We start from the raw sequence: 57,671 nt of genomic DNA, 5'->3' as shown, positions 1-57,671 counted from the left end.
ACTGTAGGTGCTGTTACTGGAGCAGCTTCTTCTACAGCCTCAGCTGCAGGTTCCTCTACCTCTGTTGCATTTGCTACTGTAAATAAATTAAAAAATGAACAAACTACTGTTAAGAGGCAAACAACGGTTAATCTTTTAAATGTATTTTTCTTTGTCATCGTATTTCTCCTCTTATTATCTTTTTCCTGAATTCTTTTTTGCATAACGTTCTTTTTCGAAATAATCGTAATCCGCATGGGATGAAATGTACTGTTCCATATCAACCTTGTTTACAATTGTTCCAATAAGGTTTACACCAGCTTCTTTTAAAGTATTAGCTGCTGTAATAAGACCATTTTTAGTAGTTGAATTAATAGCTGAAACTAGGATAGTAGCATCTGCATTAACAGCCATAACCTTAGCATCCATAGCAGCATTTACCGCTGGCATATCATATATAATAAAATCAAAGGTGTTTTCAAGTTCAGAACGCACTGTATTCATTTTGTTAGAGCATAATAATCTAACTGGATTATCAATAAGCTCTCCACATGGGATATAGGATAAATTCTCTGTAGTAGTTTCTGTTATAACTTTATCAAGTCCGATTCTATCCATAAGATAATCTGAAAGACCTTCTGTAGTATTTTCATTAAGTCTCTTATAACGATTCTTCTTACGCATATCACCATCTATAAGAACTGTCTTGTATCCTGAACTAGCAAGAGCTGCTGCAAGATTGATTGCAACTGTTGTAGTACCGTCACCGGCTTCACAACCACATAAAACAAATGTCTTATAACCTTTTTGTTTCATCAAAATATGTATATTCATAACTGACTGATCAAAAGCATCATTCAGTACATAGTTATCATTTCTATATATATCTAACTTTTTCAAAACAAACCCTCCTATTCCTTATAATCAGGTATGATTCCGATAACTGGAATACTTTCTCTGATAGATGCCTCTCTGATAGTTCTAACTTTTCTATCAAAGATTTCACAAATAACTACTAATAAACAAGCAAGTACAAAACCAACTGCTGTAACCATAATTCTGTCCTTCCATGCTTCAACAGTTGCATTGGTAGATTTAACATATGTGTATGCATTATCCAATGTCTTTACAGAATCTGAATTTAAAATGCTATTCATTTCAATAGCATAAGACTGTGCCATCGCATCTGCCATTTCCATAGCAAGCGCTGGTTCTGTAGAAGTAGCTGTAAATGTAATGATTGTAGCAGAGCTATTCATAAAGCTTGAAATAGATGAAGATGTTTTACTTGTAGTAGCAGACGAATTTACAAAAGTAGCTTCTTGTACATCTGTCGCTGTAATATCACTTCTTCCTATAATAAGAGCTGCACGCTGACTAACCTTATAAGACTTAGCAACATCAAGATAAGCATTCATAGCTGTAACTGCATTTGAAGCATCTACGTATGAACCATCTGCTGCAGCATATACTGTAGCTACAGCTGTGTATTGATCCTCACCAACATTGAGTGTTAATCCAATTCCAACAGCAAGGAATAAAACTGTAATCAAAGCAATAACCTTACGTTTCTTTAATAATGCACCTAGGCATCTACCCACATCAATTTCTAACTCGTTTTTATACATTTTAAAAATATCCTTCCTTTTCTTTCTATGTGTATTCACACTTTTCACATTGTAGATGATTATAACATCAAAATCCAATATTTGTATACTGATAAAACCTCGATAAACTACTACAAATTTTTTTATTTTTTGTTGATTTTCACAAAAAAAACACAAAGTTTGTCTTGATTAAATTATAGTACAATATACTCACTATATATATTGCGTAACTTTTATCTATTTTGTAAAATAATTTTACTGTAAAAAATATGTCGGGAGTGTTACATGAATAAACATGCATATTTAATAATTGCCCATAATAATTGGGAGCAATTACATTTTCTTATAGATGTCCTTGATGACCCAAGAAATGATTTTTTTATTCTTATCGATTCAAAAGCCTCAGACTTCAATCAAGCCCGCTTTTTATCCGAACGTAAATATAAAAATCTTTATTTTGTCGAACCCATAAATATTATTTGGGGAGATTACACACAGATTGTGGCAGAGTTTTCCTTATTGAAGGCTGCCACCTCTTCCTATATGTATAGCTACTATCATCTTATATCTGGCTCTGATATGCCTTTAAAGAGCCAAGACTATATTCATAATTTTTTCATTAAAAATGATGGATATGAATTCGTCGATTTTGATTCTTTTGATGACATTTCACTGGCTTCAGCGCGAACCAGATATTACTATTTCCTACAAAAACAAACGGGGCGAAAAAGAATATCCGTAACCAAAATTCTGCAAAAAACACTTATTTTAATCCAACAATTAATACACATTAATCGCTCTAAATCAATCGAAAGCTTTTTAGGTAAAGGTTCAAACTGGTTTAGTATTACTGATAATTTTGCAAGATACATTGTTAATAATGAAAATTTTATTAATAAATATTTCACTAGAACCTTTTGTTGTGACGAGGTATTCATTCAAACATTACTAAAGAAATCACCATATAAAAATAATTGGTATGGCTTTACAAATGATACTATTCAATATCAAAATCTCCGATATAATGATTGGAATCGAGGGAAGCCATACACATTTAGAAAAGACGAATTCTTTTCACTTACCAAAAGTCCTTATTTATTTGCTAGGAAATTTTCAAATGATATAATTTCCGATGATATTTTGCAACATTTTACTCAAAAAACACCTAGTAACCATTGAGGTTTCTAGCGATTGCTACAAATTAATACTCATAAATTAATTATTTGTTGATTTTTTTATGTTTCTCCTTGAATATATATATATATAAGTTTATTGTTAGTAGTTTTTATTACGTAAATATTGCAATTGGGCACAATTGTTACTTTTTTTCTATTTTAGCAAAGACCATTTGCTTTTATTGCAATAATTTCGTAATATATTGATAAAATAATTTTATATTGACAACAAGGAGGGCTCATGCATGAATAATTATTTTAAGCACAAGGAACTATATACATTTATCTTATTAACAATCATTTTATTATTATATAATCCTTTTAATCATAAAGACGTTGATGATAATATATCCGTAACACATTCTGAATATGATAATCGGATTAATTTTACAAGCAATATTGCTCAAATAAATTCCCTAGATGAATTACGTTATGCAAATGTAAACACAGGCGTTTCAGTTCAAACCAGTGGATATTATAATTACGGGGACGGTGGTGCTGCAACATACCTAATTACAGATTCTGCACCTTCTTCCCCAGACGATATATTCGTTATTAAATTGAAAAACGGTAAATACGCCAACCTTCTATATGATAGTAATACTATTTTAAATGTTGCTTGTGCTGGCATTTTTCCTGGAGCAGAAATCTCTGATAAACTTAACCAGCTTATAGAACTCTCTTCACGTAACAAAATTTATGGTATTCAATTTAACACTGGAACATATCTAATTGATAAACCTATAAAGCTTAAAACCTTAAACTATTATGGCCAAGCTAACGCTGTTCTATCTGTTACTGAAACTTTTTCACCATCGGGGGATTGGGTTTTTTCAAATATTCATAGTCCTAGTATTTCATTAACACTAAATAACATTAATTTTGAATATAATACTTCTGCAAATCATCCTCTTTCCTCTGCAGAATCTACTCTTTTTCAATTAACCGATGTAACAAGCTGTACTATGAAACATTGTTCTTTTATTGCTAGAAACAGAGATGCTGCGACTACTAATATTCCCGTTAATCTGCTTTGGTTTAAGCACTGCAATGTCATGGACAATATAAACATATACAAATGTACCTTCGACAATGAAACTGGTTCTGGCAACAACAACCAAAATCTTAGAGGTGGATGTCTATGGTTTAATGGGCCATCTGGAACCACGTCTAAAAAATTTTCAAATATAAATGTTATAGGTTCTACTTTCACTCACACTACAAAAGATGAATGTATTGGTTTATGGAACGGTAATTTTAACACTATTAATATTTCAGACTGTATTTTTAATATTAATGAACATTATAATGAAAATGTAATCTCCCTATCAAAAGGCGAATTTCATGGACTAGGCATAAACACTTGTAAGTTTTACATTAATAGTATGAGTAATAAGGTAATCAAAATTACTCAGTTAACTCATACATCTGATATTAGATTAGCATCATCATACTTTAAACTATACGGATGGAATTCCGACCCATATACTAATACCTACGCAATTATATTCCTATATGAAAATAATACACAATCAAAACATAACATTACCTTAGAAGGAAATGAATTTTATTCTAATAATATTGTCTCGTATAGGGCTCTTGTATGTTGCAAAAATGTTAATACATCAATAGTTAATATCATCAACAATTATATTGATGCAAACTTTCTATTTGGAATAGAGTATCTCGATAATACTACTAACATAATAAGTAATATTAATGGTAACAATATAAAAACATTAGATTACATTGCAACAACCTCTAATGTTAATAATTGTCCGTTCTATGTTTCTGATAATAAGCTAAATAAATCAGTTTCTTTGCTTATAAGAGACAAGAGCATACTAAGTATAAATACTTCTAGCAATACCCTACATTCAAGAAGTTTCACCCCTGAGGTTACTTATAAAAGCAGTTCCATTAAAGCTGGCAGCACAATATATCTGAATAATAAGTAAGTATATAATATAATTGGTAATCGAGTAGGAGGAAATTCTCTCTGATGAGAATTTCCGACCTCTCACACCACCGTGCGTACCGTTCGGTACACGGCGGTTCAATCAACTTAACAAGTAACACACCTTTCGGTGTAATAGTCTAACATTGAGACTAATCCAAATGAGGCCAGTCTCTTATTGTTTATTGCTACATTCACCGCTCCCTTGTTGCAAACATAGGCTATTCTATGACCTGTGTATGCAACTCGTCTTGCAGTATCTCTGTCAATTCCAAGTTTTACAAGGTTCTTTTCACGATTCTGTGGAGTTTTCCAGTGTTTCCAAATGCACATGCGGAGTCTGTATCGGATGTGTTTATCCATCTTCATACATAAAGTTTTCATACTTCCTATCTTGAAGTAGTTAATCCATCCTCTGATGAGCTGATTAAGTTTCTCTACTTTATAGCTGTTGCTAACGCCCCAGCTACGACATGTAAGTTCTTTCATCCTCTTCTTAAACTTCGCTACCGATTTTGCATGTGGTTTTGCCTTGTACTGATGGGCTCTTGAATCAAAGTAGAATCCAAATCCAAGGTATTTTAGTCCACTTGGTTTGTCTACTTTACTCTTGGTCATGTTGACCTTGAGACCTAGTTTCTCCTCAATGAATCGAGAGATATTTCTCATAACTCTATTAGCAGACATTTCACTACCAACCATGATGATACAATCATCTGCGTATCTTACAAAGTTAAGCCCACGCTTTTCCATCTCCTTATCAAGTTCATTCAACATGATATTTGCCAGTAATGGCGAGAGATTTCCTCCTTGTGGTGTTCCCACAATAGAGTCCTCGTACTCATCATCAATCATGATTCCACTGACTAGGTATTTCCTAACGATAGAAATAACATCTCCATCTTTAATAGTTCTACCTATGATGGTCATAAGTTTATCGTGATTTACTGTGTCAAAGAACTTTTCCAAGTCAATATCTACAATCCAATCATTACCGTCATTCATCATGTCGAGCGCTGTTAGGATTGCTTGCTGTGCACATCTATTAGGTCTGAATCCATAACTGTGGTCATGGAATTGTTCCTCATAGATTGGTGTTAAAACCTGTGCTATGGCCTGTTGTATAAATCTGTCTGTTACTGTTGGTACTCCTAGGTTTCTGATGCCACCATCAGGCTTTGGTATCTCCACTCTTCGTACTGGCTGAGGTTTATACTTTCTTGTCCTCAACTGTTCCTTGATGATATCGCCGTTCTTTTCAAGATGTTCCTTGAGTTCTGTGTACTTCATACCGTCCACTCCCTCTGCACCTTTGTTTCGTACGACTTGCAGATATGCTCTGTTGAGATTATCGCTGGATAGTATCTGCTCCATTAGACTACTTGTGTCCATGCGTTCTTTCCTTTCCGCCCCGCTTGATTTGACCACCCTTATCCCGATTGGATACGGCAGATGTTGTCATTTCTGCAACACGAGACATACTCAAACTTATTGATTGTTCGCCCCTTCACTCCATCTCCATTACAGAGATTTCTTCACTACTATGGGCTCGGCTGACTTCTCACAGTTCGTTGTTACTAGGCTAATGGAACCTCTGTGAGACCTCCACGCTTAAGGTGCACGCTCTTTCTCTCCATATATCCGCCACATTTACTCTGCTACTACAAATGTGATAGTTATTAGACTTCGTTGTTTTCGGCCAACTTGTCTCTCGTAGCCTAGCCTTATATGTGATTTCTGTCCGTCGGACCAGAGATTTGCTTACAGCTTCCTTCAGATTCCACCTCACGATGGACACCCTACTACAATGTAATTGTTGGATATATAAAAATATTTATCATTCAGTTTTCCAACCTCATTATTAAGCTAAAATGAGAGGGTAAATGGTTTATCGGGGACACCCTTGGGCTATAACGCCCGTTACGCAAGACTGATATCCATCCTCTCGTTGCAGCGTTCGTTTTTAGCAGGTTGGGCTTCACGCTCGTGTCACTAAGTAGATTGAATCGTAATGAGTTCTGAATGGTTACCATTTACAATTACAACTCACAAAGGAGAATGTATTATGAATTCAGTAGGAATTGATGTTTCTAAAGGAAAAAGTACTGTTGCCATCATGCGTCCTTTCGGCGAAATCGTTGCTTCACCTTTTGAAATCAATCACACAGAAGAAGATTTTGAAAAGCTTGTTTCGCAAATCAAATCTCTTAAAGGCGAGTCTAGAATTGTTATGGAATATACAGGTCGTTACTATGAACCACTTGCTAATTATCTGTATAACTCTGGCCTCTACATTTCAGTTGTTAACGCCATACTTATCCATGATTACGACAACTACAGTATTCGTAGAGTTAAGACTGACAAAAAGGATGCTATAAAAATCGCAAACTACGGATTGAATCGGTGGCTTGATTTACCTGAATATATACCAGAAGAAGAATTACGTCAGGCTCTTAAAATCTACAACCGTCAGTTCACGCAGTACACCAAACTTAAAGTAGCTTTGATAAATAATCTCATAGCTTTATCAGATCAAACATTTCCTGGTATTGATGGATTGTTTGGCAAAACACCACGCAAAGATGGTCACCAAAAATGGATTGACTTTATCAAAGATTATTGGCACAAAGACTGTATAACCACAAAAACAATTAAGTCACTTGAACGTTCGTACCAGAAGTGGTGCTCTAAAAATGGTTATCACTATCAGTCAAACAAAGTTAATGATATTTACCAATTAGCCAATCAAAAAGTTGCAAGCATGCCGGCAAATGCTAATACAAAACTCATAATTACAGAAACTGCCAAAGAACTTATTTCTTTGATTGACGCTTTAGAAAAAATCCGTCAAGAGATGAACCGTATTGCGTCTCAATTACCTGAATATCCTGCAGTCATGTCTCTTCATGGAGTAGGAACAACATTAGGACCACAACTTATTGCTGAGATTGGTGATATCAGAAGATTTCATAGCCGTAAGGCATTAATAGCATATGCCGGTATCGATTCTTCTCCATATCAATCAGGAACCATTGATATAAAGAGTCGTGGTATATCAAAGCGAGGCTCTTCGGCTTTACGTAAGACACTTTTTACAGTTATGGATTGTATCCTTCGACATCAACAAATCGATGATCCAGTCTATCAGTTTTTGGATAAAAAACGAGCTGAAGGAAAGCATTACTATGTCTATATGATTGCAGGCTGTAATAAATTTTTAAGAATCTATTATGCAAGAATAAGTGCTTACTTAAACTCTATTTAAAAACAAATACAAAAATATCAGATTCTCTTTGACTGGCTATTTCAGGCAGTCTATTTCTTATGCTCTAAAATCAAATATACTAACTTTCATATATATCACTTGACAACTCTTAGCAGGTCTTGCTGTTCAGCTATACACTTCCCACTATCTGGGCGTGTTCGGGACTTTCACCCGTTAGAGCGCGCCCATGGCGCGCAAACCAAAAAAAGCAAGTTCCGGATTCACCAGAACTTGCTTTTTTACTACTGTCTAGTTATTATCGCTTTCTGAAAATAAAACATTACTCTTATTTTTTGCTGAAGAATGATAATTAATTGAAGGATTTCCCTGCCCGTCAAAATCATTATTCTGAACTACACAATTCAATGTATTTGTCTCTTTAACTAATACTTCATTTGAGCTAACTATAGTATTATCAAAAATACCCAATTCACCGCCATCACAATTTGATGCGGCAGCAATATATGAAGCATTATCAATACTATTTCCTCTTATTTCTGCATCAATATCTTTAGATTGATTAATATAAATCATTCCATAAACCAAAGGACAAGTAATATCATTATTACTTAATTCGATTTGATTGCTAGTATTATTTTTACAATTTATAAGAGATCTATATTCAGTATCATTGTCTGTACTAATTGTATTATCCTGTACCACCAATGTAGAGTTAGCCTTATCATCGATTAATAGAATAATACTCTGTGTAGTAGAATATGGATTTCCTCCATCTGCATTTAATGATAAATCATTTCCAACTATGTCTATAGTTGAATCCGAAGAAATATCACCTATCTTAATTACAGCATTAGCCTTAGAATAAGAGCTCAAATCATTATCTGCAAACAATACATTGGTGAACTGTCCTCTGTAAAATGTAATAATATTATTAGTATTATGTTCGCTAGATTCTATAGTATTGTTATTTAAGGTTACATTTTTAAACTTTCCACTCCATATACCAATAGCTTCATCATTTGTTGTGTGATTAAAAATACAATTGCTTATTTCTATATCTGAAAACTCATAATTAGTCGTACCAGATGGTCCGCTCATCCACAAACTACCTCCTCGAAGCATTGTATCTGGAGAAGAGCCCACTCCGGTGAGATTTTCAAACACGCAATCAGTTATAGAGATATTATTCATCTTTGGAGTATGCATAAACCATAATAAGTCTATGGCAATGTTAGCTTCAGGTGTATTATTCACAGCTCTAAATGAACAATTATTGATTGTACACGAGCTAATGTTTGTTAACGCCATCAAAACTGATTCACACCTTGATAATGGATGTGTGTTATCTGTTTCATAATCAAAACAAATCGAATCAAAGACAAGGTTCATATCTGTATCAGAACAAACAAATACCGCTGTTCCAGAACTCGAATAATCATGCGCTACACTCAATACGCTTTCACCATTACCATATACTTCCAAGCCATCATACAAATAGATTTTCTTTTCTATATAATAAGTTCCCGAATTAAACTCAATTCCTCTAACTCTTCCTCTACTATAATACATTAATGTATTAAGTTTAGCACCAATATTCTCCTCTGGATAAATACCAGCCGAAGCAACGTTAACTATAGTATCCTCATCAAATACCATTTCAGCGTACAAATGTCCACGAATAGGAATAACGTAAACATTGTCTGTCTTGTATTCAGACTTTTGAACTATTCTGTATGTAGCGCCTCCATTATCATCTTCGTATCGATATCCAGCTGTACTCACAATCCAACCTACTTCCAAGTCGGTTTGTCGCATATCCTCCACCGTTGAAAACTCAAATCCATCATATACATCTCCGCCAGACAGAGGAACACTTGGGTCTACTATCACTGCTGGATTAGAAGGATTATCCCTACTAATATCCAGAATAGCCACCTCTAACAAAATAGCCACTAGCAGCAATACAACAATGCTATTAAAATACTGTTTTTGATTTTTATCCATAAGCACACCCCAATCCTTTCCCGACAAATGTTTTTGTCGTGCTAGTGTTTTTAGTATATAAATAAATTGTGATTAGTTTGTAATTAAACGGTGTAGTATATATTTTCAGAATGTTAAATAAAATATTATGTTTCCTAATGTGTTGATTAAGTTACAAGATATACTCTAATACATACTTTTTGTGAAATAGTGACATGATGCAAATAAAACATTTTATTGTACAAAATCTCCATCAATAAAAAATAGACTGTAACTCAGATTAACAGAACTACAGTCTATTGCGCAATTATGAATTATGTTTTTATATCAAACTGTACTACCATTCATTACTTGTGATACGAAATAGTTCCGCCACCACCAGAAATTACATATGTCTCTCCAACCACTAAATCTCCCATTGAGCTCACCAAAAATAAAGCTAAATTAGCAATCTCTTCTGAAGCTGCACATCTTCCCGCTGGATTTGTTGGATTGTATAAAGACTCGTCCCCTTCTTTTTTCATCATGGGGGTTGCAACAGGACCAGGAGCAATTCCATTACATATAATACCATATGGCAATAATGTATCTGCTAATCCCTTAGTAAATCCATTTACAGCCCACTTAGAAATCTGATATGGCTTCCAAGCTGGTCTTAATGATGATGCTGATGAAATATTTAAAATATGACCCTTGATTCCTTTTTCAATCATATGTTTACTAACAACCTGACTAGTAAAGAATAAGCCCTTTAAATTTGCATCCATCAATGTGTCCCATTGTTCCTCCGTTACATCAAGAAAATCAACTGTACTGATAACACCGGCAGCATTAACAAGAATGTCGATAGATGAATTATCGAACATATTTGCAATCTCTGGAATTCTTGTTCTAATCTGATCGATATTAGAAATATCAAGAGCTGCTCCACGGATGTTTTCACCGCCCATTTTCTTAGCAGATGCTTCAGCCTTTTCCTGACTTCTACCTGTAATCACAACATTACATCCACTATTTCTTAATGTATCAGCAATTGCAAGTCCAATTCCGCCAGTTCCACCAACAATAACAGCATTTTTACCTGCTAAAATCTCATCCTTATCTGTTGGAACTATTACTTTAGTAATCTTTTCTTCTTTTACTGCACTTTAAATCTGCTTAACAAAATACAAAAACTTTGTTTTAACGCCCATTATTCTCTCCTCGATTTTACCGAATTACTCTTTAATGATGTTCTTAATCTTCTTAAGTTTATTTATGTTCTTCTCGCCAAGAATATCCTTTGCAATCTTCTTCTGGTTGTTTGCCTGAAGAATAGAACCCTGCTTCATATTCTTTGCAATGTGAAGAGCATCGCTCTCATCCTTACTGTTAGTGAATACTTCAAATAAAATTGGCTTATCTGTACACTTTGCCTGTGTGAAGTATGCAATACTCTTTTCGAAAGACTCTTTATCACTAGCAGAAATATACTCAAATCCAAGGTTCTCTGCATAATTCTTTACAAGTTTTGGTGACTGGTTACCAAAGTGACCTGCTGCTGCAATGTACTCATCAGTCTCATCACCAAGAGCATATGAACCTGGTGTCCAATAATTCTTAAACTCTGTTCCACGACCATTGTTTACTAAGATAATTCTTAAGTTATTACCAATATGTCTGTTACCGATAGAGTTTAAATCATAGAAGAATGCTAAATCACCAACAACACAGAAGATAAGCTTCTCTGGAGCTACTAAAGATGCTCCAACTGCAGATGAAACGATACCATCGATACCGAAACCACCTGTATTTGAAAATGAAACCATGTTGTTCTTTCCAGCAAAATAGTTCCATGTTCTTAACGAATTAAGAATTGCTAAATGTAACTGTGCATTATCTGGAAGCTTGTCAATTGTCTGGCTTGCAATCCAAAGATTTGAGAATGGCAACTCGGGTAATCTGTTTAATAAGTCATCACATTCCTGCTTGCAGCTCTCGTAATATCCAGAACCAACATTTTTCTTAGGATTCTTTGCATAGTACTCAAAGAATGTCTTCTCATCCATTTCAAAAACATTCTCAAGCTTATGGAAGTAATCTCTAATCATTCCATCAAGATTTACTCTCCATACACGCTTAATATTGAACTTATAATATGCTCCAGATACATCACCGATATGAATTAATAAATCAATCTTTGTATTGTCTGATGTGTAGTTATCTTGGAATAAGATGCTTGGGAAAATTCTATATTTTCCAAAATAGTTACTAGTATGATCCACAAAAACAAGAGCGTTGTTCTTCTCACAGAAGGCATCGATTGCATCCTGTAATCCCTTGTCCATCTTTCTATGGGCTCCAATAAATACAGCTACCTTTTCACCTTCAATAGCTGGCAAAGTATCATTAACAGTATATCTGTTAATAACTCTTTCAGTCTTTAATTCTTTAACTGAGAAGTCATCACTCCACTGTGCAGCGAGGTTAATGTGAGCTGGGCCGCCACCATTTTTCTTTAATGCTAAAATGGCCTGATTAATTCTGATATTGCTACCCCACTCATCGTTATAAGAATTGATAACTGGAATATTTACACTTTCTACAACAATATCCTTTGGAACGGCGCTACGATCAATAGCCTGTGGACTAAGCTGTCCCATATTACCCCACTCCTGAGCAGAAGTAACGGCCAAAATTGGTAACTTTCTATAATATGCCTCTGTAAGACCTGGCATATAATTTCTAGAAGCAGTAGCTCCTGTACAGCTGATTACAACTGGCTCATTTGTCTCCTCTGCAATACCACATGCAAGGTAAGCAGCTGAACGCTCATCTACACATGAATATAACTTAAACCATGGGTCATGCTGAAAACTAGCTACAAGAGATAAGTTTGTACCTCCTGGGCTAGCAACAACATACTTAATACCATGCTGCTTAAGCAAAGAAATTAACATTAACTGGTTTTTTTCGTTTGAATAGTAATTCATTTTTTCCCTCTCTAAACTATAAAACTAACACCCTATTTTGATAAAGACTTTCTTTTTATCATTCCAACAGTCTTAACAATTAATCTTTTGTTAACAACGAAAGCATAAATTGCATACAGAACAAAAGCAATAATATATACCACTAACTTATCTATAAAGTATGTGCTATATCCAATACCCATCATAACTACACCTGAAAGGAAAAGCTTCTTGTTAAGCTTAATGTTAAACTTACGCTTAACATCAATAGTTCTAACTATAAAAAGAATAAGATATGCAAGAACAGTTGAGATAGAAGCTGCATATAATCCGATTTTTGTTATCATAGCAAGGTTTAATGCGATATTACAAATTGCACCAAAAACTGTAGTTCTGGCTATTGTTGCTGTATTCTTAACGGCCACATAATAAGCACTAATCAAACCTACCATTGATGAGAAGAATGCTCCCATAACTAACAATGGAATCTGATAAAACGAATCATGGAACTTCTGGTTTACTAGAATAGAAAAAGCAAATGGCATTACATATATAATACCGTTGGCAGTAGTTATACACAAACCAATAACTTTATTCTGCATGTCTGTATATTCTTCACTAGCACCCTTATCTTTAAGGTATAATGCTACAGATTCTGTCCATGAAAGATTGAAAATATTAAATAGTGTAGTATAAATTCCTGAGAATTTATTAGCTGCAGAGTATATACCGTTAAATCCAACTCCTAAGAATCTTAAGATAATAGTTCTGTCAGATGCATTTAATATCCACCATGAAATAGCATTTGGAACTAATGGTGCTGAGTATCCGACATACTCCTTAATCGAACTCCACTTTACTGCTCTAAATGATAAATACTTTCCAAGATGTATGCTCTTTGCAACAAATACTGCAGCAATTAATTGCGAAATAATCATTGCAGCAATCATTCCGGTAGCACCCATTCTTAACCATAAAATAAATACGATATTTAATGTCACCTGACCAGCCGCTGATATAAAGCTACCAAAGGCATAAACCTTATTAATACCAAAACCTCTAGAAATCTGAAGAAGCATTGTTACAATAAGTGTCGCCCATAAATTAGCCAATAACAGGTAATTATAACCAGTATTAATGAAAAATGATATTACAACAAATACACCACTCAATACAACAGACATCAGTAAAGTGATTGACATGATATCAGATATAATATCGTGTTTCTTTTCATCAGAATCTCTAACATCCAGAAGAAATCTAAAAAGTGACTGCTCCATTTGGAGTGTAAATACAGGTAATAAAAGCTGACCATATGTTACAACCAAGTCAACTACACCATATTCCTGTGTTGTTAATATAGCTGTGTAAAAAGGCATCAGCAAGAAACTAACAAGCTGAGTACACATTTTACCAAATGATATTATCGCTGTATTTTTAATTAATTCTTTACTTTTATTTTTTTTTGCCATAATCTAATCTTTCAATTCTGCCTAAATGTTCTGCTGGAGCATCTTAGCAAGTGCATCCTGTGATTTTTCTTTAATTGCCTCTAGCTTATCATCAATTGTTGTATGATTTACTTCTGACTCTAATGTTGCAGCTAAATCATCTGAAGAAAAATCTTCTTTAATTAAATATTTCTCTGCACCACATACTCTAACAATTGATTCAATCTTTGGTAATCTTGGAACTATAGCGAGCTTTTTAGCATACATCATTCCAAAGATACAACCATGGAATGTTGCTACATAAGCACACTCAGCCTTCTTCATAAGGTATGGGAAATCTAATGCCGATGTAAAAATAGTCATATCTGCAAAGTCTGCATCCAAAGATACAGATACAATCTTTAAATCGTTTTTTTTAGCGTACTCTCTCAACATCTGCTTCTGCTTTGCAGTATACACATAAGAGTAAACTAACATATATCTTTCTGGTAAATCATATTTTTCAGAGGAATGCTTCTCTGTTTTAAAGTTCTTACTTCCATAAAGAATTGTAGGATCACATACGATATTATCCCAAACATTTCCTTTAGACTGCTTTAATACCTCTAAAGTATTCTCATCCCTTGCCAAGCAGTACTCAAATGTACTTAACCACTCAGCTTCATCGCTATCAAGCTGTTCGAATTTCATATCTCCACTACTTATAGCGTATGCATACTTCTGAATGTTTTTCGCCCAGCGGCATGTGTAAAAATCAAAATCTATGTCTTTATTATTCTTATTCCAAATTTCATCACTACCACAGATAATACAATCACAATTAAGAGCTTCCTCTTTTGAAATAACATTTAAAAGCTCCCAATCTTTTACTGATACTGCAAGTCTTTCATTATTAATAGTACAAGCTCTTTTGTACCTCTTATATCTGCTATATTTTCTTGGCAAATTCCAAAATGGAACTTCCTTAACCTTACTATTTGCCAAAGCAATTTTATTGAAACGACCTACAATATCTTCTGTAGCCATTCTCTCAACAAAGTAAACTTCATGACCTAAATCCTCAAGGGATTTCTTTAAAGCGTAAGCCTGCAAGAATGACCCAAAATTTACAATACTATCGTAAACTGTTACTACTGCAATCTTCATTTAACAACTCTCTCCTGTCGATGATTCATTCCCCATTACAGAATAGTAATAGAGAACAAATGATAATAATAAATAATTAGGGTAAGTGGCAAGATTATCTGTGGTCCAACAAATTAATGTAAGTGTTAAAAAAGCAAGATAACGAACTGCATTTTCCGCAGAATAATCCTTCTTTAAACGTCTTGGGATAATACATATCAACGAAACAATAAATATAGTAAATGGTATGAATCCCAAATCTATGTAATACTTTAAGATATCATTATGGAATCCTGATGTACCTACAGCTCCTGAAATCAGCTGACTAATCATTACAGAATGAACAAAACCAACACCATGACCAATATATAATGGACTCATTGTATAATAGCCAGCTAACTGACCATATAATCCACCATTAGAAAATGTTCTACTGTTCAATTCAATACCAAGCGCCATTGCAGATAATTCATAAAATGGACTATTAACAAAGAAGAGCCAACCAAAAACAATAATCAACAATCCTACTGCCCAAATCCATATCTTCTTTTCATGTTTCTTAAAATATAAATACCCTAATAAAGCAAATGCAACTGAAGCAAATAGAATTCGTTTATTACCTATTACAAAATATAATAGCGTGACGATTATTTTTTTCTTATCTGTCTCCTTATAATTTATTAAATAATAAATTAGTAATAAACCAAACATAAAGGTTACTTCGTGAACCTCAAGTGTCTTTGACATCATCTTCTCTTCCATCTCCATAATCTGGAAGATTCTCAGATATCCGCCCGGACCATATTTGACTCCAAACATAATAATATAAAAAGTATAATTTATTACACTTGCCATATAAATGAAATCAATTACTTTTGTCCTATAGATGTAAAAAAAGACATAAGCTATTGTACATGGAATAAACGCATCAGAATTTTCTCTAATAGTTGCTTTCCAACTAATACCACCATCGATTATTACTTCGAAAATGGACAAAACTGTAATAAACAAATAAGGTGATATAACTAACAAAAAATCCTTGTTAAAAATATTTTTAGGTTTAAAAATATATCCCTGCTTTGCCAATAAAACTCCACAAGTTAATATAAGAAAAATATTTCTAGAACGCTTCAATAAAGCATAGTTGGCCGTGCCAAAATTTGTCTGCGTCCAGAACAACATTGCTGTAAGCAAAGCAACTACCAAGATGTCTATAACATCAATATTCAATTTATAATATTTTTGTATTTTCATACGATTTCCTTACAAATGTATCTACTACTTGTTCTTCCAATAATTAACCTTGAAGTTTCTAAGGCGAATCATGAACTCAATATCCAAAACTCCATTTTGTGCTTCCTGGACAAGCTCTTTTGCTTTTCCAAGCTTCTTGTCCTTTATTGAGTCATATGTCTCTTTACGCTTAAAATCCTTCTTATACTGCTCGCTGTTAAGATACTGCTGAATCTCATTTTCTGAGATTATCTTTTTATTCTTATAGCACTCACATAATAAAGTCTTTAATAAGTGCTGCTTTGTCTTCTTAACATGAGAAATACTATTTGGATTATCTCTATACTTTAATAATGGTTCTCTGACGTTTGCCACCTTGAATCCCATTAAAACTGCTCTCTGGAGATAATCTAAATCTTCACATGAATCAATGTCCCTGTATCCATTTAATTTTTCAGGCACTTCTTTCTTCATAAACCAAGTAGGATGTGCAATGATACTGTTGTAATTCATAATCTTCTCACAGTATTTTGCATTTTCAACGCCTATGTTGGTTTTTAGAATCTCATCATCATAGAAAACGTAGAAACCTGCACCAACAAGATCCACATTCTTCTCCTTGATGAATTTCATCTGCTCTTCAAATCTATTTTCCAATGCAATATCATCTGCATCTATTCTTGCAATGTAATCACCTGAACAAAATGTGAGACCGCGATTTAAGCTCTTAACAAGACCCATATTCTGCTCATTTATATAAACTTTGATAGTGTCATTCTTAGCCTGCTCAGCCTTTAGAAAATCTATCATCTCATTATTATTAGGATTATCCACAATAATAACTATTTCATCTGCTTTTAATGTTTGATTTAGCACAGAATTCAAAGTTAATGATACCCATTCGATTGGTTCATTATAAGTGCACATTAAAACACTAATCTTTTCCATTTTTACTCTCTCCTGTATAAAAACTAGCCCTTTAAACTAACCAATAACTCAATTAAAAATACCAATTTGAACTTTATTGCAGAATAAAGTAATCTAGGCTGAATTGGCATCTTATTAATTGGATAATCGTGCATAACTTCCTGAACCAAAGAATCAGAACAATACTTCTTTAACTGTCCCTTGCAATCAACATCTTCTCTTGCTTTGAAAGTAACTTCCTGTCTAACACAAACCATCAAATTGTTCATGAAAGCACGTTCACATCTATGCTTAATTGCCTTGTTATCAAACACATTAGTCTCTTCTACAAGCTTTTCGTACATTCTCTTTGATGCCTCAAATCTATCCTTACGATAGCTTGTTGTTAATGACGCACCATTGTAGCAATAGTAATATAAATTCTCATGTATTACTGCCACTTTCTTTATGCACTGAACCACATGGATTCTGAAGAACATGTCCTCATTCAAATAATCACGTTCTGAATAGAACTTAAGATTATTATTTCTGATCACTTCTGCTCTATACATAATTCTCCATGCAGACATTCCGATTCTAGGCGCACCAGATTCACACTCTGCCTGAGCTAAAGTATTGAGAAGAAAATCATTTATAATAGCTTCGCCTTCATATTCATTCTTTAAAGCGCTTAAATCACTTTCAACAATTTTGCCATTAATATCCTTCTTGTGACCAAAATAACAAATGTCAGAAGAAGATTCTTCAAGACGCTTTATAGCTTTTTCGCAAAGAGTATTTTCAATATAATCATCTGAATCCACAAAAAGGATATAATCACCTTTTGCATATTCTAAACCAGTATTTCTAGCATATCCCAAGCCTTCATTTTTTTCTTTATGAACAACCTGGATATTATCACGCTCCTGAGCCCATAAATCACACATAGCCCCAGAGGAATCCTTGGTTTTATCATCAACCAGGATAATCTCAATATTTGAATATGTCTGATTGATAAGTGAATTAACACATCGATCTAAATATTTTTCAACATTGTAAACTGGTACAATAATTGATACTAGCTTTTCCAAGAACTTATCCTCCAATATAATTATCTAATAATCTCTTTCAGGTCATTTAGTGCTTTAGCCCAGTCATACTTTTCAGCTATGATACTAGTATTAACACTTGTTTCTTTTGAAACTTCATTAATGATGCCCTGAAGATTATTCATTTCTTCATTAGATACTCTGTGGAATCCCTCGGCATCATCAAAATAAGCTATTTCTTTATATTTTGTAGAAATAATCTTACAATTAGTTCCAGCAGCTTCCAATACAGATAATGGTACATCTATACTGTTATTCTCAGCTACAATTGGGAATACATATATATCAGCAGCCTGATATATTTCTTCTATATTAGGAACATAATCCTCTATAATCTTTATATTTTTCTTTTTCTCCAGTTCTCTCTTGAGATCTAAATCCTTCTCTGTGACAGCACTGAATACTAAAACAGCATAGGTATCATCATCAATATCTAAGAAAACATCTATGTTTCTACCATGCTTCAAATGTCCAACGTGTAGAACAACCGTCTTATCAAGAGGTAAACCATACTTCTCTTTAAGAGCCTTCTTCTGATCTTCTGAAACAGGCTTAAACTTTGATGTGTCAACGCCAACCTGTACATTATGAACAGCTACACCTGGAATTTCCTTCTTAAAAAATTCGTAGGACTCCTGGCTAATTGTAATTACTCGGCATTTACTAGCCTTAAGCAGCCACTTAGTTAAACAATTCATGTTCCATCTTAATGAAAACAGAACGTTAATCTTCGAACCTGTTTTTCTAACCAAGTTAAAAGTCCTTACAGCAGATCCTAAGGTATTTGAGGCGAATGGGATATATAAAATATCTCCATTCGACTCAGAAATTGCATTATATAATTCTTTATTTGTATAAATCTTATTTGCGGAAATTTTATAATCTGCATAATCACAATCGCAATTAGCAGCCACAACAGTAGCCCCAGCCTTTTTCAATTTCTTTGAAATAGTTGACGCTACCTTTATACAACCCTCATCTAAATTATTTTTCAAGCAATCTGATATTATAACCACAAAAATACCTCATCTTAATTAGTTAATTTTTTTATTTATTCATCTGAGCTGCGATATCAGCGTCTACGATTTCCTCGCCAGTCTTATTCTTAAGCTGCTCCATAGAAGCTGCTGAAAGACCATTGTTTACAGTAGCACACATATCACAAGTACTGCACTTATCAAGATCTTCCTTTGTAACCTTGCCATCGCGAAGATCACGAACAATCTTGTTCTCGTACATGCTGTACTTCTTCTTTGTCCAGAACTTAGCCTTGTGACGGATTACCCACCAGAGTGGTACCCAGATGTACTTGTGCATTGCAGGTGAAACTGAACCAATCATCCAGCAATCTCTGTCACAGCATCTAACCTTTGAACGAACCTGCTCAGCCTCTGGAGAATTCCAAAGTTCATCCCAAGACTGGTTATTAAGGTTACCCATAACCTCTTTATCCTTTGTACCATTACATGGCATTACATCACCGTATGGATCTATGAAGAATGTATCAAATGACATATCACATGGAAGAAGTCTCTTCTGTCCATAAATGTAGTTGATAAGTCCGTGGTTGAAGTAAGCTCTGAACCACTTCTTAGGGCTCTTGCTTGCAAGAAGCTCGTTAACAAGGTTCTCGAAGTTCTGAGCAACCATTGGACGATCCTTGATAATGTTCTTTGCCTCTACAAAATAGAAGCTGTTGTGCAGAGATGCTGTAGCAAACTCCATACCCATCTCATCTGAAAGCTGGTAAAGAGGTACAAGATCTGGAGCGTTCATATCCTGAACTGTCATACCGAATCCAACGTCCTTCATACCCATCTCACGAAGAGTCTTAAGAGTCTGGTAACCTCTCTGGAAACCATTATCAAGACCTCTGATTTTGTTGTTTGTCTCCTCAAGTCCCTCGATTGAAATACGAATACCAATCTGTGGGAACTCCTTACATAAATCTACGATACGATCTGTAAAGAAACCGTTTGTAGAAATAACGATACGATCAGACTTCTTATAAAGCTCACGAACGATATCCTTGATATCTGTTCTGATGAAAGGCTCACCACCTGTGATGTTTGTGAAATACATCTTAGGAAGCTTCTTGATTGTCTCGATTGAAATCTCTTCCTCAGGCTTTGATGGTGCCTTGTATCTATTGCACATAGAGCAACGAGCATTACATCTGTAAGTTACAATTACGGTTCCGTTTAATTTCTTTTCAGCCATTTTTAATACTCCTTTTTCTTTAACTTAATATAACGTGTTGGATATACAATAAAATCCAAAGGTCTAATTTTTTCCATAACAATCATTCCAATTATTGGACCAACAAATGTTACTACCAATCCCAAAATAATATGGAGGACAGCATTATCTATTCCTACCTTAAATAAAACTATTCTAAATGTTGCCGCGAACAATGTATGCATCAAAAAGATAGGCATTGAATACTTCGCTATAACCGCAAATACCTTATTCTGCTCTCCATTTGAAAATATAGAATGTAAAATACTTGCTATTGCGTAGCACAATACAAGCCCCGCTACAAATGCTACCTTTGTATTTCCAGATAAATACATTTCAATATACACACTGCTAACAAGTAGTAATGCCAATATTATATAGCCGAACACGGCATTAACTAGTTTTATTACATCCTTTGCAATCGCCATTCCAATTACAAACCATACCCAGTTATCAAGAGTTCTATCTATAAAATATAAACCGGTTTCTAATCCACAAAATCTTATTATTTTAGCAGCAAATGCAATAGCTAATAGTATATACATCTGTTTTTTATTTTCTACAGTTACTGTAATCATGAAAATAAATAACAATGTATAAAGATACCAATATGGGGCTGTTGGATGTGCGAACAATATATATCCCAACCCATCAACCTTTGTATTTACCGAACTCGAAAATGCAGTCTTTAAAATCCAGGTCGCAAATGTAAATACAAAATAAGGAACACCAAATGCTATAAATTTTTTCTTTATATTGTTAACCCATGTAGCAACCGAATTCACTTTTGAATACTTTTGATACAAGAAGCCACTACAGATAAAAAATAGATTAACTGCATAAAACCTAGCTGTATGTTCAAACCACTCATATAAGAATGAATCTGAAACTAAATCCGCTTTCATCATAGATTCAAAGAAATGACATATAACAACAGCTGAAATAGCAAACACCTTACAATTATCTATCCAAATATCTCTATTTTTTTTCACACTCATATTCTAACCCTCGTAAATCTTTAATATTTTACCCAAATATTCATCAATAGTGTCAAAGCTTAATTCCTTACATGCATCATGCATAACCCTTGCTTTGCTATCATCCTGCCAGATTGTGTGGATAGCATCACAAAGCTGATCGACATCTCCGCTCTCATAAAGAAGTCCCGTCTCACCAACCTTGATGAGCTCTGGGATTCCACCGATGTTTGCACCGATTACTGGTGTACCATACATCTGTGACTCCATAACAGAGAATGGACAATTCTCATACCACTCTGATGAATAAACTGACATCTTAGCCTTGCGAATAAGATTTGATAAATTTTCTCCACTTTGAAAACCCACATTCTTGATGTTATCCACATCATTAAGTAAATCTTCAAGTGGACCCTTACCTGCAAAAATAAAATTCACTTCGGGCATTCTCTTTGCTGCCTCGATAAGTGTACGAATACCCTTTTCCTCAGAATATCTTCCAAAGTAAAGAACATAATTTTCCTTTTCAACCTCTACCCAATGTATAGATTCAATAAAATTATGAATAGCAACCGTCTTTTTTGCAAATAGAGGATTGCTATCAAGCTTACTCTTCATAAATTCACTACAGCAAATAAACTTATCAATATATTTGTATGTCCCCTTAAGCTTCCAGAATGAAGCTTCGAGTGTACCTATAAAACTTTTTGCTGTGCTTCCATGAATACATTTACCTTTTGTACAATTAATAAATTTACCAGATAAACATTTTTCGCAATTCTCATGAGTGTTTGGATTGTTACACATGTGGTTTGGGCAAACAAGCTGATAATCATGTGCTGTAAATACAATTCTACAGCTTTGTCCTGTCTGCTTTCTCCACTTGACTATTTCTAATATAATAGACGGTGTGAGCTGATAATTAAAATTGTTCAGGTGAACAACATCTGGCTTAAAATCATCTAACACCAACCTAATCTTTTGCCGAGCTTCCTTTGAATAAATAGTCTTCAAAGGATATGTCATCTTTTCAAACTTACTAGCATCATGAAAATCCATATCTGATGTGTAAGCATTTACCCTATTGCCAACGCAACGTCCCTCATGCTCCATACCAAAATACTGAACCTCATGTCCCTTGGCTGATAGTGCTTCTCCTAGCTTGAAAATATAAGTCTCCGATCCTCCATTAGGATATAGAAACTTGTTTACCATTAAAACTTTCATATATAACTCCCTATTAAATTAATTCATATTTTTAAGATAAAAGTTCATAAATTTCCATACTGATGAATTATACAACCTGGCGTTATATGTTGACAATTACTTATTAGTAAAAATATATGTATATTTTTTTATTTTATTGTGTAACTTTTCACAATTTAGCCACAATTATATTTATCATCTATCTTCTAATTCTCGCCATTTTTTTTAAACTATGATAATATGTAAAATGTTTTATTATATAAAAACGAAATCATAAGGAGCATAAATAAAGAATATGATTAAAAATATTTTTAGGAAACTATTATATGGATATAAAGCCACTTCCTCTACATACGAGAAACATTTACGTTCATGCGGAGTTCATATCGGAAAAAACTTCAGAATTTACCTTCCTACAGAAACTATCATTGATACTCAGAATCCTTATATGCTTAAAATTGGAGATAATGTTGCTCTCACCGGTCCTGTTACAATCATGACACATGATTACAGTTGGAAAGTATTCAAGAATATGGATGGAAGAATCCTCGGAAATCAACAACCCGTTCTTATTGGCAACAACATTTTTATTGGATGGGGGGCTACTATTTTAGGCGGAGCCATCATAGAAGACAATGTTATTATTGGCGCCGGAAGTCTTGTAACTTCACATTGCGAAAAGAACTCTGTTTACGCTGGTATTCCCGCCAAAAGAATAATGTCTGTAGAAGAGTTTATGAGAAAAAGAGCTAGCAAGCAGATAGAAGAAGCTAAAACCATCAGAGAGTACTATAGAAATAAATACCACAAAAATCCTGATATCAGATTGTTCAACTCTTATTTTCCTATTTTTACATCAAAAGATAACTTTTCTGATATAACAAACACTTTTGAAGACAGACTAAATCTTGAAAATTGCAAAGAGCTAAGCATTAAATATTTGAAAGAATCTAATTCAAATTACTATTCATCATTTGAAGATTTTTTAAATGATAAGTAAACGTTAAATCAACGTTAAATCAACGTTAAATCAACTGTAGTGTAAAATAAACCAACTGGAGTTCCTATATATATGTTTAACCAAGTATTTTTGATAGCATTTTCTTTAGTTTTATTTGTTGCTAATATCTACTTTTTTGTAAATAAAAAATACCTATATTTATTTGTACCATGCATGCTATTCCTCCCCCCTTTTTATGGTGTAGAGTTTTCTATAAATTTTCCTGTTCTTACAGTTGCAAGAATGATGTTTATTACCCTCTTCATTTATGCAGTTATTAACAGAAAAAGAAGTTTGCATTTAAAAAATATAAATCTAAAAAAATTACCGAAGGAATATTTTTTTCTATTAGGATATTTTCTTCTAAGAATATTTACCAATCTACATGGTTCAATAATAACCGGGCAGGCAATTAAAACCATTTTTTTAATTCTTTATGAGCAATTATTTTTATTAATTGCTTTTTACCTTATTAGCCCTTCAAAAGAAGAAATCAAGAAAATAATAAAGATTGTAGTTTGGACAGCCTCTTTCTTGTTTATTATAGGAATAATAGAAAGTATCTTTGAAATAAGACTATTTGATGCCCTTTATACAGTTACACGAGACATGAACAACATCCGCTATTATAGACTAGGTCTATTGCGAATCAATTCATCATTTACGGCGCCAGCACTTTTTGGGAATATGTGCGTCTTTATATTTCCTCTTATATGCTATTTATATGACACCACAAAACAAAATAGATATTTATTCATTGTAGGGCTAAATGCACTTGCTGTCATCCATTCAGGATCTCGTTCTGATATGTTCTTTTATATTATTATCGCCTTTGTTTATATGATGTATATTTTAGAAGGCAATTCAAGAAGAATACTTTTTATCAAAAATGCAGCTTTAATTGTACTAGTTCTCCTAATCTACATGAGTATAGTAAGCATTATCAGTCCAACACTACAATATTATTACGTAGGAACAGGAAAGTCCATTTTGAATGAAGTGGGTTTTGATTATGATTTAGATGAAGATGCACCTTCTGATTCATCAGGATACGGAAAAAATATAAATGGTTCTATTTCAAGAACCAGACAGTTAACTGGTATACTTTACGTTGCAAAAAAGAATCCTATATTTGGGTTAGGTGCTTCTGCAGCAAACAGAGGAAAAGTTCAGTACTATTGGCATTTTCCTGATGGTAAGGACCGTTGGACCATTTCCTATGTATATGATGTAGGTATAGTAGAAATCTTTTGTGATGAAGGCATCATTGGTCTACTTGGAATGTGCGCACTATTTGCTTTTATGATAATCATTTCATATAAAAACAAATATCATATGTTTTACATATTATGCTACTTATTAGGTATGCTAAGCACCAAGAATATGTACGCCTTCCTTATGTTTTATCTAATAATATTATTGCATTATAGAGATACAGAATCTAATTAGATTTAGGGAGGGATTATTAGGAGTGCTATGTAGACCAAAAATGCCTCGGCACAATAGTGCCGAGGCATCAGATTACTCATCTATCTAATCCTACATAAGATTTTATCTCAGCCAGTATCTTCTTTCTTCTGTACACGTAGAATCCCACTAAGGCTAAATTCAAAACAACCATAGCACCAAATAGTAGCTTCCAGATGTTTCCATTTATTTCAGCATCTGCCTTAGCTGTTTTAGCCACCTCCGAGTCAAAATTCGTTATTGGCACCGTGGAATTGTGCATTAAAACATAGGTGGAAAATTGTCTAGTCGAGACTGTTACCGTATTCAAATCTTCATCCTCATCATCAAGTAAAGTTACCTCGCCTTCATGTTCACGTAGAATGAAGAATGTATCCATTGAACTCATGTAATCCTCTGGTAAACTTAGCACAAATCCAATAGGTTCATATGTCTCAGTAATCCCTGTCCATCCCTGCCCATCAATCTGATACATGAGATTTATATCCAAAAAGCCTATTTTCAACAAATTTGGATAATCCTCATTGTATTCTTCAATTCCTTCATTAATAACAGACATGATTGGTTCTGAAACATCTTTTTCTTCTATATTTGCAGAAGATAACATTATCTCAAAAACACACCCCTGTTCGGCAAGTTCTAACTGTTCCTTCGTAAAAACTGCACTTGCCACATCAAATGCATTGGTTAGCATAACATTAGAATCCGGATTATCAACTTCTATTACAATAGCACCAGCCCCAAGAATGAGCGCTACTGGTTTGCCGCCAACTTGCTTTGTTTCAAATCCGTCGGCATTTCCATATAATAATGCATTGGCATCTATAATCTCACCTCCCGAAGCTTTCATTATCTTATTTAAACTATTTCGGGTTTCGCTAGGAATTTCATACCAAAGCCCACTCTCGTCTTTAATTCTTGCAGAACGTTTAGTATCGTCAGTATTTTTATTTATCTTCTTTGAAGTCTTTGTACTTGTTACCTTCTTTTTAGCCTTTGATTTATTTTCATCATCTTCATCATTTTTCTTTTTATTTGTACCAGGTGTTACTCTTACGGTAGTTGTTTTGCTGGCAAAACTATTTTCCGAAGCAGCATACCTTACATGATAACTTCCAATCTTTACCAATGTAAAACCATCAGTCGCCTGTTGATAGTTAGATACACTTGTCAATTTATACTCCATAGCAGATGTTGTTCCAACTATTTTTCCATCTTCCTCGTCAGAATCTGAAGTTTTTTCAACTGATAGACCTGATGGTGCAGCCGGACGAGCTGCCAACTCTATTTTAGTCCAATCCCCCTCTTCGTTATAGTCAGTTTCCTTTTGTCTTACATAGAAACAACGATTAGTACTTCTATCAATAAGTGAAGAAAGTTTTATTGTTTCAAAGCCTGTTCGTCCTTTCGAAGTGTTAAGTTCATAGCCCGAATTTGCTTTAGCTGTCTCATCAGAATAATCTATTCGTAAATATTTTTCATAATCAGTACTAGATAAAGTCCCAACTGGATTTTTCTTAACCGGACCAACTGCTACGGATGTAATCGAAATTTCCCTTTCTGGGTGTCCAGCCCCATCTACATTGGCCGATTGAATTGCCTTTACTGTAATTCTCTTATTATATGCAGAGGGTGGCAAAGCATAAGTATCCCCTGTAACCCCCAAAATCAATGAGCCATTTGCGTACCATTCATATGTTATTCCAGGTCCAGCAGTTGTAGTTACCTTCAATACATCACCAACATATGGAAGCGTACGAGCTGCTGTGATATTTCCAATAACAGGTTTTCTTTCATCTGTAAGTTCTGTATAGGGTACTACAACATTTACTTCTGCGGTCTTTCCCGCAAACGAAGTATTCGTCGCAGCAACTCTCACCTGATAAGTTCCAGCTTTGGCATTTGTAAAACTATCAGAAGCTCTTTGATATTCCAACTCGCTAGCCAACTTATATTCCATAGCAGTTGTTGTTCCAACTATTTTCCCATTATAAGCAAGCCCGTTTGATGGACTCACAGTTGACAATATAGGTGATGCTGGTCTTTCTGGAAGTACTACTGACGTCCATAAGCTAGCTCTTGTTCCAACATTGGCCTTCCTGCGAACATAAATTACTCTTTCTGATGACAAGTTAAGTACATCTGTAATAGCTAATTGAGATTCACCCATTAAACTATTTCCGTCAAGTGCCGCCTCATATTCAGGTGCAATTAAAGCAATTTCATTATAATAATCATAAGTCACCGCAGATGTCGCTTCTTCTTGAGAAATAATGGTTCCTTCTCCTATTATAACTGGTTCAGTCAATTCAGATATCTGCTCTACTTCAACAGGTTGTTGCCCATCTCCTGTGTTTTGAAGTTGTTTAGCAACTACCATAATAGTTTTTCCAACTTCGTTCATAGTGAGCACATATATTTCAGGCGTCTCACTCATAGTATTATCAATCAATACACCATCAGCATACCATTCCCATGTAACTGGTAATGCAGCACTTATAGCATTTAACCTGTCGCCCACTTGAGGTACTACCCTATTATCAGCATCAACTATTACTGGCTTCGTCAAATCGGTCAATGCAACATATTTAGAAAATGTTGCAACTATCGATAAAACATTTGCTGCAACCATAGTAAATTCGTATTTACCGTCAAAGTTTTTTAATCCATTGCAAACCTGACCATCACTAAAGGTTACTTCAATCGAAGAAAGGCTATATGTAGCAGCTGGTGCCACCTCCATGATTACCTTATCTCCAAAACTGGCAGTTGTAATACCTGATGCCATTGAGTCCTCTGACCCTTTAATAATATCCACAATAGAAACAGTACCATTACCAAGCGGTACACTAGGCCATGCAACTGAATAGCTATCTTTTTCTGCAGATGCAATTATCTTAACGTTGCAATCCGGCTGAGTATATTTATATGTATTATCGCCAGTTGATACAGGACTTATATTTGATATTGAATTATTATCCACTGAAATAACTGTTATGTTTTTCAAACGATACCCCACATCTACCGCTACAACTATAGACACAGTATCTCCTGATTTAGCCTTATTTGCTGAAGGAGCAATTGCAAGATGATTATAATTATCGCTTACCAAAACTGCCCATTCACGTTCTTCCTCCATTTTTTCTTCCGATTTCTCCGGTTCTTCAGCTGCTACCAGTCCCCCAAACAATTCTCGCTTTATATTTAAATTTATATTTTCATCATCTATAATTTCTTCATATTTATCCCCTGCATAAACAAAAGCCATTTCTTTTTCCTTTTCATCAGTTTCGTCCTTTCCCGTATTCTCAGATTCATCTCTTTCTTTCTGTTTCAATTCTTCTTTATTTTGGGTAGAATCTTCCAACTCGTTTTTTTGTTCCTCAATAGAATCTACCTGCTTCACCTCTTCATCCGACATATCTTCAGCACTAACCAATATCTTACTTTCAGCACTAGAACTAACCATGATAATCGTCAAAAATAACGATACCATTCGCAAAAATCTTTTTCTAACCATACTACCACCATCCCAAATATCTCCATGCATGTACCTTTTTATATATTATTCCTTTGCTGTGAGATTAATTTGTAGTTTTTTTTAAGTATATGTGAAATAGACATCGCTTACATTATTTTGAGGTAAATGCCCTATGCAAAAAACCACCTCGCCTGAGGTGGTTAATATACTCTACTATTTAAATCTATTCCTGATTTATCTTTTCCTGGAATGTTCCTCTTTGGTTAGCTGGTATCTTTAATATATCCATGGCTTTTTCAGCAGAAACATCTAGGGTTTCCATAATGTTTCTTATGGATTTTAACAACACAATTTCTTCCCTATAATCCCCGTAGGCTTCCTTCATTTCTTCATCGCTCATTAATGCAAACATATAATCTTCTACCTCCCTCCTGTGATCAGCAATGGGTCAGAAAGGTATCTCATCAGTTTTCCTTTTTTGATACAAATACCAGCATTTTATTGATAACATGACAAGAGCGCCTCAAAGGCGCTCCCCATATGTTCTATAACATATTTATATACTTATTATAATCACTCTTAGCTATTCCAAGAGCCTCCATTGCCTGCTCTGCTGTTAGCTTTAAGTTATTTATTATATTGCGTATATGAATAATACTATCTTCTTCAATACCTTCCGCACGTCCTTCTGCATAGCCCTCACTTTTTCCTGCATCATGTGCCTTAATAATATCTAAATCTAATACTTTTCCACCCATGCAATCACCTACTCTCTGATTTACATTCTTATATTTATTTGTGAGTTTTTCATTCACTTCTATGATTAATTTTATAATAACACCTCGCGAATATACTGACAAGTCATTGTTTTCTACCAATTTATCTATACGTATCAGCATGTTTTCATACTCTCTGATAAGATTATCTGCCTTACTGATATCACATTCCATTTCTGGTAATTCTTTCTCTTTGGTAAAAAGATAAAACGGAAGTAAAAAATACAATTTCTTTTCAAAAATATCATCTAAACTGTAATCATTTACACGCACCACCTTAACAGGATATGAACAACTTCCGCCTGGCGTATTAATGTTTACATTCATTTCTTTTGGCATATCCTCCCTACTTCTAAGGAATAAAACCGATGCATGAGGAAAGGTCACATTCAATGTAAAATTATTATAAGTCCTATCTTCTAATGCAATCTGGCTTGCATGACTAGCAAATATGTTATTCCTGATTAACCTTCTCTAATTTTCCTCCCTCCTATGTTCAGAAAGGTATCTCACCAATTTTCCTTGTTCGATACATATTATGTTCATCTGATAGTTACATATGATACAATCGAACAAAATTTCCAAATTGTGGAAGCGGTAACCAAATATACCCATCTCTATTTTCCGATGTAGATATTATACCTTTTCCAAGAAGGCGTTCTCTATATTTGTTGAACGTAGACGAGGTTACGGCCGTCCCCTGTGAATTCATATAGTTGATGACTTCTGCTCGTTTCACACGATTCTCATCAGCCTCAAGCTCTACTAATGCATACACTATCTCCTTATCTTTTTCAGATAGTTCACTCCATAGCTTGTTATACGAATATTTAATCAGTTCACTTCTATATTCTACCTCTACATCGCGAACCTCTTCATTTTTATTAACATATTTTTCGAAGTACCAATATCCTAACAGCTGATACGCAAAAGCATATCCCTTTGTCATTTTAGCTAGCTTAATAGCCTCCTTTTCATCAATTCCAAAGGTATTAAAATACGACACTGCCATCTGACTATCGTCAAGAGGTGGTATTTCTCTATCCAGGGTCCTTGTTAGGAAGGTGCAACCTTTTAATTTTTCATTTTTCACATCAGTCAATTCCCGATAGTTTTGGTACAATCCCGTCATTAACAAATAGACTGGCAAATCTCTATGATCAATTAATAAATGCTGAAATTCCTGAGCAAAAGCTATCATTCCATCAGATACATAAATATCGTCAAGTGTTATCATCACCTTTTTTCCTGCTTCAGCAAGTGTCTGGACAAGTTTCCCTATCAGGATATGAATATCAAAAATCTTTTCTTTGTCGTATTCTATTCCGGCCTCAATGCCAAGCATCGAAATGGACATATTAGAAGCTTTCACAAAATGTTTTGCACATATTTTATTTTCCGCCAATGATGCAGCAAACTGGTTCAATATATCATCTGACAATACTAGGTTGCATATCACCCAATCATCATTTTCCATAAGTCTGCGGGATATAGAAGACATCATTACTGTCTTTCCAGAGCCTCTAACCCCTGTTATTATATAGCATTTTTCCGAAGGACTTGGATAGCTAAAATTCTCATATATAGATTCTTCTAAATTTGTTGATATGTATTTGTTAGGCTGTGCGCCAAAAGCATGTGTAAAAGGATTTTGCATTGCTAATACCTCCTATTACTCATATTATAAGCGTTATTCACTAAAGGTGCAACCTTTAGCAACCTTTAGCAATCAACCAATCCGAGGTGCAACCTTTAGTAACCTTTAGCACTCTTTAGCAATTGTTAAATGTTAGGTGCAACCTTTAGCATCCTATCAATACAACAAAAACCACCTCTCCCGAGGTGGTTAATAAATTTCATCTATTCCCGATTTATCTTTTCCTGGAATGTTACTCTTTGGTCGGCTGGGATTTTTAATATGTCCATGGCTTTTTCAGCAGAAACATCAAGGGTTTCCATAATGTTTCTTATGGATTTTAGTGTGTTTTTAGCTTCGCCAATACTCTCCCTATAATCCCCGTATGCTTCCTTCATTTCTTCATCGCTCATTAATACAAACATATAATCTTCTACCTCCCTCCTGTGGTAATAAGCGAATTAACATTATTGCATACCCCAAAATAATATCTATGGATTCTTTTCTTTTTCTGAAAAAAACAAGAATCTATACTCAATTAATATATTGCATCAATTCTTCAACCAACTTGTATACCGTAGATGCACATTTCATCTGCGAAGGAACCATCACTCCATCATCTACATACATTCTTTCTTGTCTTTTTGCTCTCTTTATAGCCTCTTTTATATCTCCGTTTTTCAATATATAGTAATAGACTTCTTTGTCACCTTTTTCATAATGAGAAACATACTTATCTAGTACCTTGATGTACTCCTTCCTATGGCTCTCAGCAAAATAATCTTGAAAATGCCAAACTAACCATAATTCAAAACTTTGATTAGACCAAGCAGCATTAAATTTGCTATTATTCCGCTCTTTCGCCTTACTTGCTGCATTGTCGAATCTATCTTTAGGAAAATCATCCTTATCATAAACTAGCCAAATTTGCTTATAATTTGCCAAATCAGCACTTGTGTATTTGTTTTCCAGATGGCTATATAAACCAGTTGTGTTTCTTCCGGTACCTTCAACCTCAACCACGACTCTAGCACCACTTGTCATCTTGCTACTTTTACTATTTATTTTTTCAGCTAATATTTCAAAATAATATGGTTCCGTCTTAGTTCCTTCGGAAACAATTAATATCCTAGGTGGCAATTCCGTTAATTCTGTTGTACGCTTCTTAGCTTTCATTTTGTCCAACTTTTTCGCGTCACTTTTCTTAATAGGTTTTAGGCTCACACTTAATCCTCCCACTCAGATATTCTCATTATGTAAGGGTCCGCGCCATATCGGCCTTCTAAATACTGCTTTCCGTACATTTCATCATTTCTTGGCTTCTTTCCATTGGCCTTTTTGAAATCAGCAAGTGAATATAGAAATGATTCTGCATTATCATTAATTGCAGCAAACCATATTTCGTCTCGTCTAAAGACCTCATTTGACATAGTTATAATATCATGAGATGTAAATAACAATTGTGCTCCATTCTTATTTATTCCTGGATTAGTAAACAAATCTATAATGCACTGTAATAATAAAGGATGTAGCTTTGCATCTAATTCATCTATAACAACTATATCACCGTTATCTATACTTTCAATCAATGTATAGATTAGACTAAAAATCTTCCTGGTACCGCTAGATTCAGCATTAAAATCTATATCTTTCTGCGAAGCTTGTCCGTTAATAACATGTTTTGCAAAAACATGTTTGATGATTCCGTTGTCATCATATTCCACCCTAAAATCACAAATTGGTATGCCCATTTTTTGAGTAATTGGAAGAATTCGATTTTTATTTTCAACGATCTTACCTATTGGGATTGAATGATCTATATTGTTCTTATCAAAGTTAATATATTTTATTGAGAAGAAAAATACGATTGTTTCATCCACTTCCTCTAAATCTAATAGCATCCCAAGATATACTAAAAATGGAAGATTCTTATTTACATTTATATCCATTGGGATTTGAATACGTTCACTTATTGAAATATCATCCCAGTCTCGTTCAAATATAGTTTCAACATCATTCTCATTTCTTTGAACATACAACCCCTCACCAACAATTCGGTCATCTAGAACGGATATCTCATATCTATACTTTATATTATTTTTCTGGAATAGAACACTAAAGGCAGAAGGTTCATCATTACAGGTTTCATCCCACTTATAGCTCTCTCTTTTAAATGATCCTTGCCATTTTTTTGCTATTTCATCTATATCAACCTCATCATTGTCTCCTTTAATTTTCTGCATTGAAATAAAAGGTAATACAATAAGACTAGCCATATATCTAAATGCTAGTAATACCGAACTCTTTCCTCCACCATTTGGACCATAGATTACATTCACTGGAAGTAACTTCTCATCCATCGCCTCTATCAGGCTACTTTCATGTTCATTTATAGGCTTAGAAACAAAACTCAAAGTCGCTTCATCTTTATATGAACGATAATTATTAAAAGTGAATTCGAATACCATATCATCGCCTCCTATTGTGAGATTTTTTCTCACAGTTATTATATTATGCCTTCATTTAATGTGTCAATACTGTGTGAGAAAAAATCTCACAACAAGCAAAAAACCACCTCTCCCGAGGTGGTTTCATCAAATCTATCTCTTCAACTTACCAAGAGCAGTCTTCTCAAATTCATGATTTTGGAATTCGAGCTTGTAAATTCTCTTGTAGATAGGTAAAGTTTTATTTAATTCGTTAACGTATGTCTGGATTTCTTCCTGACATGCTTCATCGCAAAAGATGCCGGCTGCAATTCTGTCGTTGTCTTCGTATACCAGGCACTCTTTTACATTTTCATTTTTCTGTAAATATCTCTCAAGCTCTTCCGGGCTAACATTTTCACCGCCTGAAAGAATAATAAGGTTCTTCTTTCTTCCTGTGATGAAAACATATCCTTCGTCATCTACATATCCCAAATCGCCTGTATAAACAAGGCCGTCCCTAAGTACCTTTGCAGTCTCTTCCTCGTCCTTGTAATAGCCCATCATGTTGCCCCAGTAACGTGCACAGATTTCGCCATCGATGATTTCTACTGAACCGTCATCATAACAACGGCCAACAGATGCGATATGGTTTTCCATATCAAAGTTGAATGTAATATTTCCACCACATTCGGTCATTCCATAATACTGACCAAATGCAATACCATGAGACTGGATTTCTTTAACGTCATCAACACTTACAGGAGCACCTGCTGTTGTAATGATTTTAACATTTCCCAGTCTATCCATATTACCACGTCTAATCTGCTTTAACCAAAGCTTAACAGTGGCTGGAATAACACATGCATAATCGATTTCCTGATGTAACAAATCCTCTAACACGTTCATAGGATTTGCACTCTGAACCATTGTACAGCCATGCTCTGCCCATGTAACCCAAGCTAGAAGACCACCGATGTGATAGAATGGGAAATTAGTGTATACTCTAAAACCTGGAACAGCTTTAAAACCATGAGAATACTTCTCAGGCAATGCGATTTTTTCTTCTTTGAAAATGTTGCCAATAGAAAGAGCTACACCCTTTGACAAACTTGTTGTTCCAGATGTGAAAACTATCATAAATAGCTTGTCTGCTTCTTCTTCAGTAAAGTCTGTAAGTTCCTTTTCGTTTTCACCACCAAGGATATCTGCATATTTAAGATTCTTAACATGAGAACCAAAATCGTAATCCTTTGATGCATCTGATATTAAATATTCAACCTCAGCATGGTTAACTGCGAACTCAAGATTATCCTGTGTCTCACGGAAGTTAAGTGGAATCAACACTGCTCTACTGAACATAAGAGCACAAATAACTACTACATATTCGTAGCTGTTCAAACCGATTACAGCGACATGCTTACCGTCTAAAGGTCCCATAATAGATTCCATATTATAGGCACATTTCTTAACATCTGAATAGTACTTTTCAAAGCTAACTTCTACTTTGTTTTCGCCATCTAAGAAGGCAAAGGCGCACTCATTTTTATACTTCTCAAGCGCTTCTAAAAACTTAAACATTTCTCATTCCTTTCAATAAAACCTAATAACTATATACAAACAGATTATTTAGCTGAAATAACCTCAACTGCATCTCTTAATGTTTCTACAGATAATAATTCATCTTCAGTGAATTTAATGGAAAACTCTTTTTCGATTCTGGCGATAATAGCCATAATCTCAAGTGAAGCCAAATCCAAATCCATCATAAGAGAGCTGTCCTCGTTGAATTCATCCTGAGGAATGTCAGCCACATCCTCAATAATTGCTGCTAATCTGCTATATATCTCATTCATACATTTTCTCCTTAATAAATTCAATTTTTAATTATCTGCTTATTATAAATAGCAGTTTTGATGCGAACGAAAGCACATGTTATGCCCATTACCAGAACAAGTCTGACTGTAAATATTATCAAACTTCTTAGCCATAAGCTTCCCTGCCAATTGTTAGCAAAATCATACTGGATATACTTTCCAGCACCCATCATTTCAATTGTATGTACGCATAAAACGTATAATGAACCTCGTCCTATGCTTCTTATCAGGTTACTTATTCTTCCACGTAATGAATTCATTAGAAGGAACAAATATATTAAAGCAATAGAAAGTATTCCCTCTATAACTATAGTAATTATTCCTGCGCCATAATCATTGCTAGACATATCATACGCCTTGTTCTGACATATCAATACAATATTAATAATCAAAGATACCAGCACTAAAAGCTTGTATTTTAATGGTATTTCTGAAGTGAATAATCTAGTCTTTTTAGCGTAATATCCTAGTGCTACATATAAGGTAGCAACCAATCCCTGATTTATATTCCAAGGAAGAATTACAACATATCCAAGTAGCCATCCCAAACAAGATACCAATAAGGCTGCAAGCAATAGCTTCTTACCCTCAAAGAAATGTAGTAATTGATTAAACATAAGATTAGCTATGACAAGGGCTAATAAAAACCATATTGGGCCACAGGCTACATTGGCAAACATTCCCTCGCACATGTGATTAGAAAAACCAAATGCAAAAGCAATGAATACCTTAGCAGTTTCCATAACCGATACTCTCTTGCCACCGTACAAAATATAATACGAAATACAGTGCACTATGCATGTGATAAGTGCTGTCACTATATAAGGTATAATCAGTATTTCAAACTGCTTCTTCAAACACTTTTTGAATGGCATCTTTCTAAAGCCGTAACCACTAACAACAAAAAGTATTGGCATAGCGGCACAGCCAAGCACCATCAAAAGCAATGCTACAAGCATAAATGGACTGTTAGCAGAAATTCCCTCAAACAATCCATATGTATGGGCTAAAATGACTAATATCATAATCACACCTTTAGTCATATCAAACATGCCCAATGTATTCTTAATTTTTATATTTTTTAAATCCATAATATTTCCTCGGATATTTTTCGCAATTTTAATTAATACTTTTGAAGTTTACATTAAAATGACAATCTACTCAATTGGCACAATACTGAAAATTACACCACCTTTATATTTTTTTAAGTACAAAAACACAAATAATACACACCGTCTTCACAATTCCTTCACAATAAATTATCAATTGTTGCGAAAAAAAGAAAGTAGTCATTAAGAACTACTTTCCAATCATTAATCTCTATTATTTTTTATGTAATGTAACCAGCACTATTTCCCTAGGATTATTCCATCTAGGCACTCTAGCATCTCCCAAGCCGGAACTGTTTACCATTGTGGTGTTCTTTTCCTTGAAGATTCCATAATCATACTTAGGGAAAAGATGATAATCTGAGCCAAGTAACCCACCAACAAGTGGCAAGCGAATAAGGCCGCCGTGGCCATGACCTGCGAACTCTAAGTCATATCCGTATTCCGATAGAAAATTGAACTTGGAGGAATCGTGATACAAAAGCACATTAAAGTAACTATTGTCTGCATATCCAATTACATCCTTCATATGCGCCACGGAGTTGACAAAATCAAGACCAGTAAGTAAAAAGCTGGTATCCTTATACTTAATTTCTACAGTTTCATTCTCTAGTATTGTTATGCCATTCTCCTCGCAGATATCCCTAAACTCAGGATAAGGAGAACCCGAATAAAACTCATGGTTGCCTGTGACATAATAAATTGGAGCTATGTCCTTTATTCCCTCTAACAGATATCTGGCATTTTCAGTAGTATGCTTCTCGTCAACAAAATCACCAGTAAGGACTATCAAATCTGGTTCACAGCTCTTAACCATGTTAACCAGCTCATCTTCTTTATTGCCAAATTCTTTACAGTGAAAATCTGTAATTTGGACAATCTTGTAGCCCTCCATCTGCTCAGGCAAATTATCGAATGATAAATCATATTTTACTGTCACCAATGGATTGAAAAAGCCTAACAAGATATACAGCATTATGGCAAACAGTAATATTTTAATAACACTAATTTTTTTCTTTTTCATACTGCAAATTTCTATTACTAACTTTTTTGACACTGTATTTTATCACTAAAATAATATAAAAAATAGCCATTATTCAATCTTATTTGAACAATGGCTTTGTATAATTTACGCACTTTTAGTATATTTTTTTCCGAAAAATTTGGCTTGAAGAAACCAAACGCCCTTTTTTACCCAGTTAATCTTTTCTGTGTAGGCTGCTGACACCTCAGTCACTGAATGACCCTCGCTAGATGCTTTTAGTATCCATACATTCATAAGAATCTCTGACACACGACCAAACAATCTGGCCTGAAATGCAGATAGATTTGATACATCGATTCTTTCCTCCACACCTGCAAGTAAATTAAACATCCACTCACAGTAGGCATCGAACAAATCCTTTTTCATAATGCACATATTATACATACTTCCATTTGTCTTAGAATAGATGGCATCCAAATACTTAAGATCCTTCGGATAAAGCTGAGCCATAACCTCCCTGGCTATATCCAAATGGCTACCATCCAATGTATGTGAATAATGGCTATAAAGAGTCTCGATAAAGTACTTATTAGTCTTTGGTACTACAATATCGTACTCTGACATCAATGTGCTAATCTCTGCCTCAGACAGAATATTTTTAAATGGATTCTCATCATCTCCGCTATTTTTCTTAGAAGAAAAATAGCGTCTGTAGTGGCACAAGCCAACCACATCCGCCGTAATATTTTTCCAGATGTAATAAGTAGCTGTAAGCTCACAATAGTATGGGTTCTTCTCAGAGATGTTATCACCAGAATCATCTCTAACTAATGCTCCTGGTTTATTAATGCCACACTCTTCATATGAAATATTATCTTTGCCCTTCGCTCCCACATGAATTGGCACGTAACAATCCTGTTCAGGTAACAGGCATGGTTTGTGAGTCGCTATAAAGATTTTTATATCCAAAATTAGTTAATCCTCTTCGCCATCCTCTTCGTCGGCAATCGCTGCCGCTGCACCTGAAACCGCAGACACAACTGCGATAACAGCTACGATGACTACCAATAAAATTAATGCAAAAAAGAAAATTAAAAAACCGCCCTCAGTCATAGTAAACCCTCCTTCTCACAACTAACTAAATTATAACCTACTGTATCTACAAAAGCAAATATTACCCCTTGATTTCCTGTAGTCCGCCTGTTACGGTAACAAAGATTTATATTCTACGCTCGACAGGATGTCTCGCTTTAGAACATAAATCTTTGTTACCTACAGGCTCATCTAAAGGGCAGGATATGATAATACCCACTACCTTAACTGCTTCGCCCTATTGAAAATCCCCGGGAAGTGGTGCTTGGTGTATTCCATGATGCGGGCACGCTTAAGGGCTGTGCCAAACATTCCCTGAGCCAGAGGCTTGTATAAAAACTTAAGGGTTTTAGAATCGTCAGGAAGATATTTCTTCATCTCCTGATAGAGTTCTGTCTCTGACTCGGCGTTACACCATTTTAAAATATCATCGCACTTGATACCACCTTCAATTTGGCGAACCATAGCTGATTGGAAGCTTCTGAAATATATCTTAGAAAGAGTTCCAAGAGCTTCAAAGTCGCAGGTCTTCCACTGCTGTTGCTGGTCATAGATTCGCTGCACACGAATCTTCTGAAGCTTGAAATAGTCATCAATAGCGCCACCTGTGAGGCGGGCCTGCCCCTGATTTCTATAATGATACAGCACGTCATTTAGCACTGTAAGAGATGTGGTGTAATCAAGGAAATCGCAGTTAAATAAAATATCCTCTACATGCTTTATCTGCTGAAATTTAAGACTATGTTCCTTGATAACGCTTGTCTTATAACACTTGTTCCAAGGATACCCAAGCATTGTGATAGCTTCCATTTGCATGGCCATTTTATGAATGGTTGCAGGGTCACTTGTGGTAACCATATCGTCATCATAATCCATCTGCTCTAAGCTAACGCATTTACGATATTCAATCCTGCCTGATTCGTAATTACGATAATCCTCAGTAAAGCTATATACCAGCAAATCCACAGGATTACGTTCTAGCACTGCTGCACATACCCTCAGCAAATCACGCTCATACAAATCATCTGGGTCTAAAAAGAGAATATAATCTCCCGTGGCATGTTCAATGCCTGTATTTCTTGCTTCGGAAACACCTTTATTTTCGCTATGCTTTACATAGAAAAATCTATCATCCCTTTGGGTAAAACTGTTGGCTATTTCACCTGATTTATCAGGGGAACAATCATCCACGATGATTACTTCAAAGTTGTCATAGGTCTGCATTGAGAGGCAGCCTAGGGCATCGCCAATATAGTCGCCCACCCCATAAGTAGGCATTATCACGGAAAATTTTATATTCTCACTCATACTTCAAATGATACCAAAAACCACCAGAGTCCGCAACACAGTCGTAGGTTCTCATGCTCCCGCAGGGCACCCTCCATACCTAACCATGGGAGCCCGCCGGAGTGGGCCCCACCCATGGTCAGGCATGGCGCCCCCCTGCTCGCGCTTGCCGACTTTATTGATGTGTTGCTCATTTAATAACCCACGAAAAAAGTCCCTTGGCTAAGAAAAGCCAAGGGACAATATTTTCCTAGTGACAACCGCCACCACAGTGGCTACAATCGCCACCGCAGGCTGGGTGTTCGCCACGTTTATGTGCCTTTACCATTGAGCGAATAATTGCGCCTACGATAGCGGCTAGGATTAGAATTACTATTGCTGTTCCCATGATTATTACCCTCATCCGTCAGCTGCGCTGACACCTTCCCCCAGAGGGGGAAGGCTTATTTATTGTACTTGTCCTTGCGGAATAATCCGTAGATAAGACAGCAGATAGCTGCGATTCCAAAGATTGTTCCGAAAGTGAATCCTTCGCCTGTGAAGACCTTACCAACCTGGTAGATAATGAGTCCGATTACCCAAGCGAAACCACACTGATATCCGATTGCTCTCCAGAACCACTTAGTGTTGTTCATCTCACGCTTGATTGCACCCATAGCTGCGAAGCAAGGAGCGCAAAGAAGATTGAATGCAAGGAAAGCAAAACCTGATGCGTTTGTAAATGCTGCGCGCATTGTCTCGTATACATCGCCAGATGCACCGTAGATAATAGCAAGTGTACCAACGATGTTTTCCTTAGCAACAAGACCTGTGATAGAAGCAACTGTTGCCTCCCAATCACCAAATCCAAGTGGAATGAATATCCAAGCAAGTGCCTTACCAATTGCTGCAAGAATAGAATGATCAATCTGGTCTTCCTCAAGCATTGTAAATGCACCATCAACAACACCAAAGAATGTACAGAACCAAACTACGATTGTTGAAAGTAAGATAATTGTACCAGCCTTCTTAATGAATGACCAGCCACGCTCCCACATGCTGCGAAGCACGTTACCTACTGTTGGCCAGTGGTATGCTGGAAGCTCCATAACGAATGGTGCTGGATCACCAGCAAACATCTTTGTCTTCTTAAGCATAATACCTGATGTAATGATTGCAAAAATTCCAAGGAAGTAAGCGCTAGGTGCAACCCAAGCAGCACCGCCAAAGATAGCACCTGCTACCATTGCGATAAATGGAAGCTTAGCTCCACATGGAATGAATGTTGTTGTCATGATTGTCATCTTACGGTCTCTATCATTTTCGATAGTACGTGATGCCATGATACCAGGAACACCACAACCTGTACCAATAAGCATTGGAATGAACGACTTACCTGAAAGACCAAACTTTCTGAAGATACGGTCCATGATGAATGCAACTCTGGCCATGTAACCGCATGCCTCAAGGAATGCAAGGAAGATGAAAAGTACAAGCATCTGTGGAACGAATCCAAGAACTGCACCAACACCTGCTACGATACCATCAAGGATAAGTCCCTTAACAACATCGTTACAATTAATTGCATCAAGACCAGCTTCTACAAATACTGGAATACCAGGAATCCATACGCCATAGTTTGCTGGGTCTGGCTCCTCATTTGACTCTACATAAGCCTTTGCAGCCTCATAATCCTCAAGTGTCGCTTTTTCATACTCAACGGCCGCTGTCTCCTCGTCCTCTACAGGATACTCAAATTCGCCTGTAGGCTCAGCGCCTGTCTCCTCTACAATAAGGTCATATCCATCAACAATAAGCTGATTTGCTGTGTACTCATCAGCTGCTTCTGTATACGCCTTTGAACCGATTGCAAATAAGTGCCATCCATCACCGAATACACCATCATTTGCCCAGTCTGTTGCCCATGTTCCAACTGTTGTAACTGATACATAGTAAACAATAAACATTACAATAGCAAAAATTGGAAGTGCAAGGAATCTGTTAGTTACAATCTGATCAATCTTATCAGATGTAGTCATTCCCTTAGCTGCCTTCTTCACACAACCATTAATGATTGTACCGATGTAATTGTATCTCTCGCCTGTGATGATCGATTCTGAATCATCATCCATTTCCTTCTCACAAGAGGCAATATCCTTTTCGATATGTTCAATAACATCTGAAGAAAGACCAAGCTTTTCCTGAATCTTTGTATCACGCTCGAATAGCTTAATTGAATACCATCTCTGAACATTTTCGTCATCGATGTTATGTAGGCAAAGCTCCTCAATATGAGCAAGTGCATGCTCTACAGAGCCGTCAAATCTATGTTTTGGTGACTGAGGATTTGCTTCCTTTGCAGCCTTTGTAGCTGCTGCAACGATTTCCTTAAGACCTCTGTTCTTAAGAGCAGAAATCTCGATTACAGGAACACCAATTTCCTCTGAAAGCTTGTTAGCATTAATCTTGTCACCGTTCTTTTCTACAACATCCATCATGTTGATAGCAATAACTACTGGAATGCCAAGCTCAACAATCTGTGTTGTGAGATAAAGGTTTCTCTCTAAGTTAGTACCATCAATAACATTGATGATAGCATCTGGCTTTTCATCGATAAGATAGTTACGAGAAACAACTTCCTCTAATGTGTATGGTGAAAGTGAATAGATACCTGGAAGATCCACGATAGTAACTTCCTTGTCACCCTTGTACTTACCTTCCTTATACTCTACAGTAACACCTGGCCAGTTACCTACGAACTGGTTAGAACCTGTGAGTGAGTTAAATAATGTAGTCTTACCGCAGTTTGGATTACCTGCAAGTGCAATACGAATTCCCACTTTATTAATCCTCCTTTATCTGAATCATTTCTGCATCAGCCTTACGTACAGAAAGCTCATATCCTCTAACTGTAATCTCTACCGGGTCACCAAGTGGAGCAATCTTTCTAACATAGATTTCTACACCCTTTGTAATTCCCATGTCCATGATTCTTCTCTTTACAGCGCCTTCGCCATCAAGCTTTGCCACTGTCACTGTCTCACCGACATTCACATCTTTAAGTGTTCTCATGCTTCTCTCCTTTTATACTTAAAATATGTAAGCTTCGCTTACTAGAACGCCGTAAGATTGAGTAAGCTCAATCTGCTCGCATTCATGTTAAACCATAATTTTCTGAGCAAGCTGCTTATCTACAGCCACTCTTGATTCTTTAACATTAACGATTAGGTTGCCGCCTATTTCGTTAACTACTGTTACAAAGCCGCCTGGTACAAAACCAAGCTCCTGTAAATGACGCTTCACTTCTTCTGAACCGCCGATTCTTTTAATCATTTGTTCTTCGCCAGTTGGCGCTACTACTAATGGCATCATATATACTTCCTTTTACATGTAAAACTTTTGGTAGATTGCGCTAAATTAAATTTAATCCAATTAAAGTTTGGTATATCAAATTTATGTTAGCCCTCTCTAACGCCTAAGTAAATTTATCACAAATTTCAATAAGTTTCAAGAGCCTAACTTAAGTTTTTTATGAAAAATTTGCAAAAAAATAACCTCCCCCTTAGGCAACGTCATTAAGTCATGATGACTACTTAATGACATTGACCCTCAAGAGGAAGGTTTACTTTATTTTCCTATCATTGTACCAGTCTGTCCGCCTACAGCATTGCCAGCATCTGACAGCTTGGTAATTAATACCTTTCTAATAGCTGAATCCCCAATATAATCTATGGCAGCCTGAATCTTTGGTGCCATATCAGTCTCGCCAAATTCTCCAGCCTCTAACATCTTCTTAGCATCTGCTACTGAAATATAATCAAGTGGCTGCTCATCTAACTTGCCAAAATTCTTACATACCTTTGTTACGCTAGTAAGAATTACTAACATATCTGCATCCAGCTCTGAAGCAAGAAGCCCTGCTGCAATATCCTTCTCCACTACAGCTGATGCCCCCTTAAGTGAATTATCCTGAGTAAGTACTGGTATTCCACCACCGCCTGCTGCAATAACCACTTGGTCTGCATCGCACAGAGCCTTGATAGCATCAATTTCAACAATCTCAATAGGCTTAGGTGCTGCCACGATTCTGCGATAGCCACCATCTACCTTAACTGTGTGGTTGCCCTTAGCCTCCTCAGCCTCAGCCTGCTCAGCTGTCATAACACGTCCGATTATCTTGGTAGGCTTGTAGAAAGCTTCATCATACGGATCAACAGTAACCTGTGTAAGAATAGTAGAAACGGGCTTATAAATACCACGGCCTACTAATTCAGAACGAATAGCCTGCTGCAAATCATAACCGATATAACCCTGACTCATTGCAGAACAAACCGACATAGGTGTAGGTGTGTAATCAGGATGATTCTGATAAAACTCTGAAAGTGCTGTGTGAATCATGCCAACCTGTGGTCCGTTACTGTGGGTGATAACCACCTGATAATCCTGCTTGATAAACTCTGCCACAGCCACAGCTGTGCGTTTAGTAGCATTCCATTGTTCTAGCACTGTAGTGCCAAGAGCGTCATGTCCAAGTGCAATAACTATTCTTTTCTTTCCCATACGATGCCTCCCTTTTTTGCCTTTATTACTTATTTTATCACATTGTCAGCTGCTTTAATATCTATCTTCTATTACGCTTGTTTCCAATGATAGCAAGGGTGATAATTATTCCAAGTGCAGCACCTGCTATATCTATCCAAATATCAGATACCTGACCCGATCTGCCCTCAACAAAAAGCTGAATCGTCTCATCCACAAAAGCCACAAACAATGCTGCCATCTCAGGATTAACAAATCTTTTAAACCAGCCCTTAATGTATGTGGCAAATTCCAAACATAACAGCACTCCAAGTATTGCATATTCTGTAAAATGAGCTGTCTTTCTGACTATGTACATTCCATTATCATCGTTAGTGATGAATGGCAACACCTTATTAATTACGGCTAAAAATCTGCCGCTTTCTCCTTCTGACACTACTGCCGGCTGCATGCTATGTCCCCAAATGACACAAATCCATACAGCAATTAAAATTCCAAATATAACCTTTTTCTTATTCATAGCCTACATTGTAACACATAAAAAAAAATGGGTACATGATTTGTACCCATTTTTTTACTTTTTATTGTACTGATTCAATCTTATGAGTAAGTGTTACCTGAATAGTCTCTTCCTCATAATCCTTGTTTGCCTTGGCAACCTTTACTTCAACAGTAGAGCCTGCTGGCAAATATTTCATGATATTGTTAAGTGTGTTAACTGATGTTACCTTACGTCCGTTGAATGATGTGATAACATCCTCTGTTTCGATACCTGCTGCCTCAGCACCAGAGCCTTCAACTACCTGTGCTACATAAACACCAACTGGAATTTCGTACTGCTCTGACATCTCTGATGTGATATCCCTACCAGCTATTCCAAGGTATGATGCCTCAAGCTCTGAAACAACATCGTTGTCTACCATTTGCTGAATGATGTTCCATGCGTATGAAATAGGAATTGCATATCCCATACCCTCTACGCTTTCCTCAGCAAGCTTAGCAGATACAATACCAATGACCTCGCCCTTAGCATTTAAAAGTGCACCACCTGAGTTACCAGGGTTAACAGCTGCGTTTGTCTGAAGTAGGCTGTTTGTAACAACATTACCATCATCATCTGTAATAGAAACCTCACGGTCCTTAGCAGATATGATACCGTTAGTAACTGATGTACCATAGCCCATTGCGTTACCGATTACGATAGCTGCCTCGCCAACTACTGTTGAATCTGAATCACCAAGTGTGGCAACTTTAATCTCTGATAATGTGTCTTCCTTAATATCCTTGATTGCAACTGCAACAACTGCAAGGTCGCAGGATGAATCTGTTCCCTTGATTGTTCCTTCTACTGCCTCACCATCGTTAAATGTGATTGTAAGTGTCTCGGCACCGCTAACTACATGATTGTTAGTAGCGATGTAGATGTTGTCCTCATCCTGTGAAACAATGATACCGGAACCAGCTGATGTGGTAGGCTGCTGTACTGTTCCAAAGAATGTCATATATTCCTTAAGCCCTGCATTTGTAACCTGTACAATAGCAGGAAGAACATTTTCTACAATTGATGAAACATCTGTTGAAACTGTAGATGATGTAGTTGTAGCTGTAGCTGAGCTGGATATCTTACCTGAATCACTACTGCTTGACGCCTGCTGTGTCTGTGCTACCTGTGGCGTATCTTCCTTAAGGAACTTGTTAGATACAGTAACCACTGACTGGAATGCAAGGCCTGCAACTAATCCAAAAACAAGTGCAATAGCTGCTGTCCTGCCTAGCTTTGCCCCAAAGCCAGATGACTTTTTTGCTTTCTTGTTTCTTCTGCCATCATCATAAGGTGACCACTGATAATATGATTCACCCTGGTTAATCTCATCCCTCTTATAAGAATAAGAACCATTAGTAGTAGAGCTACTTGTTTGACTTGTATTTGTTGATTCACTTGTATATGAACCAGTATCCCCAGTATTGTTTGTATCGTTATTTGTGTTGTTTGAATAAAAATCGCTCATAAACTCGCCTCCATTGATTTTTCATTTCATGAACGTAGAATAATCCCGAAATGTGACGACTAAGTGACGGTTTATTCAACAGTAACTGATTTTGCTAAGTTTCTTGGATGATCAACATCAAATCCCTTGCCCACAGATACATAGTAACCAAATAACTGTAGTGGAATGATTGCAAGTGAGTTAGCAAAATACTTGTTAGTCTGTGGGATGTACATTACATAATCTGCAACATCCTCAATATCCTCATGACCTACTGTAGTAACAGCAAGGATAAATGCTCCACGAGTCTTACATTCTACAATGTTAGATACTGTCTTAGGATAGATGTTATCCTGTGTTGCCACTGCTGCAACAAGAGTACCCTCTTCAATAAGAGATATTGTACCATGCTTAAGCTCGCCAGCTGCGTATGCCTCTGAATGGATATAAGAAATCTCCTTAAGCTTAAGTGAACCTTCCATAGAGATAGCGTAATCGATACCACGACCGATAAAGAATACATCCTTAGCTGCAACGAAACGGTTAGCAAATTTCTGGATACGCTCCTTATTTCCAAGAAGCATCTCAATCTGCTCTGGAAGCTTCTTTAAATCTGCAATAAGAGACTTCATCTCATCTGCTGGAAGAAGTCCTCTAACATCTGCAAACTTCATAGCAAGTAAGTAAAGAGCTATAAGCTGAGCAGAGTAAGCCTTTGTGGTAGCAACTGAAATCTCAGGACCAGCCCATGTGTACATAACCTTTTCAGCTTCGCGGGCAATAGATGAACCTACTACATTTACAATAGCAAGTGTCATGTTGCCCATTGCACGTGCCATTCTAACAGCTTCCTTAGTGTCAGCTGTCTCACCTGACTGGCTGATTGCTATAACAAGCTCGTTCTCCTGAAGGATTGGATTACGATATCTAAACTCTGAAGCGATATCTACCTCTACTGGAATACGAGCCATATCTTCGAATACATACTTAGCTGTAACACCTGTGTGATATGCACTACCGCAGGCAACAATACGGATACGTGAGATTGCTCTAATCTCTTCATCTGTCATACCAAGCTCTTCAATATCAACTGTGTCATTCTTGATACGAGGATTAAGTGTATCACGAACAGTCTTAGGCTCCTCGTGGATTTCCTTAATCATAAAGTGGTCGTAACCACCCTTTTCTGCTGCATCTACATCCCAATCGATTGTCTTAGACTGCTTCTCAATAGGCTGTCCATCAACATCGAAGAACTCAATGCTGCCTTCTGAAAGACGAGCGATTTCCTCGTTCTCGATAAAGTAAACTTCACGTGTGTACTTAAGAACAGCTGGTACATCAGATGCAATAAGATTGCCATCCTTACCAAGACCTACGATAAGTGGGCTGTCCTTACGAACTGAATAAATCTGATCTGGATAATCTGCAAAAATAATACCAAGGGCATAAGCACCCTCAACACGGTGCATAACCTTTGTAACACATGCAAGAGGATCATTGCCTGCCTTGTAATAATAATCAAGAAGGTGTGCAACTACCTCTGTATCTGTTTCAGATTTGAAATTATATCCACGCTTGATAAGCTTATCCTTAAGCTTTGCGTAGTTTTCGATAATACCATTGTGGACAACGGCGATTGTTTCATCCTCGTTAAGATGTGGATGAGCGTTTGTCTCGCTAGGCTCACCATGTGTAGCCCAACGTGTATGACCAATACCGATAGTACCCTGCATTGTAGCACCATCATGGGTCTTTTCGCTGAGAAGACGAAGACGTCCCTTAGCCTTTTCATATTCTATCTTGCTACCATCATATACAGCCATTCCTGCTGAATCGTAGCCTCTATATTCTAGCTTACTAAGTCCATCCAAAAGTATAGGCGCAGCCTGTGATTTTCCTACGTAACCTACTATTCCACACATAAAAAAATTCCTTTCTTTGCATTATAAAAGCCTCTACATTTTACTACTATTTAACATAAAAGTAAAATGAGGATTGGCCTCATGGTCAATCCTCATTGATTAACTAGTTATTTTTTCTCTTTTTCATCTGATGATGACATATCCGGTGTCTGATTAATCTCAGCACTAGATTCTGAGAAACCAGTTTCGTTCTGAATGTAATCGCTAATCTTATCAACTACATCATCTGTTGCATCGTAATTCTCCTGCTCGTACAAGAACTCATGAAGTGTAACTACATTGCTTGTAAGTGTACAAGGAACAACTACACTACCTATCTTAGAGCTAATCTTAGCAGTCTTAAGTGCAAATGGGAAACCTGTTGAGTTTGTAACCTCGTAATCACCAACAGCTGTAGCCATCGACAAGCACTGTCCCATGCTAAGACTTGTAGAAATCTTAGGGAATACATCATCGCAAATATCATTAAGCTGTGATACCTTGGCATGCTTTGCCTTCTCAATTAAAAGCTTAATTACCTTACGCTGATTCTCAGCACGACCGTAATCGTTATCAACTGCGTATCTGTTACGGCAGTAACCAACTACCTGAGCACCATTCATGTGATATACACCTGGCTTATCAAAGTAGCAGTCATTTCTATCCCAGTATTCTTCCTTATCTGGGTAATACTTAAGAACGTTTTCAACCTCGGCAATATAACCTGCAAGTGCATTCTGACCTGTCTCTGGGTTATTTGTATCAATCATCTTCTGAGTAACCTCAAGGTCAAGACCGCCTAAGTCATCAACAACCATAGCAACTGCATTGAAATCAACTGATACATAACCTGCTATGTTAAGGTCAAGGTTCTTATTAAGCATCTCGATAGCTGATTCAACACCACCGTGGTTATATGCATAGTTACATTTTCTGTATTTGTCATCCTCAACCTGTAGGTAAGTATCACGCTGAACAGATACCATCTTCACTTCCTTAGTGTCGTTGTTAATTGACACCAGGATGATTGTATCTGAGTTACCAGTATCAAGATTACCGTTAGAACGGTTATCCACACCGAAAAGTGCAAGGGTTGTATATTGGCTAAGGACTTCCTTTGTCTCTGCATCCAAGCTATCGTTTTCAAGCTCTTCCATGTTAATATTGTCCCAATTAACCTTACCGAACTTACTCCAGAAGAAGAATACAATAAGGATAACAAGAAGTACCGCAATCTCCACAACAAAAATGGTGCGCTTCATCTTTTTCTTCTTAGCATTCTTTCCTGCTGGGCGTCTTGCACCGCCTCTAGCTACTGCTCTTGCATCTCTGCTGTCCTTTGCAGATGATTTGGATGCTGGCTTTCTAGAGCTACCTGAGTGGCTGCCTGAATGATTGCCAGGTCTACCACTTGGTCTACTGCCACCTGGTCTTCCTGAGCGGCTGGCAGATGCCCTTCTGGCACTGCTTGATGCTGAACGTCTAGCTGGCATATCATCTTCCTCAAATCCGTACTGTGAATCGTACTCGTATAATTCTATTTCGTCATCTAAATCCATGGAATGATTTGAATAACCACTTGGACGACTGCTATGACCATTTCTGTTAACTGGACGGCTTCCGTTTGGTCTGCCTCCGTTTGGTCTGCTTCCACTTGGTCTTCCTGAAGGTCTGTTAGCAGGTCTGCGACGGCCTGTGCCTTCTCCATGTCTCAAATCGTAATCTTCGAAATTACTCATTAACTGAATATCTCCAATCTTAAGTTTGATACCAAATTTGCTACTACTTTTTAAAGCAATAGACTATGCTAGTCTACTCTACTCATTCTAGACTTGTCAAGAATATGGGAGCATTCTATGGCATTTTATAAAATACAAATTTAATCTTCTTCTTTTTGTTCTTGTGTTCCGGGAAGAATATAGTTTTCCATTCCAATAGGTAGATTTTTATTGTAAAATTCATCACCTTTTTGTATAAAATCACCATGCTTCTCCATAATCAGCTGATGATTATCTGTTGGAGTTTCTACTTCCCTATCCTTCCATCTGGCAACCACCCTTGGCAGAACAATTACCCTATAGCCACGCTTTCTTGCCCTCAGACAAAAATCAAACATGGCATCCTGTCCTGTAAGTCTTGTGTCAAAGCCGTGAAGCATCCTGTATACCTTGGCATCTATCAGGCAACATCCGCAGTCTACAACAGATACATCACGGGGCATACTGCCTATTCCATCGTATGTATCCCTAAACAGGCTTTGCCCGTGAAAAGCCGGATACCATGCACCATCAGTGTCAAAGATATATCCCACGTTATCCACCTTAAAGCCTCTATCTATAAAACGCACACCCACCACAGCCACATCAGGCTGACATAGATAAGCATACATCTTTTTTACATTGTTTCTGGTGTATAGCTTAACATTTTCATCTCTTAGAAACATGTAATTGCTGGAAAATCTTCTAAATGTAGAATCATCATAATTCAAATGCCACTTTTTCAATGAAGCATCGATTCTTCCGTCACAGAAAACCTCTTCCTGTCCTAAATAAGAAATAGCCAGTGCCATGTGCTCCTTGCAGTAGTACTCTGCTGCCTTGCGCTCTTCCTTATTCATTGCCCTATCACTTGTTCTTTTGTGATAGATAAGAGATGGCACATGGACAATAGGTTCATTCTTAAAGGCTGCCCTTAGAATGTATTCGTATAAATAGGATGTCTTTGCCTTTTCGTTAAACTCCCCAAGCCTGCTACTTAAGCTTTTTGAGATGCAGACAAAATCCCCTACGTAATCTGTCTGCAAAAATAATTCTTTATTAAAATCTGATTTGAAATGAGGATTTTTTCTATCGAGACCAACCAGTTCATCATGGTCGGCATAGACAATACAATCCTTGTTATCTAAGGCTTCTATCTTTTCATTTAGGGCACTAAGAGTGTTTCCACTTAATCTATCATGCTGCCCAAAGAAAACCACATAATTCCCTTCTGCAAAATGAAGGCCCACATTATAAGCGTAAGCTGCGCCATTATTCTTTTTCAGCCTACGATAGTGAACCTTATCAACGATATCCGGGAAGAATTCCTTGATAGTCACCTCAATCTCATTTGATGGATTGTTATCTAAAATATATAATTCGAATTCGCGATATTCCTGTTCATCAATGGACTCGAGACAGTCCTTAAAATTATCCATATCAGTCTCGTTGGTCCAGACTACTAATGAAAAATAATTTTCTGCCACTACTTCGAGCCCTTTCCCCCAAATACAACTGCTACTGTTTTAAGTATTATCTTAATATCTAATCCTAATGACCAGTTGGAAATGTACTCTGTATCAAGTGCCACCACCTGCTCAAAATCCTTGATATCACTACGTCCACTAACCTGCCACATACCAGTAAGACCCGGCTTAATAGATAGTCTGGCTCTGTGATGCAATGCGTAGTTTTCGTATTCGTCCTCAAGAGGTGGTCTTGTTCCCACAAGAGACATATCTCCTACCAATACATTTAAAAACTGTGGTAATTCATCAATAGAATGTTTTCTAAGGAAACGCCCAATAGGAATAACTCTAGGATCATTCTCCATCTTAAACATATTTCCTTTGATTTCATTCTTTTCTACCAAGTCTTTCTTTCGTTCCTCAGCATCCATGTACATGGTACGGAATTTGTAAAACTTAAACTTACGACCGTTTTTTCCGATTCTGGTCTGGGTAAAGAACACAGGACCAGGTGACTGGATTTTGATGATTGGTGCAAAAATAATAAATGCTATTAATGTAAAAAACAGCCCCACAATAGCACCTATAATATCCATTAATCTCTTAGCAAATGCCTGACGATTATTAGCAATATGCATGCTTGTGGTAAGCACTATATACTGACCATATTTTTCCATTATACGATTAGGCATAAGATTGCTGGTGTGCACAAGTGGTATATGCACTGTAAGCCCCTGCTCTACCAGCCTTGTTGCAAGGCTTTCCTCGCTTTTTCTGGTGTTACCATCTAAGAAAACTTCGTCTACCACGCTGGTGCGAAGATATTCAAAAAGTGTATCTGCACTGGCAATAACAGGAATTCCCTGAATTGTCTGACCTGTCATATCTTTATCTACAACTGCAACTCCCACAACCTTGTACTCAGGATATGGGCTAAGTGCTATTTCGTTAAGACAATTTTCTACATTGTCAGATTCTGCTACCACTACCATGGCAGTCTTGTTTACATCTGACAGCTTACGACGTCTGATGACACGCTTCCATCCCACTCTGAACAAATAAGAAAAAACAACCATGCCAATAGCAAGCACGCCCAGTACTGTTCTAGAGTGCATATAAGAAGTCTTAGACATGTACATATACAAAAGCACGCCAAGGAAATTCACAGCTGAATGCCAGATAGTAGATATCAATTCTTCATATTTAGTTCTCCGCAAAATGCCCTTGTAGGTCTCTGTAAAAAACACACCTGCCAAGTCAATGAAAGGCAATATCTTAACCAAATTCTGATATAGGTTGAACCATTCGAATTTGTCCAAAAAGATAATGCTTCCGTTGAACTTAATCATAACACCCAAATAAAGTGCCAGTTCCGCTGCCAGCAAATCAAGGATGATAAAATCCAAGTGCTTTACCCAAGAGCGTTTTTTCTTTTTGTACAACGCTTATCCCCCTGTTACTTCCCCATCTATATAATACAATTATAAATTATTGTTGTTTTTATATCCATCATTATTCTTCACACCGTCATAATCCATTTTTCTAGTGTGATATTCAATGTCCTCTAAAAGCTTACGATTCTTAGCAAGCAAATCTCCTATAAGTGCAATCATAAGAGAAATAAATCCCATGATAAGAAGAGTACATCCTAAAATAAGAGATTGAATGTGACCTGCAGAATTACCCATTGCTACAAAAACAAGGAAGCGAATAATCACCCCAAGACCTACGATAAATGGAATAATTGCAAGCACACTAAATGTCTTAAGTGGCTGATACATAAGATAAGCTCTAAGGATTGTAACCATAGATTTCTTAACATATCCCATCATGCTATTGAAAAGACGTGATGGACGAAGCTCCCCATTAGTTCTGATTGGTACACTTGTCTGAGCGATTTTGTTTCTACCAGCCTGAACGATTGTCTCAAGAGTATATGTGTAATCGTTTGTGACATTTAGACGCATTGCTGCATCCCTTGAATAAGCTCTAAATCCACTTGGAGCATCTGGAATATCTGAATTACTAGCCTTCTGCACAACCCAGCTTCCCAAATGCTGAAGCTTTTTCTTAAGTGGCGAAAAATGCTCAGTGGCATCGATTGGACGCTCGCCGATTACAATATCAGATTTGCCCTCTAGAATAGGACGAACCAAAAGCTCAATATCATCTGCTACATACTGATTATCTGCATCCGTATTTACGATAATATCTGCACCATTTCTAAGGCATGCATCAATGCCTGCCATAAATCCATAAGCAAGGCCTTTGTTGCGGCGGAAATTAACCACGTAATTAACTCCCCATTTTCTGGCCACTTCTACAGTATTATCCTTGCTGCCATCATTAATTATTAAATATTCGATTTCATCTATTCCATCAATATGCTTAGGCAAATCGTTAAGAGCTATCTCAAGTGTTTCTGCCTCGTTATAGCATGGAATTTGAATGATAAGTTTCATAGCTACTCCTTACTCTTAAAAGAATAATCAAATTTTGTAAGTGACAAGTTAGGATTGTAATAAGGGTCTCCCTTACTGTATGTATCCTTCCACTTTGTCATAAAATATTTTGTCTCTGCATCCATTCTGGCCTTTCTATCTGGATCCTCATGGTCAAGGCCACGGCTGACAGATTCTAAATGATACCACTCTGAAAATGGTGTGTAAACACACAGCAAATCTTTTGCCCTAAGCTTAAGGCAATAATCCACATCGTTAAATGCTACTGCAAGCCCCTCATCAAAGCCACCTACTGTATTAAATGCAGAGCGCTTTGTAAGAAGACATGCACCTGTAACTGCTGACAAATCCTGGACGCAGGTGCTTCTGTAAAAATATCCTACCTGCTCTCTGCCACTTCCTAAAAACTGGGAATTAGCAACACCACCAAGACCAATAATAAGGCCTGCATGCTGCACAGTATTATTGCCATAGTAAAGCCTTGCACCTACTGCTCCCACATCTTCTCTTCTGATGAAGCCCATCATCTCTGAAATGGCATCACCATTAATCATCCTTGTGTCGTTATTAAGAAGAAGCAGATATTCGCCAAGAGCCTGGCGCACACCATAATTAATAAGTGCAGAGAAATTAAAGGTACCCTTTGTATCAGGATGTGCCTTTGTAAAATCACACACTCTTGCGCTAATATCGTTTCTTCTTTCCAGTTCCTGATAATATCCACGAAGCTTTTCATCAGCAGAATTGTTTTCCACAATTATAAATTCATAATTAGGATAAGTAGTCTTCTCCACAATGCTATCGATACATTCCTTCAAATCCTCCTCATGATTCATATTAGGAATGATGATAGAAAGAAGTGGTGTATCTGGCCACTCATATATAGTTCTATAATATCCCAGATGAGTATCAAGCTCTACCCTTGCTGGAATTCCAAGTCTCTTATAATGGTTCTCCACAGCACGTCTGCCGTTTTCGTAGGCATACATCTTTGCCTCTGGATGGTCTGCTGTAGAATCCGGATGGCATCTCCAGTGATAAAGCACCCTTGGAATATGATAGATGTTAGTGCATTTTTCAAGGACTCTCAAATCAAAATCATGGTCCTGTGCTCCATCAAACTCAGAAAGGATACCGCCGCTTGCTTTTGCAATATCTGCCCTGACAACAAACAGATGGGTGATATAATTATGAGAGCATAACAAATCAATATTGAAATCTGATTTAAAATGAGGAAGGAAATACTCCTTGCCCTCCATATCAATCTTATCCTCGTCGGAATAGATTGCTTCGATTGTTCTATCTTTATTAAGAGCCTCTGCAATATAATACATTGCATCTGGTGTTATCAAATCATCATGATCCGTAAATCCGATATAATCTCCAGTGGCAAGCTCCATAGCTGCATTAGTATTACCAGCGATTCCCGTATTATCAGTAAGCTTTTTATAGACGATTCTCTCATCCCATTTGCCGCCTGTGGCAGCCTTAATAATATCGTAAAGACCTTCCTTAGGACTGCCATCCCCAAGGCAAAGCTGCCAATGTGGATAAGTCTGATCCGTAAAGGAATGAATCAGCTCTGTAAGAAACTTCTCCTTTGTATTGTATAACGGAATTACGATACTAATAACTGGATTATACGCAAACACTGTCTGGCGCTGATTTTCAAGTTCCTGCTCGCTAACAGGGTTCTCCTTTAAAAACTGCCTATAGCTATAGTGTTCCTGGTCATGACCCATCATTTTTCTGATGGTCTTGGCCACAGTCTTTTTCACACCATAATGCTGCAAATAAAGCAGACCCTTTTCTATTTTATTAGTAGGTTGTTTATATTCTTTAATCTCACTCATATTCAAAATAATCCCTTATTGCACCAGCCAGTGCCTTTGGATTTCCCATTTCTACAAAAATATGTTTTTTGTCGGCATTAAACAATTCGTGGTTGGCCATGCCATCACCAAGTATCATTGGCTTTTCCATAGCCTCATAGATATATGCCTTACCAGGGATGGTTCGCTTAGCCTTCATAATATTCCCAGAAAAATGACCTGCCAGGCACAAATCTGCTACTCCGATATGCTTAGCCAAATCCTCCTGTGTAAGCCAATCAATATAAGTTACGTTTGGCTGAATCGGTTTTTGCATCTTATCTGATATTGGGCCGATTATCTCAAAGCTGATTCTATCATCATCTGCAAATTCCCTAACGGCATCCAAGATTACATCCACCCCCTGAAGGTTTAGGATAGAACCAAAGTACAGCACCTTCTTTTTTTCGCTTTTTGCCTCGATGCCGACATCTGCCATAGGGTGATAAATAGCCTTATTAGCATGCAGATAGTACACGTAAATCTTATCAATTTCTTTTCCAAATTCCTCTGAGAAAAAAGTGCCGTGAGCCACAGTATCACACACTACATAATCTGCACTTTTGATGGTAGCTTCATCCAGCTTATGGGTAAGCTTCTCCACCAGGCCACCGTCCCTAAACTTCTTTCTATCCATAATCATGGTGTCATACACCGATATAAAGAAATCTATAAACAGCTGCCTTCTCTTAAGCTTTCTCCTAAAAAACGGAACCACCAGCTGAGGTGAAAATCCCACAAAGACCACATCAACATCCCTCACGGACTGCCTAATTAGACTAAGCCACACATAGGCAAGCCTCTTAGGATAGCTCTTACTTTTGCTTCCGATTACCGTAAGGCCGGCTGCCTTTTGCTGTAGGTAATCAATCTCCTGCGTAACCCTGATATAATCCAGATTTTTAGTTGTTATATAAAGAACCCGCTTGCCCTCGAACTGGCAACCCAAGGTTTCAAATTTATCCATACTATTTCCTTCAAACACAATTTGTGTTTAGTATATCACAAGTTGCTATTAACGGACATACAAGAAATGCGAAAATGTGGATTTAGCCCCAGGTCCCCTCACACCTGCCCTGGGCTAGCTGACGAATGCTTTAAGTGTGTCCGTCAAGAGCTCAGTAAACACCCCTAGCTGCTTGCACAGTCGAAGAATTGCTGATTTTCTAAATGCCACAACTCGCATTCTTTATTACACGTGTTCTTTCAAGGTTTGACAATTCTGTCGGTACTGTATGTATCTCACAGACACACTCTACCTAGAGTAATAGCAGTGGCGGCAATATTAGTATTAATTGCATGATTTTGGAGTGAGCCTAGTAGAATCTTAAAGCAGTTTTTGAATGTTTTCATATGGGCTGCCACGGACGGCAGCCCAAGGCTGATAGCGAAATGGACTGAGCTTGAAGCCGGTAGGAAAACATCCAAAAACTGCTTTTAATT

At 36.5% G+C, this 57,671-nt stretch carries 49 protein-coding genes (1 of these 49 running past the window's edge); 5 read left to right on the top strand and 44 right to left on the bottom strand.

What is annotated here, in order from left to right; translation table 11 throughout:
* The 3 genes in view from IJ535_RS12275 to IJ535_RS12265 are tightly spaced (at most 16 nt apart) and all read right to left on the bottom strand, a layout consistent with a single transcriptional unit that may run on beyond the window.
* Window positions 1-158 carry the beginning of a hypothetical protein gene (locus IJ535_RS12275; protein WP_294303408.1) on the bottom strand. The gene continues 805 nt to the left of window position 1, outside the view, so only the first 158 of its 963 coding nucleotides appear in the window; the start codon lies at window positions 156-158; the stop codon falls past the left edge of the window.
* Between the two features lie 16 nt (window positions 159-174).
* Window positions 175-879 (bottom strand): CpsD/CapB family tyrosine-protein kinase, encoded by a 705-nt coding sequence (locus IJ535_RS12270; protein ID WP_294303406.1) that lies wholly within the window; start codon window positions 877-879, stop codon window positions 175-177.
* Between the two features lie 11 nt (window positions 880-890).
* On the bottom strand, window positions 891-1,607 hold the full coding sequence (locus IJ535_RS12265; protein WP_294303403.1) for a Wzz/FepE/Etk N-terminal domain-containing protein: 717 nt from the start codon (window positions 1,605-1,607) through the stop codon (window positions 891-893).
* Window positions 1,608-1,871: 264 nt separating this feature from the next.
* Between IJ535_RS12265 and IJ535_RS12260 the strand changes: the two genes are divergently transcribed.
* Window positions 1,872-2,765: a beta-1,6-N-acetylglucosaminyltransferase gene (locus tag IJ535_RS12260; RefSeq protein WP_294303400.1), complete on the top strand. Its 894-nt coding sequence runs from the start codon at window positions 1,872-1,874 to the stop codon at window positions 2,763-2,765.
* Window positions 2,766-3,006: 241 nt separating this feature from the next.
* On the top strand, window positions 3,007-4,719 hold the full coding sequence (locus IJ535_RS12255; RefSeq protein WP_294303398.1) for a hypothetical protein: 1,713 nt from the start codon (window positions 3,007-3,009) through the stop codon (window positions 4,717-4,719).
* Between the two features lie 107 nt (window positions 4,720-4,826).
* On the opposite strand, the gene ltrA is transcribed toward IJ535_RS12255, so the two are convergent.
* Complete coding sequence (ltrA, locus tag IJ535_RS12250; RefSeq protein ID WP_294303395.1) at window positions 4,827-6,110, bottom strand: group II intron reverse transcriptase/maturase; 1,284 nt, start codon at window positions 6,108-6,110, stop codon at window positions 4,827-4,829.
* Between the two features lie 673 nt (window positions 6,111-6,783).
* Between ltrA and IJ535_RS12245 the strand changes: the two genes are divergently transcribed.
* Window positions 6,784-7,983 carry an IS110 family transposase gene (locus IJ535_RS12245; protein ID WP_294303389.1) on the top strand — a complete coding sequence of 400 codons (1,200 nt, stop codon included), beginning with the start codon at window positions 6,784-6,786 and terminating at the stop codon, window positions 7,981-7,983.
* Window positions 7,984-8,232: 249 nt separating this feature from the next.
* Here IJ535_RS12245 and IJ535_RS12240 read toward each other — a convergent pair whose 3' ends face one another.
* The 12 genes from IJ535_RS12240 to IJ535_RS12185 all read right to left on the bottom strand — a co-directional run bounded on the left by IJ535_RS12240 (window position 8,233) and on the right by IJ535_RS12185 (window position 23,144).
* The gene (locus IJ535_RS12240; protein ID WP_294303387.1) at window positions 8,233-9,948 is read right to left on the bottom strand and encodes a hypothetical protein; all 1,716 of its coding nucleotides are present in this window, start codon (window positions 9,946-9,948) and stop codon (window positions 8,233-8,235) included.
* A 326-nt stretch (window positions 9,949-10,274) separates the two neighbouring features.
* Window positions 10,275-11,018 (bottom strand): SDR family NAD(P)-dependent oxidoreductase, encoded by a 744-nt coding sequence (locus IJ535_RS12235; RefSeq protein ID WP_294303428.1) that lies wholly within the window; start codon window positions 11,016-11,018, stop codon window positions 10,275-10,277.
* Window positions 11,019-11,144: 126 nt separating this feature from the next.
* Entirely contained in the window at window positions 11,145-12,899 is a 1,755-nt protein-coding gene (locus IJ535_RS12230) for a thiamine pyrophosphate-binding protein (protein ID WP_294303385.1), read from the bottom strand.
* 32 nt (window positions 12,900-12,931) lie between these two features.
* On the bottom strand, window positions 12,932-14,350 hold the full coding sequence (locus tag IJ535_RS12225; RefSeq protein WP_294303382.1) for a lipopolysaccharide biosynthesis protein: 1,419 nt from the start codon (window positions 14,348-14,350) through the stop codon (window positions 12,932-12,934).
* A gap of 21 nt (window positions 14,351-14,371) precedes the next feature.
* Entirely contained in the window at window positions 14,372-15,475 is a 1,104-nt protein-coding gene (locus IJ535_RS12220) for a polysaccharide pyruvyl transferase family protein (RefSeq protein WP_294303379.1), read from the bottom strand.
* Entirely contained in the window at window positions 15,476-16,708 is a 1,233-nt protein-coding gene (locus tag IJ535_RS12215; protein ID WP_294303376.1) for a hypothetical protein, read from the bottom strand.
* Between the two features lie 24 nt (window positions 16,709-16,732).
* On the bottom strand, window positions 16,733-17,635 hold the full coding sequence (locus IJ535_RS12210) for a glycosyltransferase (protein WP_294303374.1): 903 nt from the start codon (window positions 17,633-17,635) through the stop codon (window positions 16,733-16,735).
* Between the two features lie 23 nt (window positions 17,636-17,658).
* Window positions 17,659-18,684 (bottom strand): glycosyltransferase, encoded by a 1,026-nt coding sequence (locus IJ535_RS12205; RefSeq protein ID WP_294303371.1) that lies wholly within the window; start codon window positions 18,682-18,684, stop codon window positions 17,659-17,661.
* Between the two features lie 20 nt (window positions 18,685-18,704).
* Window positions 18,705-19,697 (bottom strand): glycosyltransferase, encoded by a 993-nt coding sequence (locus tag IJ535_RS12200; protein WP_294303368.1) that lies wholly within the window; start codon window positions 19,695-19,697, stop codon window positions 18,705-18,707.
* 52 nt (window positions 19,698-19,749) lie between these two features.
* Window positions 19,750-20,922, bottom strand: coding sequence for a radical SAM protein (locus IJ535_RS12195; protein WP_294303366.1), 1,173 nt, complete (start codon window positions 20,920-20,922; stop codon window positions 19,750-19,752).
* A 2-nt stretch (window positions 20,923-20,924) separates the two neighbouring features.
* Window positions 20,925-21,938: an acyltransferase family protein gene (locus IJ535_RS12190; protein WP_294303361.1), complete on the bottom strand. Its 1,014-nt coding sequence runs from the start codon at window positions 21,936-21,938 to the stop codon at window positions 20,925-20,927.
* 3 nt (window positions 21,939-21,941) lie between these two features.
* The gene (locus IJ535_RS12185; protein ID WP_294303359.1) at window positions 21,942-23,144 is read right to left on the bottom strand and encodes a glycosyltransferase family 4 protein; all 1,203 of its coding nucleotides are present in this window, start codon (window positions 23,142-23,144) and stop codon (window positions 21,942-21,944) included.
* 274 nt (window positions 23,145-23,418) lie between these two features.
* On the opposite strand from IJ535_RS12185, the gene IJ535_RS12180 reads away from it, so the two are divergent.
* Window positions 23,419-24,123 carry an acyltransferase gene (locus IJ535_RS12180; RefSeq protein ID WP_294303357.1) on the top strand — a complete coding sequence of 235 codons (705 nt, stop codon included), beginning with the start codon at window positions 23,419-23,421 and terminating at the stop codon, window positions 24,121-24,123.
* A gap of 72 nt (window positions 24,124-24,195) precedes the next feature.
* Window positions 24,196-25,572 (top strand): O-antigen ligase family protein, encoded by a 1,377-nt coding sequence (locus IJ535_RS12175; protein WP_294303354.1) that lies wholly within the window; start codon window positions 24,196-24,198, stop codon window positions 25,570-25,572.
* A 76-nt stretch (window positions 25,573-25,648) separates the two neighbouring features.
* Here IJ535_RS12175 and IJ535_RS12170 read toward each other — a convergent pair whose 3' ends face one another.
* The 28 genes from IJ535_RS12170 to IJ535_RS12035 all read right to left on the bottom strand — a co-directional run bounded on the left by IJ535_RS12170 (window position 25,649) and on the right by IJ535_RS12035 (window position 57,195).
* Window positions 25,649-29,059: a hypothetical protein gene (locus IJ535_RS12170; protein ID WP_294303352.1), complete on the bottom strand. Its 3,411-nt coding sequence runs from the start codon at window positions 29,057-29,059 to the stop codon at window positions 25,649-25,651.
* A 235-nt stretch (window positions 29,060-29,294) separates the two neighbouring features.
* Window positions 29,295-29,483, bottom strand: a complete 189-nt coding sequence (locus IJ535_RS12165) for a hypothetical protein (RefSeq protein WP_294303349.1) — start codon at window positions 29,481-29,483, stop codon at window positions 29,295-29,297.
* A gap of 133 nt (window positions 29,484-29,616) precedes the next feature.
* Window positions 29,617-30,186, bottom strand: a complete 570-nt coding sequence (locus IJ535_RS12160) for a hypothetical protein (RefSeq protein ID WP_294303346.1) — start codon at window positions 30,184-30,186, stop codon at window positions 29,617-29,619.
* 214 nt (window positions 30,187-30,400) lie between these two features.
* Window positions 30,401-31,504, bottom strand: a complete 1,104-nt coding sequence (locus tag IJ535_RS12155; protein ID WP_294303343.1) for a hypothetical protein — start codon at window positions 31,502-31,504, stop codon at window positions 30,401-30,403.
* 203 nt (window positions 31,505-31,707) lie between these two features.
* Window positions 31,708-31,908 carry a hypothetical protein gene (locus IJ535_RS12150; RefSeq protein ID WP_294303340.1) on the bottom strand — a complete coding sequence of 67 codons (201 nt, stop codon included), beginning with the start codon at window positions 31,906-31,908 and terminating at the stop codon, window positions 31,708-31,710.
* Between the two features lie 109 nt (window positions 31,909-32,017).
* The gene (locus tag IJ535_RS12145; RefSeq protein WP_294303338.1) at window positions 32,018-32,707 is read right to left on the bottom strand and encodes an RloB family protein; all 690 of its coding nucleotides are present in this window, start codon (window positions 32,705-32,707) and stop codon (window positions 32,018-32,020) included.
* Window positions 32,708-32,709: 2 nt separating this feature from the next.
* The gene (locus IJ535_RS12140; RefSeq protein WP_294303335.1) at window positions 32,710-33,951 is read right to left on the bottom strand and encodes an AAA family ATPase; all 1,242 of its coding nucleotides are present in this window, start codon (window positions 33,949-33,951) and stop codon (window positions 32,710-32,712) included.
* Between the two features lie 132 nt (window positions 33,952-34,083).
* Complete coding sequence (locus IJ535_RS12135; protein ID WP_294303332.1) at window positions 34,084-35,490, bottom strand: class I adenylate-forming enzyme family protein; 1,407 nt, start codon at window positions 35,488-35,490, stop codon at window positions 34,084-34,086.
* Between the two features lie 44 nt (window positions 35,491-35,534).
* A complete protein-coding gene (locus IJ535_RS12130; RefSeq protein WP_294303327.1) occupies window positions 35,535-35,765 on the bottom strand; it encodes an acyl carrier protein in 231 nt (76 codons plus the stop codon).
* 20 nt (window positions 35,766-35,785) lie between these two features.
* Window positions 35,786-36,877: an acyltransferase family protein gene (locus IJ535_RS12125; RefSeq protein ID WP_294303316.1), complete on the bottom strand. Its 1,092-nt coding sequence runs from the start codon at window positions 36,875-36,877 to the stop codon at window positions 35,786-35,788.
* Between the two features lie 232 nt (window positions 36,878-37,109).
* Entirely contained in the window at window positions 37,110-37,919 is an 810-nt protein-coding gene (locus IJ535_RS12120; protein ID WP_294303307.1) for a metallophosphoesterase, read from the bottom strand.
* A gap of 105 nt (window positions 37,920-38,024) precedes the next feature.
* Window positions 38,025-38,849 carry a DUF4422 domain-containing protein gene (locus IJ535_RS12115; RefSeq protein WP_294303295.1) on the bottom strand — a complete coding sequence of 275 codons (825 nt, stop codon included), beginning with the start codon at window positions 38,847-38,849 and terminating at the stop codon, window positions 38,025-38,027.
* A 6-nt stretch (window positions 38,850-38,855) separates the two neighbouring features.
* Complete coding sequence (locus IJ535_RS12110) at window positions 38,856-38,993, bottom strand: hypothetical protein (RefSeq protein ID WP_196801515.1); 138 nt, start codon at window positions 38,991-38,993, stop codon at window positions 38,856-38,858.
* Between the two features lie 198 nt (window positions 38,994-39,191).
* On the bottom strand, window positions 39,192-40,280 hold the full coding sequence (locus tag IJ535_RS12105; RefSeq protein WP_294303282.1) for a glycosyltransferase family 2 protein: 1,089 nt from the start codon (window positions 40,278-40,280) through the stop codon (window positions 39,192-39,194).
* Window positions 40,281-40,509: 229 nt separating this feature from the next.
* On the bottom strand, window positions 40,510-40,647 hold the full coding sequence (locus IJ535_RS12100; RefSeq protein WP_294303269.1) for a FeoB-associated Cys-rich membrane protein: 138 nt from the start codon (window positions 40,645-40,647) through the stop codon (window positions 40,510-40,512).
* A gap of 55 nt (window positions 40,648-40,702) precedes the next feature.
* The gene (gene feoB, locus IJ535_RS12095; protein ID WP_294303266.1) at window positions 40,703-43,078 is read right to left on the bottom strand and encodes a ferrous iron transporter B; all 2,376 of its coding nucleotides are present in this window, start codon (window positions 43,076-43,078) and stop codon (window positions 40,703-40,705) included.
* A gap of 4 nt (window positions 43,079-43,082) precedes the next feature.
* Window positions 43,083-43,310, bottom strand: a complete 228-nt coding sequence (locus IJ535_RS12090) for a FeoA family protein (RefSeq protein ID WP_294303250.1) — start codon at window positions 43,308-43,310, stop codon at window positions 43,083-43,085.
* 87 nt (window positions 43,311-43,397) lie between these two features.
* Window positions 43,398-43,610 carry a FeoA family protein gene (locus IJ535_RS12085; RefSeq protein WP_294303238.1) on the bottom strand — a complete coding sequence of 71 codons (213 nt, stop codon included), beginning with the start codon at window positions 43,608-43,610 and terminating at the stop codon, window positions 43,398-43,400.
* 255 nt (window positions 43,611-43,865) lie between these two features.
* Window positions 43,866-44,798 carry a carbamate kinase gene (arcC, locus tag IJ535_RS12080; RefSeq protein ID WP_294303226.1) on the bottom strand — a complete coding sequence of 311 codons (933 nt, stop codon included), beginning with the start codon at window positions 44,796-44,798 and terminating at the stop codon, window positions 43,866-43,868.
* Window positions 44,799-44,859: 61 nt separating this feature from the next.
* Window positions 44,860-45,297: a VanZ family protein gene (locus IJ535_RS12075; protein WP_294303224.1), complete on the bottom strand. Its 438-nt coding sequence runs from the start codon at window positions 45,295-45,297 to the stop codon at window positions 44,860-44,862.
* Between the two features lie 61 nt (window positions 45,298-45,358).
* Window positions 45,359-46,786, bottom strand: coding sequence for a S1C family serine protease (locus IJ535_RS12070; RefSeq protein WP_294303221.1), 1,428 nt, complete (start codon window positions 46,784-46,786; stop codon window positions 45,359-45,361).
* A 71-nt stretch (window positions 46,787-46,857) separates the two neighbouring features.
* On the bottom strand, window positions 46,858-48,690 hold the full coding sequence (glmS, locus tag IJ535_RS12065) for a glutamine--fructose-6-phosphate transaminase (isomerizing) (protein WP_294303219.1): 1,833 nt from the start codon (window positions 48,688-48,690) through the stop codon (window positions 46,858-46,860).
* Window positions 48,691-48,797: 107 nt separating this feature from the next.
* Window positions 48,798-50,408: an LCP family protein gene (locus tag IJ535_RS12060; protein WP_294303217.1), complete on the bottom strand. Its 1,611-nt coding sequence runs from the start codon at window positions 50,406-50,408 to the stop codon at window positions 48,798-48,800.
* Window positions 50,409-50,548: 140 nt separating this feature from the next.
* Window positions 50,549-51,865, bottom strand: a complete 1,317-nt coding sequence (locus tag IJ535_RS12055) for a glycosyltransferase family 2 protein (RefSeq protein WP_294303215.1) — start codon at window positions 51,863-51,865, stop codon at window positions 50,549-50,551.
* 47 nt (window positions 51,866-51,912) lie between these two features.
* Window positions 51,913-53,337 carry a sugar transferase gene (locus IJ535_RS12050; RefSeq protein ID WP_294303213.1) on the bottom strand — a complete coding sequence of 475 codons (1,425 nt, stop codon included), beginning with the start codon at window positions 53,335-53,337 and terminating at the stop codon, window positions 51,913-51,915.
* A gap of 39 nt (window positions 53,338-53,376) precedes the next feature.
* The gene (locus IJ535_RS12045; RefSeq protein WP_294289669.1) at window positions 53,377-54,357 is read right to left on the bottom strand and encodes a glycosyltransferase family 2 protein; all 981 of its coding nucleotides are present in this window, start codon (window positions 54,355-54,357) and stop codon (window positions 53,377-53,379) included.
* 2 nt (window positions 54,358-54,359) lie between these two features.
* Window positions 54,360-56,210 (bottom strand): glycosyltransferase family 2 protein, encoded by a 1,851-nt coding sequence (locus IJ535_RS12040; protein ID WP_294303210.1) that lies wholly within the window; start codon window positions 56,208-56,210, stop codon window positions 54,360-54,362.
* Window positions 56,203-57,195, bottom strand: a complete 993-nt coding sequence (locus IJ535_RS12035; protein WP_294303207.1) for a glycosyltransferase — start codon at window positions 57,193-57,195, stop codon at window positions 56,203-56,205. The genes IJ535_RS12040 and IJ535_RS12035 overlap by 8 nt, the downstream gene beginning before the upstream one ends.
* Window positions 57,196-57,671: the final 476 nt, after the last annotated feature.

The organism is Pseudobutyrivibrio sp. (assembly GCF_017471675.1).
Lineage (GTDB): Bacteria > Bacillota > Clostridia > Lachnospirales > Lachnospiraceae > Pseudobutyrivibrio.
The sequence above is the reverse complement of the archived record's forward strand: the minus strand, read 5'-3'. Positions and strand labels throughout refer to the sequence as shown.

Excerpts from the sequence above, each read along its gene's own strand:
- IJ535_RS12075 (WP_294303224.1), bottom strand. The coding sequence starts at position 45,297 with ATGAATAAGAAAAAGGTTATATTTGGAATTTTAATTGCTGTATGGATT.
- glmS (WP_294303219.1), bottom strand. The coding sequence starts at position 48,690 with ATGTGTGGAATAGTAGGTTACGTAGGAAAATCACAGGCTGCGCCTATA.
- IJ535_RS12125 (WP_294303316.1), bottom strand. The coding sequence starts at position 36,877 with ATGGATTTAAAAAATATAAAAATTAAGAATACATTGGGCATGTTTGAT.
- IJ535_RS12060 (WP_294303217.1), bottom strand. The coding sequence starts at position 50,408 with ATGAGTAATTTCGAAGATTACGATTTGAGACATGGAGAAGGCACAGGC.
- IJ535_RS12120 (WP_294303307.1), bottom strand. The coding sequence starts at position 37,919 with ATGAAAAAGAAAAAAATTAGTGTTATTAAAATATTACTGTTTGCCATA.
- IJ535_RS12215 (WP_294303376.1), bottom strand. The coding sequence starts at position 16,708 with ATGAAAATACAAAAATATTATAAATTGAATATTGATGTTATAGACATC.
- IJ535_RS12150 (WP_294303340.1), bottom strand. The coding sequence starts at position 31,908 with ATGTTTGTATTAATGAGCGATGAAGAAATGAAGGAAGCATACGGGGAT.
- IJ535_RS12090 (WP_294303250.1), bottom strand. The coding sequence starts at position 43,310 with ATGAGAACACTTAAAGATGTGAATGTCGGTGAGACAGTGACAGTGGCA.
- IJ535_RS12240 (WP_294303387.1), bottom strand. The coding sequence starts at position 9,948 with ATGGATAAAAATCAAAAACAGTATTTTAATAGCATTGTTGTATTGCTG.
- ltrA (WP_294303395.1), bottom strand. The coding sequence starts at position 6,110 with ATGGACACAAGTAGTCTAATGGAGCAGATACTATCCAGCGATAATCTC.
- IJ535_RS12255 (WP_294303398.1), top strand. The coding sequence starts at position 3,007 with ATGAATAATTATTTTAAGCACAAGGAACTATATACATTTATCTTATTA.
- IJ535_RS12230 (WP_294303385.1), bottom strand. The coding sequence starts at position 12,899 with ATGAATTACTATTCAAACGAAAAAAACCAGTTAATGTTAATTTCTTTG.
- IJ535_RS12130 (WP_294303327.1), bottom strand. The coding sequence starts at position 35,765 with ATGAATGAGATATATAGCAGATTAGCAGCAATTATTGAGGATGTGGCT.
- IJ535_RS12210 (WP_294303374.1), bottom strand. The coding sequence starts at position 17,635 with ATGGAAAAGATTAGTGTTTTAATGTGCACTTATAATGAACCAATCGAA.
- IJ535_RS12035 (WP_294303207.1), bottom strand. The coding sequence starts at position 57,195 with ATGGATAAATTTGAAACCTTGGGTTGCCAGTTCGAGGGCAAGCGGGTT.
- IJ535_RS12165 (WP_294303349.1), bottom strand. The coding sequence starts at position 29,483 with ATGTTTGCATTAATGAGCGATGAAGAAATGAAGGAAGCCTACGGGGAT.
- IJ535_RS12085 (WP_294303238.1), bottom strand. The coding sequence starts at position 43,610 with ATGATGCCATTAGTAGTAGCGCCAACTGGCGAAGAACAAATGATTAAA.
- IJ535_RS12190 (WP_294303361.1), bottom strand. The coding sequence starts at position 21,938 with ATGAGTGTGAAAAAAAATAGAGATATTTGGATAGATAATTGTAAGGTG.
- IJ535_RS12160 (WP_294303346.1), bottom strand. The coding sequence starts at position 30,186 with ATGCCAAAAGAAATGAATGTAAACATTAATACGCCAGGCGGAAGTTGT.
- IJ535_RS12170 (WP_294303352.1), bottom strand. The coding sequence starts at position 29,059 with ATGGTTAGTTCTAGTGCTGAAAGTAAGATATTGGTTAGTGCTGAAGAT.
- IJ535_RS12180 (WP_294303357.1), top strand. The coding sequence starts at position 23,419 with ATGATTAAAAATATTTTTAGGAAACTATTATATGGATATAAAGCCACT.
- IJ535_RS12105 (WP_294303282.1), bottom strand. The coding sequence starts at position 40,280 with ATGAGTGAGAATATAAAATTTTCCGTGATAATGCCTACTTATGGGGTG.
- IJ535_RS12220 (WP_294303379.1), bottom strand. The coding sequence starts at position 15,475 with ATGAAGATTGCAGTAGTAACAGTTTACGATAGTATTGTAAATTTTGGG.
- IJ535_RS12245 (WP_294303389.1), top strand. The coding sequence starts at position 6,784 with ATGAATTCAGTAGGAATTGATGTTTCTAAAGGAAAAAGTACTGTTGCC.
- IJ535_RS12070 (WP_294303221.1), bottom strand. The coding sequence starts at position 46,786 with ATGAGCGATTTTTATTCAAACAACACAAATAACGATACAAACAATACT.
- IJ535_RS12155 (WP_294303343.1), bottom strand. The coding sequence starts at position 31,504 with ATGCAAAATCCTTTTACACATGCTTTTGGCGCACAGCCTAACAAATAC.
- arcC (WP_294303226.1), bottom strand. The coding sequence starts at position 44,798 with ATGGGAAAGAAAAGAATAGTTATTGCACTTGGACATGACGCTCTTGGC.
- IJ535_RS12110 (WP_196801515.1), bottom strand. The coding sequence starts at position 38,993 with ATGACTGAGGGCGGTTTTTTAATTTTCTTTTTTGCATTAATTTTATTG.
- IJ535_RS12175 (WP_294303354.1), top strand. The coding sequence starts at position 24,196 with ATGTTTAACCAAGTATTTTTGATAGCATTTTCTTTAGTTTTATTTGTT.
- IJ535_RS12140 (WP_294303335.1), bottom strand. The coding sequence starts at position 33,951 with ATGGTATTCGAATTCACTTTTAATAATTATCGTTCATATAAAGATGAA.
- IJ535_RS12185 (WP_294303359.1), bottom strand. The coding sequence starts at position 23,144 with ATGAAAGTTTTAATGGTAAACAAGTTTCTATATCCTAATGGAGGATCG.
- IJ535_RS12055 (WP_294303215.1), bottom strand. The coding sequence starts at position 51,865 with ATGGATAATTTTAAGGACTGTCTCGAGTCCATTGATGAACAGGAATAT.
- IJ535_RS12135 (WP_294303332.1), bottom strand. The coding sequence starts at position 35,490 with ATGTTTAAGTTTTTAGAAGCGCTTGAGAAGTATAAAAATGAGTGCGCC.
- IJ535_RS12225 (WP_294303382.1), bottom strand. The coding sequence starts at position 14,350 with ATGGCAAAAAAAAATAAAAGTAAAGAATTAATTAAAAATACAGCGATA.
- IJ535_RS12040 (WP_294303210.1), bottom strand. The coding sequence starts at position 56,210 with ATGAGTGAGATTAAAGAATATAAACAACCTACTAATAAAATAGAAAAG.
- IJ535_RS12265 (WP_294303403.1), bottom strand. The coding sequence starts at position 1,607 with ATGTATAAAAACGAGTTAGAAATTGATGTGGGTAGATGCCTAGGTGCA.
- IJ535_RS12045 (WP_294289669.1), bottom strand. The coding sequence starts at position 54,357 with ATGAAACTTATCATTCAAATTCCATGCTATAACGAGGCAGAAACACTT.
- IJ535_RS12260 (WP_294303400.1), top strand. The coding sequence starts at position 1,872 with ATGAATAAACATGCATATTTAATAATTGCCCATAATAATTGGGAGCAA.
- IJ535_RS12100 (WP_294303269.1), bottom strand. The coding sequence starts at position 40,647 with ATGGGAACAGCAATAGTAATTCTAATCCTAGCCGCTATCGTAGGCGCA.
- IJ535_RS12195 (WP_294303366.1), bottom strand. The coding sequence starts at position 20,922 with ATGGCTGAAAAGAAATTAAACGGAACCGTAATTGTAACTTACAGATGT.